At 65.1% G+C, this 54,305-nt stretch carries 58 protein-coding genes and 2 tRNA genes (2 of these 60 cut by a window edge); 30 read left to right on the top strand and 30 right to left on the bottom strand.

The genetic code is table 11. The features are described from left to right. On the bottom strand, positions 1 to 52 hold the start of the coding sequence (locus tag HHL25_RS10240; RefSeq protein ID WP_169589959.1) for a peroxiredoxin. 434 nt of this gene lie to the left of the window's left edge; 52 of the gene's 486 nt are visible here — the first part of the coding sequence; it begins with the start codon at positions 50 to 52; the stop codon falls past the left edge of the window. Positions 53 to 122: 70 nt separating this feature from the next. After that, on the bottom strand, positions 123 to 965 hold the full coding sequence (locus HHL25_RS10235; RefSeq protein ID WP_169589957.1) for a protein-disulfide reductase DsbD domain-containing protein: 843 nt from the start codon (positions 963 to 965) through the stop codon (positions 123 to 125). A 185-nt stretch (positions 966 to 1,150) separates the two neighbouring features. Here HHL25_RS10235 and HHL25_RS10230 point away from each other — a divergent pair, with 185 nt between their 5' ends. After that, positions 1,151 to 1,756, top strand: a complete 606-nt coding sequence (locus tag HHL25_RS10230; protein ID WP_169589954.1) for a YqgE/AlgH family protein — start codon at positions 1,151 to 1,153, stop codon at positions 1,754 to 1,756. A 30-nt stretch (positions 1,757 to 1,786) separates the two neighbouring features. Here the strand turns inward: HHL25_RS10230 and HHL25_RS10225 are convergent, their stop codons facing one another. The 4 genes from HHL25_RS10225 to thrC all read right to left on the bottom strand — a co-directional run bounded on the left by HHL25_RS10225 (position 1,787) and on the right by thrC (position 8,100). Further along, positions 1,787 to 4,633: an EAL domain-containing protein gene (locus tag HHL25_RS10225; RefSeq protein WP_246701773.1), complete on the bottom strand. Its 2,847-nt coding sequence runs from the start codon at positions 4,631 to 4,633 to the stop codon at positions 1,787 to 1,789. Positions 4,634 to 4,695: 62 nt separating this feature from the next. After that, positions 4,696 to 5,310 (bottom strand): GNAT family N-acetyltransferase, encoded by a 615-nt coding sequence (locus tag HHL25_RS10220; RefSeq protein ID WP_169589950.1) that lies wholly within the window; start codon positions 5,308 to 5,310, stop codon positions 4,696 to 4,698. A gap of 72 nt (positions 5,311 to 5,382) precedes the next feature. Next, entirely contained in the window at positions 5,383 to 6,681 is a 1,299-nt protein-coding gene (locus tag HHL25_RS10215) for a M16 family metallopeptidase (protein WP_169589947.1), read from the bottom strand. Positions 6,682 to 6,702: 21 nt separating this feature from the next. Beyond that, the gene (gene thrC / locus HHL25_RS10210; RefSeq protein ID WP_169589945.1) at positions 6,703 to 8,100 is read right to left on the bottom strand and encodes a threonine synthase; all 1,398 of its coding nucleotides are present in this window, start codon (positions 8,098 to 8,100) and stop codon (positions 6,703 to 6,705) included. A gap of 316 nt (positions 8,101 to 8,416) precedes the next feature. On the opposite strand from thrC, the gene HHL25_RS10205 reads away from it, so the two are divergent. Next, complete coding sequence (locus HHL25_RS10205; protein WP_169589943.1) at positions 8,417 to 8,977, top strand: hypothetical protein; 561 nt, start codon at positions 8,417 to 8,419, stop codon at positions 8,975 to 8,977. 99 nt (positions 8,978 to 9,076) lie between these two features. Beyond that, positions 9,077 to 9,994 (top strand): diacylglycerol/lipid kinase family protein, encoded by a 918-nt coding sequence (locus HHL25_RS10200; RefSeq protein ID WP_169589942.1) that lies wholly within the window; start codon positions 9,077 to 9,079, stop codon positions 9,992 to 9,994. A 62-nt stretch (positions 9,995 to 10,056) separates the two neighbouring features. Here HHL25_RS10200 and HHL25_RS10195 read toward each other — a convergent pair whose 3' ends face one another. The 4 genes from HHL25_RS10195 to HHL25_RS10180 form a co-directional block, all read right to left on the bottom strand. Then, positions 10,057 to 10,746: an HAD family hydrolase gene (locus tag HHL25_RS10195; RefSeq protein WP_169589941.1), complete on the bottom strand. Its 690-nt coding sequence runs from the start codon at positions 10,744 to 10,746 to the stop codon at positions 10,057 to 10,059. 99 nt (positions 10,747 to 10,845) lie between these two features. After that, a complete protein-coding gene (locus tag HHL25_RS10190; protein WP_169589940.1) occupies positions 10,846 to 11,409 on the bottom strand; it encodes a TetR/AcrR family transcriptional regulator in 564 nt (187 codons plus the stop codon). 2 nt (positions 11,410 to 11,411) lie between these two features. After that, complete coding sequence (locus HHL25_RS10185; protein WP_169589939.1) at positions 11,412 to 11,756, bottom strand: DMT family transporter; 345 nt, start codon at positions 11,754 to 11,756, stop codon at positions 11,412 to 11,414. Positions 11,757 to 11,878: 122 nt separating this feature from the next. Further along, a complete protein-coding gene (locus HHL25_RS10180; protein ID WP_169589937.1) occupies positions 11,879 to 12,565 on the bottom strand; it encodes an ArsR/SmtB family transcription factor in 687 nt (228 codons plus the stop codon). 83 nt (positions 12,566 to 12,648) lie between these two features. Here HHL25_RS10180 and HHL25_RS10175 point away from each other — a divergent pair, with 83 nt between their 5' ends. After that, on the top strand, positions 12,649 to 12,978 hold the full coding sequence (locus tag HHL25_RS10175) for an NIPSNAP family protein (protein ID WP_169589934.1): 330 nt from the start codon (positions 12,649 to 12,651) through the stop codon (positions 12,976 to 12,978). After that, positions 12,975 to 13,319 (top strand): antibiotic biosynthesis monooxygenase family protein, encoded by a 345-nt coding sequence (locus tag HHL25_RS10170; protein ID WP_169589932.1) that lies wholly within the window; start codon positions 12,975 to 12,977, stop codon positions 13,317 to 13,319. The genes HHL25_RS10175 and HHL25_RS10170 overlap by 4 nt, the downstream gene beginning before the upstream one ends. A gap of 11 nt (positions 13,320 to 13,330) precedes the next feature. Here HHL25_RS10170 and HHL25_RS10165 read toward each other — a convergent pair whose 3' ends face one another. Beyond that, a complete protein-coding gene (locus HHL25_RS10165) occupies positions 13,331 to 14,188 on the bottom strand; it encodes a carbonic anhydrase (RefSeq protein WP_246701772.1) in 858 nt (285 codons plus the stop codon). Between the two features lie 261 nt (positions 14,189 to 14,449). Here HHL25_RS10165 and HHL25_RS10160 point away from each other — a divergent pair, with 261 nt between their 5' ends. The 4 genes from HHL25_RS10160 (at position 14,450) to HHL25_RS10145 (ending at position 17,744) form a co-directional block, all read left to right on the top strand. Then, positions 14,450 to 15,118 carry a GntR family transcriptional regulator gene (locus HHL25_RS10160; protein WP_169589929.1) on the top strand — a complete coding sequence of 223 codons (669 nt, stop codon included), beginning with the start codon at positions 14,450 to 14,452 and terminating at the stop codon, positions 15,116 to 15,118. Positions 15,119 to 15,336: 218 nt separating this feature from the next. Further along, on the top strand, positions 15,337 to 15,924 hold the full coding sequence (locus HHL25_RS10155; RefSeq protein ID WP_169589926.1) for a biotin transporter BioY: 588 nt from the start codon (positions 15,337 to 15,339) through the stop codon (positions 15,922 to 15,924). 31 nt (positions 15,925 to 15,955) lie between these two features. After that, positions 15,956 to 16,378 carry a DUF1284 domain-containing protein gene (locus HHL25_RS10150; protein WP_169589924.1) on the top strand — a complete coding sequence of 141 codons (423 nt, stop codon included), beginning with the start codon at positions 15,956 to 15,958 and terminating at the stop codon, positions 16,376 to 16,378. 235 nt (positions 16,379 to 16,613) lie between these two features. Further along, positions 16,614 to 17,744 (top strand): site-specific DNA-methyltransferase, encoded by a 1,131-nt coding sequence (locus tag HHL25_RS10145; protein ID WP_169589922.1) that lies wholly within the window; start codon positions 16,614 to 16,616, stop codon positions 17,742 to 17,744. A gap of 111 nt (positions 17,745 to 17,855) precedes the next feature. On the opposite strand, the gene HHL25_RS10140 is transcribed toward HHL25_RS10145, so the two are convergent. The 3 genes from HHL25_RS10140 to mutY all read right to left on the bottom strand — a co-directional run bounded on the left by HHL25_RS10140 (position 17,856) and on the right by mutY (position 20,334). Beyond that, positions 17,856 to 18,218 (bottom strand): nuclear transport factor 2 family protein, encoded by a 363-nt coding sequence (locus HHL25_RS10140; RefSeq protein WP_169589920.1) that lies wholly within the window; start codon positions 18,216 to 18,218, stop codon positions 17,856 to 17,858. Between the two features lie 409 nt (positions 18,219 to 18,627). Next, positions 18,628 to 19,242 carry an HAD family hydrolase gene (locus tag HHL25_RS10135; RefSeq protein ID WP_169589917.1) on the bottom strand — a complete coding sequence of 205 codons (615 nt, stop codon included), beginning with the start codon at positions 19,240 to 19,242 and terminating at the stop codon, positions 18,628 to 18,630. A gap of 3 nt (positions 19,243 to 19,245) precedes the next feature. After that, complete coding sequence (gene mutY / locus HHL25_RS10130) at positions 19,246 to 20,334, bottom strand: A/G-specific adenine glycosylase (protein ID WP_169589915.1); 1,089 nt, start codon at positions 20,332 to 20,334, stop codon at positions 19,246 to 19,248. A 93-nt stretch (positions 20,335 to 20,427) separates the two neighbouring features. On the opposite strand from mutY, the gene HHL25_RS10125 reads away from it, so the two are divergent. The 3 genes from HHL25_RS10125 to smc all read left to right on the top strand — a co-directional run bounded on the left by HHL25_RS10125 (position 20,428) and on the right by smc (position 25,503). Next, the gene (locus HHL25_RS10125; RefSeq protein ID WP_169589913.1) at positions 20,428 to 20,925 is read left to right on the top strand and encodes a DUF721 domain-containing protein; all 498 of its coding nucleotides are present in this window, start codon (positions 20,428 to 20,430) and stop codon (positions 20,923 to 20,925) included. A gap of 144 nt (positions 20,926 to 21,069) precedes the next feature. Further along, the gene (locus HHL25_RS10120; protein WP_169589910.1) at positions 21,070 to 21,867 is read left to right on the top strand and encodes a DsbA family protein; all 798 of its coding nucleotides are present in this window, start codon (positions 21,070 to 21,072) and stop codon (positions 21,865 to 21,867) included. Positions 21,868 to 22,035: 168 nt separating this feature from the next. Then, a complete protein-coding gene (gene smc / locus HHL25_RS10115) occupies positions 22,036 to 25,503 on the top strand; it encodes a chromosome segregation protein SMC (RefSeq protein WP_169589907.1) in 3,468 nt (1,155 codons plus the stop codon). A gap of 40 nt (positions 25,504 to 25,543) precedes the next feature. Here the strand turns inward: smc and HHL25_RS10110 are convergent, their stop codons facing one another. Together HHL25_RS10110 and HHL25_RS10105 are read right to left on the bottom strand one after the other, a co-directional pair. Next, the gene (locus tag HHL25_RS10110) at positions 25,544 to 26,455 is read right to left on the bottom strand and encodes a sensor domain-containing diguanylate cyclase (RefSeq protein ID WP_169589905.1); all 912 of its coding nucleotides are present in this window, start codon (positions 26,453 to 26,455) and stop codon (positions 25,544 to 25,546) included. A 153-nt stretch (positions 26,456 to 26,608) separates the two neighbouring features. After that, a complete protein-coding gene (locus HHL25_RS10105) occupies positions 26,609 to 27,406 on the bottom strand; it encodes a class I SAM-dependent methyltransferase (RefSeq protein ID WP_169589902.1) in 798 nt (265 codons plus the stop codon). A 105-nt stretch (positions 27,407 to 27,511) separates the two neighbouring features. Between HHL25_RS10105 and HHL25_RS10100 the strand changes: the two genes are divergently transcribed. The 4 genes from HHL25_RS10100 to HHL25_RS10085 all read left to right on the top strand — a co-directional run bounded on the left by HHL25_RS10100 (position 27,512) and on the right by HHL25_RS10085 (position 31,074). Further along, positions 27,512 to 28,651, top strand: coding sequence for an ABC transporter substrate-binding protein (locus HHL25_RS10100; protein WP_169589900.1), 1,140 nt, complete (start codon positions 27,512 to 27,514; stop codon positions 28,649 to 28,651). Between the two features lies 1 nt (position 28,652). Continuing rightward, positions 28,653 to 29,720, top strand: a complete 1,068-nt coding sequence (locus tag HHL25_RS10095) for a FecCD family ABC transporter permease (RefSeq protein WP_169589898.1) — start codon at positions 28,653 to 28,655, stop codon at positions 29,718 to 29,720. Then, complete coding sequence (locus tag HHL25_RS10090) at positions 29,714 to 30,469, top strand: ABC transporter ATP-binding protein (protein WP_169589895.1); 756 nt, start codon at positions 29,714 to 29,716, stop codon at positions 30,467 to 30,469. The genes HHL25_RS10095 and HHL25_RS10090 overlap by 7 nt, the downstream gene beginning before the upstream one ends. A gap of 164 nt (positions 30,470 to 30,633) precedes the next feature. After that, positions 30,634 to 31,074, top strand: a complete 441-nt coding sequence (locus HHL25_RS10085; RefSeq protein ID WP_169589892.1) for an Ivy family c-type lysozyme inhibitor — start codon at positions 30,634 to 30,636, stop codon at positions 31,072 to 31,074. A 37-nt stretch (positions 31,075 to 31,111) separates the two neighbouring features. Here the strand turns inward: HHL25_RS10085 and HHL25_RS10080 are convergent, their stop codons facing one another. Continuing rightward, a complete protein-coding gene (locus HHL25_RS10080) occupies positions 31,112 to 32,113 on the bottom strand; it encodes a VOC family protein (RefSeq protein WP_169589890.1) in 1,002 nt (333 codons plus the stop codon). A 90-nt stretch (positions 32,114 to 32,203) separates the two neighbouring features. Beyond that, positions 32,204 to 32,404 carry a DUF1127 domain-containing protein gene (locus HHL25_RS10075; protein ID WP_315853056.1) on the bottom strand — a complete coding sequence of 67 codons (201 nt, stop codon included), beginning with the start codon at positions 32,402 to 32,404 and terminating at the stop codon, positions 32,204 to 32,206. A 164-nt stretch (positions 32,405 to 32,568) separates the two neighbouring features. Here HHL25_RS10075 and HHL25_RS10070 point away from each other — a divergent pair, with 164 nt between their 5' ends. Together HHL25_RS10070 and ppdK are read left to right on the top strand one after the other, a co-directional pair. After that, positions 32,569 to 33,522 (top strand): LysR family transcriptional regulator, encoded by a 954-nt coding sequence (locus HHL25_RS10070; protein ID WP_169589885.1) that lies wholly within the window; start codon positions 32,569 to 32,571, stop codon positions 33,520 to 33,522. Positions 33,523 to 33,615: 93 nt separating this feature from the next. Then, a complete protein-coding gene (gene ppdK, locus HHL25_RS10065) occupies positions 33,616 to 36,294 on the top strand; it encodes a pyruvate, phosphate dikinase (protein ID WP_169589883.1) in 2,679 nt (892 codons plus the stop codon). Here ppdK and HHL25_RS10060 read toward each other — a convergent pair. Further along, on the bottom strand, positions 36,288 to 36,620 hold the full coding sequence (locus HHL25_RS10060; RefSeq protein WP_169589880.1) for a hypothetical protein: 333 nt from the start codon (positions 36,618 to 36,620) through the stop codon (positions 36,288 to 36,290). The two genes, ppdK and HHL25_RS10060, sit on opposite strands and share 7 nt — an antisense overlap. A 122-nt stretch (positions 36,621 to 36,742) precedes the next feature. On the opposite strand from HHL25_RS10060, the gene HHL25_RS10055 reads away from it, so the two are divergent. Further along, positions 36,743 to 37,807: a hypothetical protein gene (locus tag HHL25_RS10055; RefSeq protein ID WP_169589877.1), complete on the top strand. Its 1,065-nt coding sequence runs from the start codon at positions 36,743 to 36,745 to the stop codon at positions 37,805 to 37,807. Between the two features lie 119 nt (positions 37,808 to 37,926). Further along, on the top strand, positions 37,927 to 38,838 hold the full coding sequence (locus tag HHL25_RS10050) for a DUF1499 domain-containing protein (RefSeq protein WP_169589875.1): 912 nt from the start codon (positions 37,927 to 37,929) through the stop codon (positions 38,836 to 38,838). Between the two features lie 31 nt (positions 38,839 to 38,869). On the opposite strand, the gene HHL25_RS10045 is transcribed toward HHL25_RS10050, so the two are convergent. From HHL25_RS10045 to HHL25_RS10030, 4 genes are all read right to left on the bottom strand, one after another. Then, positions 38,870 to 39,712, bottom strand: a complete 843-nt coding sequence (locus HHL25_RS10045; protein ID WP_169589711.1) for an alpha/beta hydrolase — start codon at positions 39,710 to 39,712, stop codon at positions 38,870 to 38,872. Between the two features lie 25 nt (positions 39,713 to 39,737). Next, the gene (locus tag HHL25_RS10040) at positions 39,738 to 40,667 is read right to left on the bottom strand and encodes an MBL fold metallo-hydrolase (protein ID WP_169589873.1); all 930 of its coding nucleotides are present in this window, start codon (positions 40,665 to 40,667) and stop codon (positions 39,738 to 39,740) included. After that, a complete protein-coding gene (locus HHL25_RS10035) occupies positions 40,664 to 40,960 on the bottom strand; it encodes a cupin domain-containing protein (protein WP_169589871.1) in 297 nt (98 codons plus the stop codon). The genes HHL25_RS10040 and HHL25_RS10035 overlap by 4 nt, the downstream gene beginning before the upstream one ends. 383 nt (positions 40,961 to 41,343) lie before the next feature. Next, positions 41,344 to 41,904, bottom strand: a complete 561-nt coding sequence (locus HHL25_RS10030) for a type 1 glutamine amidotransferase domain-containing protein (protein WP_169589869.1) — start codon at positions 41,902 to 41,904, stop codon at positions 41,344 to 41,346. 210 nt (positions 41,905 to 42,114) lie between these two features. Here HHL25_RS10030 and HHL25_RS10025 point away from each other — a divergent pair. Beyond that, positions 42,115 to 42,189 (top strand) — tRNA-Gln (locus tag HHL25_RS10025). Between the two features lie 59 nt (positions 42,190 to 42,248). Here HHL25_RS10025 and HHL25_RS10020 read toward each other — a convergent pair. The 4 genes from HHL25_RS10020 to HHL25_RS10005 form a co-directional block, all read right to left on the bottom strand. Next, positions 42,249 to 42,557: a hypothetical protein gene (locus HHL25_RS10020; protein ID WP_169589866.1), complete on the bottom strand. Its 309-nt coding sequence runs from the start codon at positions 42,555 to 42,557 to the stop codon at positions 42,249 to 42,251. Between the two features lie 134 nt (positions 42,558 to 42,691). Next, positions 42,692 to 43,018, bottom strand: coding sequence for a sunset domain-containing protein (locus tag HHL25_RS10015; protein ID WP_169589709.1), 327 nt, complete (start codon positions 43,016 to 43,018; stop codon positions 42,692 to 42,694). A gap of 154 nt (positions 43,019 to 43,172) precedes the next feature. Beyond that, complete coding sequence (locus HHL25_RS10010) at positions 43,173 to 43,433, bottom strand: hypothetical protein (RefSeq protein ID WP_169589864.1); 261 nt, start codon at positions 43,431 to 43,433, stop codon at positions 43,173 to 43,175. A gap of 434 nt (positions 43,434 to 43,867) precedes the next feature. After that, positions 43,868 to 44,266, bottom strand: a complete 399-nt coding sequence (locus tag HHL25_RS10005) for a hypothetical protein (RefSeq protein WP_169589861.1) — start codon at positions 44,264 to 44,266, stop codon at positions 43,868 to 43,870. Between the two features lie 326 nt (positions 44,267 to 44,592). On the opposite strand from HHL25_RS10005, the gene HHL25_RS10000 reads away from it, so the two are divergent. The 4 genes from HHL25_RS10000 (at position 44,593) to HHL25_RS09985 (ending at position 47,687) form a co-directional block, all read left to right on the top strand. Next, positions 44,593 to 44,669 (top strand) — tRNA-Pro (locus tag HHL25_RS10000). Between the two features lie 344 nt (positions 44,670 to 45,013). Further along, entirely contained in the window at positions 45,014 to 46,054 is a 1,041-nt protein-coding gene (locus tag HHL25_RS09995; protein WP_246701771.1) for a LacI family DNA-binding transcriptional regulator, read from the top strand. A 168-nt stretch (positions 46,055 to 46,222) separates the two neighbouring features. Further along, the gene (locus tag HHL25_RS09990; RefSeq protein ID WP_169589856.1) at positions 46,223 to 47,380 is read left to right on the top strand and encodes an HPP family protein; all 1,158 of its coding nucleotides are present in this window, start codon (positions 46,223 to 46,225) and stop codon (positions 47,378 to 47,380) included. A 25-nt stretch (positions 47,381 to 47,405) separates the two neighbouring features. Then, positions 47,406 to 47,687 carry a DUF6522 family protein gene (locus tag HHL25_RS09985; RefSeq protein ID WP_169589854.1) on the top strand — a complete coding sequence of 94 codons (282 nt, stop codon included), beginning with the start codon at positions 47,406 to 47,408 and terminating at the stop codon, positions 47,685 to 47,687. A gap of 96 nt (positions 47,688 to 47,783) precedes the next feature. Here HHL25_RS09985 and cysN read toward each other — a convergent pair whose 3' ends face one another. The 3 genes from cysN to HHL25_RS09970 all read right to left on the bottom strand — a co-directional run bounded on the left by cysN (position 47,784) and on the right by HHL25_RS09970 (position 51,181). Next, a complete protein-coding gene (gene cysN / locus HHL25_RS09980; protein WP_169589852.1) occupies positions 47,784 to 49,259 on the bottom strand; it encodes a sulfate adenylyltransferase subunit CysN in 1,476 nt (491 codons plus the stop codon). A 1-nt stretch (position 49,260) separates the two neighbouring features. Further along, positions 49,261 to 50,211 (bottom strand): sulfate adenylyltransferase subunit CysD, encoded by a 951-nt coding sequence (gene cysD / locus HHL25_RS09975; protein ID WP_169589851.1) that lies wholly within the window; start codon positions 50,209 to 50,211, stop codon positions 49,261 to 49,263. A 223-nt stretch (positions 50,212 to 50,434) separates the two neighbouring features. Further along, on the bottom strand, positions 50,435 to 51,181 hold the full coding sequence (locus HHL25_RS09970) for a phosphoadenylyl-sulfate reductase (protein ID WP_169589848.1): 747 nt from the start codon (positions 51,179 to 51,181) through the stop codon (positions 50,435 to 50,437). On the opposite strand from HHL25_RS09970, the gene HHL25_RS09965 reads away from it, so the two are divergent. The 5 genes from HHL25_RS09965 to cysW form a co-directional block, all read left to right on the top strand. Further along, on the top strand, positions 51,180 to 51,500 hold the full coding sequence (locus tag HHL25_RS09965; RefSeq protein ID WP_169589846.1) for a hypothetical protein: 321 nt from the start codon (positions 51,180 to 51,182) through the stop codon (positions 51,498 to 51,500). The two genes, HHL25_RS09970 and HHL25_RS09965, sit on opposite strands and share 2 nt — an antisense overlap. 14 nt (positions 51,501 to 51,514) lie before the next feature. After that, positions 51,515 to 51,961 (top strand): RrF2 family transcriptional regulator, encoded by a 447-nt coding sequence (locus tag HHL25_RS09960; protein WP_169589843.1) that lies wholly within the window; start codon positions 51,515 to 51,517, stop codon positions 51,959 to 51,961. 247 nt (positions 51,962 to 52,208) lie between these two features. Then, positions 52,209 to 53,231 (top strand): sulfate ABC transporter substrate-binding protein, encoded by a 1,023-nt coding sequence (locus tag HHL25_RS09955; protein WP_169589841.1) that lies wholly within the window; start codon positions 52,209 to 52,211, stop codon positions 53,229 to 53,231. Positions 53,232 to 53,344: 113 nt separating this feature from the next. Then, positions 53,345 to 54,181, top strand: a complete 837-nt coding sequence (cysT, locus tag HHL25_RS09950) for a sulfate ABC transporter permease subunit CysT (RefSeq protein ID WP_205927804.1) — start codon at positions 53,345 to 53,347, stop codon at positions 54,179 to 54,181. Beyond that, on the top strand, positions 54,171 to 54,305 hold the start of the coding sequence (cysW, locus tag HHL25_RS09945) for a sulfate ABC transporter permease subunit CysW (RefSeq protein WP_169589836.1). Its footprint extends 735 nt past the window's final position; only the first 135 of its 870 coding nucleotides appear in the window; the start codon lies at positions 54,171 to 54,173; its stop codon lies beyond the right edge, outside the window. Before cysT ends, cysW begins: the two co-directional genes overlap by 11 nt.

Raw genomic sequence — 54,305 nt, 5'->3', positions numbered from 1 at the left:
TCTTTTCCTTGAAGGTGGCCTGGGGCAGGCGTTCGCCGATGGCAATCGTCATGAAAGTGATCCTCGCTCGTTGAAGGGGTGGGCGCGGTCGGCCCACCGATCGAGCGGAATATAGATTGACGCTAGTCAAAGGCAAGGGTGGTTTCCATCGCCCTTCCGCCCGCTTTGACCAGGATGCCCCAGCTCTTGCCGTGAATATCATAGTGACGCGGCAGGCCCTTGATCGGTACCGCCACGGTCAGTTCGCGCCCTGAAAGCTGCCGCTCGCTCTGGTCGAGAAACACACGGCCGCTCGGACCGGTGATGATGATCTCCGGCTCTTCTTTCGCGACACCCTCGGGTAGGGTGAGCGTCACGCTCAGCGAAGTGGCATCGGCGTTCAGGGCATGCTGCCTGACGGAGAAATCGGGCGAGGGGTGTTCGGGAAGGGCCTCGCGCGCAGAGGCGACGAGGGCCGCCTCTTCGGCAAGTGCCGCGTCGCTGAGCTCCAGCGACAGCTGGAATTCCGCCTGGAAGGGGATGCAGATGTTCTTGCAGAGCCCTATGAACACCGAAGCCTTCAGTTCGTCAGCCGGTGCGCTGCCTGGCGAGCGCGAGAGCGTCAGCGGCAGGGTGACGGCCTCGTCGTAGCCGATATCGCGCATGTCGCCGTTGTCGATACGCTTCGGCACCGGAAATGCGACTTCCGAGAGTGTGTAGCCACTCTCGGGGGCAAGGCTGATGGCCGGCGGAATCCCCGCGTCGCCCGGCTCGCGCCAATAGGTGATCCACCCGGCCGACGGCTCGATCTGAAGCGCTGCGGCACGCTTGCCGCCGCTGTCTGCCGGAAGCACCACGAGCCGCATCCGACCGCCTTCGTTGACCGCCCATTCGCTGGTTGCGGCCTTTGCCGGGGCGAAGCAGAGCGTCGCCGCAACGGCGACCACGGCCGCCTTGGCGGCCGGCAGGCAAGAAAGGTGGGTCATGGATCGCGTCATGGTCCAGGCATTTAGATCAAGCATCGGTCGTCTGCCAGTCACGCTTCCGCTAGTGGGATCATTTTTAGTTGATTGCCGGACGATCCTGCCCCATCTTCATTGAGAAGGACGGCTCGGATATGCGTTGCCTGCGCTCCCGCCGGATGTTCCCCCAAGGGCGAGTGGAGGTGACAATGTCTATCTCGACGATGAAAAAGGATCGTGAACGGGGCTTCCTCGACGGCCAGCTGCTGATCGCCATGCCCGGCATGGCCGACGGTAACTTCGCCCGTTCCGTCGTCTACATCTGCGCCCATTCGCCCGCCGGCGCGATGGGCTTCATCATCAATCGCCCGCAATCCGTCACCTTCGCCGACGTGCTCCTGCATCTCGGTCTGATCGACCGCACCGACGCCATCATGCTGCCCGAGCATGCCCGCGAGTTCCCGATCCAGAACGGCGGCCCGGTCGAGACCGGACGCGGTTTCGTCCTGCACAGCGACGACTATCTGAGCGACAGCAGCATACCGGTCAGCGACGACATTTCACTGACTGCCACCCTCGACATCGTCCGGGCGATTTCCGATGGCCGGGGCCCGCGCCGGGCCACCATGCTGCTTGGCTATGCCGGCTGGGGACCCGGTCAACTCGAATTCGAGATGTCCAACAACGGCTGGCTGAACTGCGCGGCGACCGAGGATCTGATCTTCGATCGCACGCTCGACAACAAGTATGAGCGCGCGCTTGCCCTGATGGGCGTATCGCCGGCCATGCTGTCGATGGAGGCAGGCCACGCCTGAGGCACCTGGCCGGCCGCCCCGATCACGACATTACGCCCGCTTCGTCAGCGGAAATCGTTCCTTCAGCAGACGTTGCACGGACTCGGCCCCGAGCGGTGCGCCGAACAGGTAGCTCTGGCCGAAATCGCAGCCGAGCTTGCCGAGTTCCTCGGCGTCGGCGTCGCTCTCGATGCCTTCCGCGACCACCTTCATCTCCAGCCCGCAAGCCATCGAGATCACCGATTTCAACAGGACGCTGCGCTTCGGCGAGCGGTCGTTGACCAGCGCCTTGTCGAGCTTGATGGTGTCGAAGGGGAAGCGGGTGAGGTAGGCGAGCGAGGAATAGCCGGTGCCGAAATCGTCGAGGGCCAGCGAGATGCCGGTCTCCTTCAGCTTGGCCAGCACGAGGCGGGCCTGTTCCGGGTTTTCCATCACCACGCTCTCGGTGAGTTCGAGCTTGATGCGGTGCGGATCACACTGCGTCTTGGTCAGCATGGCGCGCACGTCGTTGTAGAGCTCGCTCGAAAGCAGCTGCGCGCTCGACAGGTTGACGGTCACGAAGACCGGCAGTTCGCCCGTATGCCGTTCCCAGTCCATCAGGTCGCTGGTCGCCCGTTCGAGCGCGAACATGCCGAGCGGTTCGATGAGATCCGACATTTCCGCGATCGGGATGAACTCCGACGGCGGAATATTGCCGCGTTTCGGATGATCCCAGCGCATCAGCGCCTCGAAGCCGGCGATTTCCCCGTCGGCGAGCCGCACGATCGGCTGGTAGACCATCGACAGCTCCTTGCGATCGATGGCGCGGCGAAGATCGGTCTCGAGCTGCAGGCGGTCGGTACCGGTGCCGCGGAAGGCGGGACGGAACGGTTCGACGCGGTTGCCGCCGACGCGTTTCGCCCGGTACATCGCAAGTTCCGCATCGGAGAGCAGGCCGGCGGCGCTTTCCTGCTGGTCGACCCAGGAGACGAGCCCGATCGAGGCCGTCAGGATGATTTCGCGATTGGCGAAATTGATCGGCACCATGATCGCCTTCGACACCGCATCGGCGAAATCGGCGATCTTCGCCGGATCGCGCTCCGAGACGAGGATCAGGCCGAACTCGTCGCCGGAAAGGCGTGCGAGCGTGTCCTGCGGCTTCAGGAGCCGGCGCAGGCGGCGTGTCAGTGCGATCAGGATATTGTCGCCGGCGGCGATCCCAAGCGCGTCGTTGACCTGCTTGTAGCGGTCGATGTCGATCGCCATCACGGTCGGGCGCACGCTGTCGGAGCCGTTGGCGAGCGTCAGTACGGACTGCAGACGGTCGAGGAAGACCTCGCGGTTCGGCAGACCGGTCAGGTTGTCGTGCATGGCGTCGGTGAGCAGTCGGTCGATCGAGTTCTTCTGCTCGGTCACGTCGATGATCGTGCCGACGCAGCGGATGACCTCGCCGTTCGAGCCGAGCACCGGCCGGGCGCGGATCTTCAGCCAGTGGAAGTGGCCATCCTCGGCGCGAATACGGAATTCGTGGTTGAGGCGGCCCTTGCGGTGTTCGAGCAGCACGTCGAGCGTCGCGCGGAACCGGTCGCGGTCGTCGGGGTGGAGCCGCGGCAGCCAGTTGCGGGCCGGGCCGTGCATGGTGCCGGGCGACAGGCCGAGGCGCACGGAAATGTCCGGGCTCGTCACCACCCGGTCGCGTGCCACGTCCCAGTCCCAGACGGTGTCGCCCGAACCGGTGAGTGCCAGCGACTGGCGCTCGAGATCGGAGAACAGTCCCTGCTGGTAGGCGCCGCCGGCGAAGGCATGCTGCATGACGGTGAAGCCGATCAGCAGAACGATGAGCACGAGGCCGCCGCCGAGCGCCGGCTGGATGATGTCGTTGTCGAGCTGGCCCGTCACCGTCAGCCATCCGCCGAACAGCCAGACCAGGATCAGCGCCCAGGTGGGCACGAGCAGGATCGCGCGGTCGTAGCGATTGAAGCCAAGATAGAAGATCAGCGCGATGCCCGCGGTCGCCGTCAGCGCGAAGGAGAGGCGTGCAATCCCCGAGGCGACGGACGGATCGTAGATGGCCACGCCGAACAGCAGGCCGAGCCCCAGCATCCAGGCGAAGGTCGCGTAGCCGAGATGCACGTGCCAGCGGTTGAGGTTGAGATAGGTGAACAGGAAGATGACGAGCGAGGAGGCGAGCGCCACCTCCGCGCCGGCGCGCCATATTCGCTGGTCGCTCGACGTGATGCTGATCAGCTTTTCCAGGAAGCCGAAGTCGACGCAGATATAGGCGAGCACCGCCCAGGCGAGTGCGGCCGCCGCCGGCAGCATCGAGGTGCCCTTGACCACGAAGAGGATGGTGAGGAACACGGCGAGCAGGCCGGCAATGCCGAGCACGATGCCCCGATAGAGCGTGAACGCGTTGACGGTGTCCTTGTAGGCGTCCGGTTCCCACAGATAGATCTGCGGCAGGTTGGGGGTCGAAAGTTCGGCGACGAAGGTGATCACCGAGCCCGGATTGAGCGTGATGCGGAAGACGTCGGCTTCCTCGCTCGGCTGGCGGTCAAGGGCAAAGCCTTCGGACGGGGTGATGGCGATGATGCGCTGCGAGCCGAGGTCGGGCCAGAACAGCTTGGAATTGGCAAGCCGGAAATGCGGTGCGACGATCACGCGCTCCAGCTGTTCCTCCGACACGTTGGCAAGTGCGAAGACCGCCCAGTCGCCCTGGTGTTCGGGAGAGGATGAGCGCACCTCGATACGCCTCCGGATGCCGTCGGCTCCGGCAGCCGTGGAAACCTGGAAGGCCTCGCCCTGATTGGTGTAGATCTCGGTCGTGGCGGTCAGGTCGAGCGCGGTGTCGTCGCGCGCGATCTTGACCGGTTCGGCCGCGAGCGCGAGCGTCGAGAAGAGACCGACGAACGCAAGCATCGCCGTGGCTATCGCGGCCGCCAGCCATCGGCCGGCCGCCGCTTGCCTGTTCCGGTTATGCTTCATGAGTTGTCTTTGTTCCCGTTCCCCGCGGCGCGGCCCGCCAACCGCGAAAACATCGCGTGGTCGCGCCATTGCCCGTTGATTTTCAGATAGTCGCGCAAGAGACCTTCCCGCTGAAACCCGGCCTTTTCGAGCAGCCGGATGCTTTTCTCGTTCTCTGGAATACAGGCTGCTTCAATCCGGTGCAACTCAAGTGCCCCGAAGATGTAGGGAATAGCCAGCTGAAGTGCGGCAAACATATGACCCTGGCCGGCATGCCGCTCGCCCATCCAGTAACCGATCATGCAGCTCTGCGAGGCGCCGCGGCGAATGAGTCCGATCGTCAGCCCGCCGAGCAGCACATGTCCCTCGCGGGCGAACAGAAGGAAGGGAACGGCGAGCCCGGAATGGTATTCCTGACTGTTGCGCACGACGCGGGAGCGGAAGGATCGCTCGGTCAGTTCGTCGGCACGCCAGCTCGGTTCCCAGGGCTGCAGGAAGGCGCGGCTCTCGCGGCGCAGCGCGTGCCACTGGTCGAAATCGTCGTAGCGGGGCAGGCGCAGGTGATGATCGGCACTGTAAAGCTCGGGCGTTTCGGGCTGCCGCGACAGAAACCGAAAGACCGAACGTGCCATAGAGCGTCCCCAAGCCAACCCGGTGGACGGATGTCCGCCGGTCTTTCGTTGTCCGTCAAGCCAAGGGCGCCGTCAGCCGGCTGCCTTGAGCGGTGAACCCCCTTTGGGGGAAAGCGCGCCTGCGATCTCCTCCATCGGCGCGAGATGTTCGAGCGGGCCGATCGCCGAAAGCGTCGGCGTGGTCTCGAAGAACAGCCGTCCGGCAAGGTCCGTCAGTCGTTCCGGCGTGATGCCGGCAAGACGTTCCATCATCTCCTGGTTGGAGATCGGGCGGCCGTAAAGCATCATCTGCCGGGCGATCTGGCCGGCGCGCGCTGCCGGGCTTTCCTGGCCCATCAGCAGCTGCGCGCGCACCTGGGCACGCGACCGGTCGATCTCCTGGCGGTCGATCGACTGAGAGGCCTTGCGCAGCTCGTCGATGATGACGGGGACGAGTTCCGGCAGGTTCTCGCCGCCGGTCGCGGCATGGATGCCGAAGATGCCGCTGTCAGAAAAGCCCCAGTGGAAAGCATAGATCGAGTAGCACAGGCCGCGGATTTCCCGCACCTCCTGAAACAGCCGCGAGGACATGCCGCCGCCGAGGATGTTGGCGAGGATCTGCGAGGCGTAGAAGTCGCGCGCATGATAGGCACGCCCCTCGAAGCCGATGAGCACCTGGGCGTCCATCAGGTCGCGTTCTTCGCGGGCCTCGCCGCCGGTATAGCGTGCCGCCTGGGTGACCGGGCTGACATCCGGCTTCTGGCGCAGCGACGAGAAGCGTTGCTCGACCTGCTTGACGAAGGCGTCGTGATCGACCGCACCGGCCGCCACCACGAACATCCGGTCGGTCGTGTAGTTGCGGTCGAGATAGGCGCGGATTTCTTCGCTGGAGAAGGATTGAACGGTGTCGGGCGTGCCGAGGATCGGTCGGCCGAGCGGCTGGCCGGCATAGGCGAGTTCGGAAAAGCGGTCGAACACCACGTCGTCCGGGGTGTCGTTGGCCGCGCCGATCTCCTGCAGGATGACGTGCTTCTCGCGGGCGAGCTCTTCCTCGTCGAAGACGGAATCGGTGAGGATGTCGGCGAGGATGTCGACTGCCAGCGGAACGTCGTCTTTCAGTATCCGCGCGTAATAAGATGTGGTTTCGGTCGAGGTGGCGGCGTTGAGTTCGCCGCCGACATTCTCGATTTCCTCGGCGATCTGCCGGGCGGAACGCTTGTTTGTTCCCTTGAAAGCCATGTGCTCGAGCAGATGGGCGATGCCGTGCTCGCCTTCCGTCTCGTCGCGGGCGCCGGACTTGATCCAGGTCCCGAGCGCCACGCTTTCAAGGTGTGGCATCGTCTCCGTCACGACCGTCAGCCCGGAGGGCAGGCGGGTACACTCAACAGTCATAGATCCGACTTTCTGCGCATCTCAGTTATCCTGGCGGGCATGTTTGCCGACAAAGGTTTCGACGGCTTTAAGGTCCGCATCCAGAATTTCGAAGCGCTCCTCCCTGTTCATCAGGTCAGCAAGCCACGAGGGAAGCGCCGGGTCAATACCGCAGGCCGATTTTACCGCGGCGGGGAATTTCGCCGGATGCGCCGTCGAAAGCGTCACCATCGGGCTCGACGGCTTCTCGAATTTCGCCGCGACGAAGACGCCGACGGCGGTGTGCGGATCGAGCAGGTATCCGGTCTCGGCAAGCGTGTTGCGGATGGTCGTCGCCACCTGCTTCTCGCTGGCGCGGGCCGCGCGGAACTCCTTGCGGATCGCCTTCAGCGCGTCCGGCTTGATCTCGAAGCCGCCGGACTGCTTGAGGCTGCGCATGGCCGAGCGGATGGCGCTGTCGTCACGGTCATAGGCTTCGAACAGCAGGCGTTCGAAGTTCGACGAGATCTGGATGTCCATCGACGGCGAGGTGGTCGCGGAGACGCCCTTCATCTCGTAGCGGCCGGTCTTCAGCGTCCGCGCCAGGATGTCGTTCTCGTTGGTGGCGATCACCAGCTTGTCGATCGGCAGGCCCATCTTCTTGGCGACGTAGCCGGCGAAGATGTCGCCGAAATTGCCGGTCGGCACGGTGAAGGAGACCTTGCGATCCGGGGCGCCGAGCGAGAGGGCGGCGGTGAAGTAGTAGACCACCTGCGCCATGATGCGGGCCCAGTTGATCGAGTTGACGCCGGAGATCTTGTAGGTGTCGCGGAAGGCGCTGTCGTTGAACATCTCCTTCACCAGGTTCTGGCAGTCGTCGAAATTGCCCTTGACGGCAATCGCGTGGACGTTCTCCGCCTTGGAGGTCGTCATCTGCCGCTGCTGGACGGGCGAAACCTTCTCGTGCGGGAAGAGGATGAAGACGTCGGTGCGGGCACGTCCGGCAAAGGCATCGATGGCCGCGCCACCGGTGTCGCCCGAGGTCGCGCCGACGATCGTCGCGCGTTCGCCGCGCTGGGCGAGCGCATGGTCCATCAGTCGCGCGAGGAGCTGCATGGCGACGTCCTTGAACGCCAGCGTCGTGCCGTGGAAGAGTTCGAGCACGTAGGAGTTCGGGCCGGTCTGGACGAGGGGCGCGACCGCCGGATGGCGGAAGGTGGCGTAGGCCTCGTCGATCATCGAACGGAAGAGGTCTGCCTCGATCTCGCCGCCGGTGAACGGATAGAGTACCTCGAAGGCGACCTCCTGATAGGTCTTGCCGCGCAGCGCCCGGATGTCCTTCTTCTTCAGCTGCGGCCACTTGCGCGGCACGTAGAGGCCCCCGTCGCGGGCAAGCCCGGCCAGAAGTGCGTCACAGAAGCCGAGGCTTTCAGCCTCTCCGCGGGTCGAGATGTAGTCCACGATGCTTGTCCTTGATGATGAAGATGGGCGGCTGTGTTCGACGCGCCGAGATTATGCCGTTTGGAGGATGGTCAATATTCTTTTCGCGACGAATGGGGCCGTCTGAGTTCGCATTCCGGCCGACCGGGATTGCGCCGCCTGCGGCGGGGCCGCGGCATCGATGCTCTCGAGGCGTTGAAAATTAAACCAAAACACTGGCTACCCAATCGATTTTTCGCTGCGCCGCTGGTATAGACCACAGACAAGGGGCATGAAAAGCCTCAATTCGAATGGCTTTTGGCTTCGCTGAAGCCAGCAATCCGGAAGGTGGAGTATCGTGTCAGTGAAGGTGTCCCGCGGGATCTTGGCCGCATCCTTGTTGATGGTTCTTGCAGGCTGCAACGCCGGCAATCCGGGTGGAGCGCTGAGCTCGGCCGCCGACAAGCCGGCAGCCGCTCCGGCGACCGCCGCCGCCCCGATGGTCCAGGGTTTCTGCCCGACGATCGCGCTGCGGGACGGCACCGCCTATCACCGCGTCTACGCCAAGGGTGGCCAGGACGATCCGGCCAAGGTCGTCTACCAGGCGTCGCTCGCCGACACCACGCGTTCCTGCGCCCGCAGCGACACGACGCTCACGGTCACCGCCATGGTCCAGGGCCGTCTCGTTGCCGGTCCCGAAGGCAAGGCTGGACCGGTCAACCTGCCGATCCGCGTGGCCGTCACCGATGGCGACAAGGTCCTCTATTCGGAGCTGACCCAGTTCCCTGTCACGATCGCGGACGTCGCCCAGGCAACCCAGTTCGTCTTCACCAAGGACGTGACCATCCCCGGCGATGTCGGCGGTCTCACCAAGGTGCACATCGGCTTCGACGAAGGTCCGGTCAAAAAGAAGAAGTGATCCGGCTTAGGCGTCTGCCGCAATCCGCACATCACCGATGAAATGCAAGGGCGTCCGTTCTCCTGAACGGACGATAACACCAGATGCCGGGGGGCATGGGTGAACATCGCGATTATCAGGAATCCCGTCTCTGGAGGCCGTTCCGGAGCGCGGTTATGGCATGCTATCGATCCGCTCCTGGCCACCCATCTGCCGGGCGCCGTCGTGCGCGAGACGAGCATGGGCGGCGAGGCCGGGCCGCTGGCCGTCGAACTCGTCGAAAAAGGTTTCGACTGGATCATCGCGGTTGGCGGCGACGGGACGATCGGCGAGGTCGTCGACGGGATCATGCGTTCCTCCCGGCCGGGCACCCTGTTCTCCTTCCTGCCGACCGGCACCGGATGCGATTTCGCCCGCAACTTCGCCCTGCCGCCCGAGCCCGACGCCCTCGTGCGACGGATCGCGGGTGCTGCGGTGCGTCGGATCGACGTAGCGCGGATCCGTGCGCCCCTAGCCGACGGCCGGACCCTCGAGCGTCATTTCGTCAACATCGCCAGCGCCGGCGTCTCCGGCGAGATCGTCCGCGCCGTCAACAACCGCGAACGGCGACTGGCCAATGGTTCCGCACGCTTCCTGCTCGCCTCGATCGCCGGGATCCTGCGTTATCGCCCGCAGGGTGCGCGGGTCGTGGTCGATGGTCAGGAGGTCTTTGTCGGCCCGGTCACGGTCGCTGCGATCGCCAACGGTGCCTGGTTCGGCGGCGGCATGCATGTCGTGCCCTTTGCCGATCTCGCCGACGGAATGCTCGATGTCGGCGTGCTCCGCGGTGCCGGCCGGATCGGCGTGCTTGGCATACTCGCGCGGCTCTATTCGGCGTCCCATGTCGGTCACCCGCTGATCAGCTTCCACAAGGGGCGCTCGATCGAGATCGAACCGCTGCCGGGGGAGGCGCTGTCGGTCGAGGCTGACGGCGAGGCGATCGCTTATCGCCGCCTGTCGGTCGAGGTTCTGCCGGCGGCACTCAGCCTCAAGATCTGAAACCGGTCCGCGACGACGGCCGGCGCTGAGGCGTCACGGCGGCCCTCGTTTGTTGCCGTGCGTCAGGCGACGCCGGCCCAGCTTTCCATCGCGGCGATCACGGCCGGCAGGTCGTTCATCCGCGCAATCACGGTTTCCGCGCCTGCGTCGGTCAGTCGGTCGGCATGCGACGGATAGGTATGCGACGCACCGGTGAAGCCGATCACCCGCATGCCGGCGGCGCGCGCCGCATGCACGCCGTGCACCGAATCCTCGATCACGACGCATCTCGACGGCGAAACGTTGAACTGAGCGGCACCGTGCAGGAATATGTCCGGCTTCGGCTTGACCCGGTCGGCGCCGAGATCCTTGGCCGAATAGATGTGGGGAGCAAAGAACGGCTTCAGGCCGACCTTGGTCAGCATCATGTCCAGCCGGCTTGACGACGAGTTGGAGCAGATGCAGCGCGGTCCCTTGAGGCGGGCAAGTGCAAACTGCACGCCTTCGATCATCTTCACCTCGCGGGCGAGCCGCTGGTCGAGCAGGGCCTCCGACTTGTCGAGCAGGCTGGCCGAGAGTGGAATGTCGATTTCCTGCTCGACGGTTAGCAGGATATTCTTCCAGGTCATGCCGGCGAAGCGTTCGCCCATTTCCTCGACCGAGATCGGATAGCCGGCCTCGTTGAGCAGCTTGGATTCGACCTTGGCCGCGATGATCTCGGAATCGACGAGCACGCCGTCGCAATCGAAGATGGTGAGGTCGAAACCGCTCATGTCTGGAAATCCGTCCTGTGGTCCTGGGGGAGGGCCTGACCTACACGATGAGCTGACAAAGGACAATCCGGCACATGCCGCGGGAGCGGTTGCTGCGCGTCACTTTTCCGAGGCGAGCGCCAAAAGTTGCGGTTCGAGATGCGAAAGATCGCGGGTCACCGGGCGCCCCTGGCCCATCAGGTCGGCCATCCAGACGCCGTCTGCCGCAAGCCTGACGATTTCCAGGCGCGGGGAGTTGTCGGTCGCGCTGTGGACCTCGAGGCGGGCGTCGAGCCAGTTCGACCACTGTTTCCGCATTGCAGGATCGAAGATGGTCGTCGCCGAAAGTGCCGCCCACGGGCTGCGGGTTCCGAGCTTGTGGTCGGCGAATGCGGCCCGGACATAGGCGCGGGTGAAGCGGCCGATCGGTTCCGGATCGTCCGCCATGAAGCGGTCGATCTCGTCGCTGAACTGTTTGAGGAGGTCATCGAACACCGCCTCGATCAGCGCCTGCTTGCTGGAAAAGTGATGCAGCAACCCGCCCTTGGTCACGCCCGCCGCCTCGGCGACCGCCTGGATCGTGATCGCTGCCGGCCCCTGGTCGAGCGCGAGCTTGGCCGTCCGCTCGATCAGCGAGCGGCGAACCTTGTCGGGTTCCTTCTTGCGGTGATGTGCCGTCGCCATGGTCAGTGCGAAACCGAGCTGGAGAACGCGTTCATCACGACGACGCCCGCGATGATCAGTCCCATGCCGGCAAGCGCCGGATTGTCCAGCGACTGCTTGAACACCACGATGCCGACGATCGCCGTCAAGACGATGCCGAGCCCGCTCCACATCGCATAGGCGACACCGAGCGGAAGCCCCTTGAGCGCCTGCGACAGGAGATAGAAGGAGACCACGTAGAAAAACACCATGGCCCCTGTCGGCACGAGCCTGCTGAACTGCTCGGACTTCTGCAGGAAGGTCGTGCCGATCACCTCGAACACGATGGCGGCAGCAAGCGAGGCGTAGTTGATGAGCATGGCATTCATGGAAAACTCTCGGGGGACGGATATAACTGTCATCAAAGATACCGTCTGGTCGGTTTCTTTGCAAGTGGTGTCGACCCCGCTCCGAGCGGTTTCAGCCGGGCCGCTGCATTGGCTGGAGGATATCAGTCAGGCAGGGGAAACATGGCCGCAAACCGCCGCTCGCCTTCCGGTGAAAAGGCGACGACACGGCTGCCGGCCTCGCGCCGGGCATGGCCCTTGTCGAGCATGTGGTCGAGCAGCGCCTTGCCGAGTGAGCCGGAAAGGTGGTGGCGCCGCTCGCTCCAGTCGAGGCAGGCACGGCAGAGCGGACGGCGCAGCGCCTTCAGTCCGTCGACGTCGATGCCGTGGCTCGCCATCAGAACATCGCCGGCGGCGGTCAGTTGCGGATGCTCCTCGTCGCCCGCAATCGCGCCGGACGCGCGCAGGCTGTCGAGCATCCGCACCCCGTAATCGCCGGCGAGGTGGTCGTAGCAGACCCGCGCCTTTCGCAGCGCCGGCTCTTTGGGACCCGCCCGGTGGCGTACATGGCCGCGGCTCGCCGCAAAACCCATCAGCCCCTCGATCATCCGGCCGACGGCCGGATCGGCAAGAGTGAAATAGCGGTGCCGGCCCTGCTTGCGCTGGGCAAGCAGCCCGCCGTCCTCGAGTTTTGCCAGATGGGAGCTTGCCGTCTGCAGGGTGATGCCGGCCGCCCCGGCAAGCTCGGTCGCCGTCAGGGCCCGCCCGTCCATCAGCGAGAGCAGCATGTTCGCCCGGGCGGGGTCACCGATCAGGGCGGCAAGGCGCGCAATGTCTGGTCCTTCACTCATGCTTCGATCGTAATCGAAGCATCGTCGTCTGGCAACATGCGAGGAGAGGGGGCGGTTGATGTCGCCGCAGAAAAGGAGACCCCATGATTACCTGTGTCATCCGCTACCGGATCGATCCCTTCGCCCGCGACCAGTTCGCCGCCTATGCCCGCAACTGGGGTGAGGCGATCCCGCGCTGCGGGGCAGACCTTGTCGGCTATTTCGCCCCGCACGAAGGCTCGGCCACCACCGCCTACGGTATCTACCATATCGAGGATCTGGCAGCCTACGAGGCCTATCGCGCCCGTCTAGCCGCCGATCCGTTGGGCAGGGCGAATTACGACTTCGCTGCCCGCGAGCGTTTCATTCTCGAAGAGGACCGGATTTTCGTGAAGCGCGTGTCGGGCGAGCCGGCGAAGGGGATACGGCCGTGATCGCCGTGATCTTCGAGGTGACGCCTTATGTCGGCGAACGTCACCGCTATCTCGATCTCGCCGGCGAATTGCGGGCGAGCCTCGAGCAGATGGACGGCTTCATCTCGGTCGAACGCTTCGAGAGCCTGTCTGTCAGGGGCAAGCTGCTTTCGCTGTCCTTTTGGCGGGATGAGGAGGCGGTTCGCCGCTGGCGCGAAACGCAGGAACATCGCGAGGCCCAGCGCGCCGGACGCGGCGGCGTTTTTGCCGACTACCGCCTGCGCGTCGCCCATGTTCTTCGCGACTACGGCCTTGCCGAGCGCGAGGAAGCGCCGGGCGACAGCCGGGCGGCCCTCGGCTGAAGGTTTGCCGGTCAGGCCTTGCTGATGAACTCGACTTCGCCGGTCTCGATGTCGTAGACGGCCGGCACGATGCGGACCTTGCCCTCCTCGACGAGGTGGGCGACGATCGGGCTCTCGCGCATGATCCGCGCGGCGCCCGAAACCGCGTTGTTGCGCACGGTCTGGCCGACGAAGTCCTCCGACTTGAACAGCGCCGCAAGCGCGACCGGCAGGATCGGCTGCACCATCTTGCCGATCGAGCCGTCGAGTTCGGTGCCTTTCTGCACGACGTCGCAGGCGGCCGCGACCGCCCCGCACTTCTTGTGGCCCATCACCACGATCAGCGGCGCATGCAGATGCTCCGCCCCGTATTCGATCGTTCCGAGCGCACTCGTGTCGAGCACGTTGCCGGCATTGCGGATGACGAAGAGTTCGCCGAGCGTCACGCCGCCGAAGATCAGCTCCGGCGTCACGCGGCTGTCGGAGCAGGTGAGCACGATCGCCCAGGGATGCTGGCCGCCGGCCAGTTCCTCCCGCCGGTGCGCCAGATTGGAGGCGCAGGCATTGGCATCCTCGACGAAGCGACGATTGCCTTCGCGAAGCTTGGAAAGCGCCTGCTTCGGCGTCAGGCCGCCGGTTTCGGCCTCGTGGGCTGCCGCGGCCGGTGCTTCCGCTGCATGCGTTTCCGTTGCATGCCCTTCCGATGCGGGGGCCTCGGCGGCATGCGCGTCCGCACCATGGGCGTCCGCGGCCTGCTCCGCTTCGTGGGCCGGCTTCTTCTGCTCGTTGGCCGAGGCGCCCGACGCAAGCGCGCCAGCTGCCAGTCCGAAACCGGCGAGTTTCATCAGTTTGCGGCGGTTGAGGCCGGTCGTTTCGCAATCGAGGCACATGCCCTTGATCCCCCAGTCTAGGAATTGGTCGAATCCGGGCTGCCCCGGCGATCGCCATCCGCCTCCCGCGCAAGGAACCCCTCGTTGCGCGCAGGCGGTTGGCCGTCGGCGATTGTCCCGGGCATTGGTAAATTATGTTTTTCTGAAATGCCTCTTTTCGCTGCTCGGCCTGACTGTTTTTGGGCTGGAGGGCTCGGAAGGCGGGATGGGGCGCATGGGGGTGCGCTCGACAAGCCACGCGACGCTGACTATGCAGGTTCCATGGAAAAGGATCAGGACAACACGCTCGCCAGCCGCATCAGCCGCGCCCTCGCGGAGCGGATCATCCATGGCGAGCTGGTGCCCGGTTCCCGCCTCGGCCAGGATCATATCGCCGAGGAATTTGGGGCGAGCCACGTGCCCGTCCGCGAGGCGTTCCGGCGACTGGAGGCGCAGGGCCTTGTCGTCAGTATCCCGCGCCGCGGCGTTCGTGTAGCCGCCTTCGACCTGAAGCAGGTCCGCGAGATCGCCGAGATGCGCGCCGCGCTCGAGGTTCTGGCGCTGAGGCACGCGGCGCCCAACTTGACGCCCGCCGTGCTCGATGCCGCGGAGCAGGCCGCCGCCGATGCCGATGCCGCCAGGGATGTCCAGACCTGGGAGGAAGCCAATCGCCGCTTCCACCGGCTGATCGTCTCGACCTGCGACATGCCGCGCCTGCTCACCGTCATCGACGATCTGCATGCCGTCAGCGCCCGGTTTCTTTTCGTCGCCTGGCGCGCTGCCTGGGAGGCCCGCACCGACCACGACCACCGGGCGATTCTTGCCGCCCTGCGCGCCGGGGATGCCGGCGAGGCCTGCCGCATCCTCGAGCGCCACGTCCAGTGGATCGGCCGCGCGCCAATGCCGCAGACCGGCGGCCGCGACGACCAGGGTTTCGCCATCGTCGGCTGATCGAAAAATTATAGATAAAAATTCGACGCCTGTGGACTGTCGCACGTTTCCTACGCGGACGAGGCTGAATTCCCTTTGCTTTTTTCAGGCTCCTGCGGTTTGTATCTCAGTCTCAATCTGCTTTCTGGCTGGTTTTGTCGTCCCAAGTGCTTGCCTCGCAGAATTTTATAGATAAAAGATTCGTCGTGAATTAAATTATCTATAAAATGGAGAGTGTGATGACATCCATGTCTGCTTCTGCCCATCGTTTCGATCCGCTCGGTATCGAGAACCGTTCCCTGGCCGTCCAGTCGATCCTGCTGTTGATCGGCACGGCGGTCCTGGCGCTGGCCTCGCAGGTCAGCGTGCCGATGGTTCCGGTCCCGATCACCATGCAGACCTTCGCGCTCACCATGATCGGCGTGCTCTATGGCTGGCGTCTCGGCGCCTTGACTGTTCTCGCCTGGCTCGGCGAGGCGATGATGGGGCTTCCGGTTCTCGCCAATGGCGGGGCGGGGCTCGCGCCCTTCGTCGGCCCGACCGCCGGCTACCTCGCCTCCTTCCCGCTGATCGCCGCGCTTGCCGGCTACCTCGCCGAAAAGGGCTGGACCGGCAGCCGCGTCGTGGCGAGCTTCTCCGCGCATCTCCTGGCGAACCTCGTCTGCCTCGCCGTCGGCGGTGCGTGGCTGAGCTATCTGATCGGTGTCGAAAAGGGCCTGAGCCTCGGCGTCACGCCCTTCGTCCTTGGCGCGGTGCTGAAGTCGGCGCTCGCCGCCGCCCTGCTGATGGCCATCGGCCGTCGAGCCGTGACCCGCGTCGACCTCTGAGCCGGGGCCCGAGCGAACGGCAGGGCAGGTCATGACGGTCAGGCTTCGCGCCCATCACCTGCTCTGCATGCTGACCTATGTCGGTCGGGGCTATTCCCCGGCCTTCGTCGCAAACTACGAGCATATCGCCGCACGGCTTACGGCCGGCGAAGAGATCGAGATCGTCGAGGGCCCTGACGATATTTGCGCACCGCTCCTGCGCGACGCCGACTGCCATTGCCTGGGAGATGGTGTCGTCAGGCGCGATGTGGCGGCGCTCGATGCCGTCGCAGCCTTGCTCGGCGGGCCGTTGCCGCCCGGCACGCGGTTCACCCCGACGGCAAGCCTGATCACCCGCCTGCGAAAGACCTTTGCGACCGGCAAAATCCGCACGGCCTGTTCCGGCTGCGAATGGTCAACTCTCTGCGACGGTGTCGCCGATGGTGGCTATCTCGGGGTGAGGGTGCTCCCGTAGGTGACGGCTGTCCTTCTTCCCGATGGGGAGAAGAGGGAAGCGGCACTGCCCGGCCTTCATCTCCGCCTTGTGCCCTTCCCGAAGCCCTCGGCGATTCACCATCTTCCGTCTCTCTTCGGCACGAAACCGCTGTTGCCAATGGATTTTCTCAACTTCCCTTCAGCCTTTGGTAACCAAGTTCGGTAACCATGAGCCTCGTTATCCCGTGCTGCGTCAGCGTAAGAGTGAGTAACCGATGGCTTCCGTATTTCCGCTTGCCGAACTTCGCCGTTCTTCGGATCCGTTCTCCTGGGTCGACAGCATCATCAAGGGCGATTGCGTTGCCGCCCTCGAAGCCCTTCCCGACAAGTCGGTCGACGTGATCTTTGCCGATCCGCCGTACAATCTGCAGCTCGGCGGCGCGCTGCATCGCCCGGACCAGAGCCTCGTCGACGCCTGCGACGACGAATGGGACCAGTTCGCTTCCTTCGAGGCCTATGATGCTTTCACCCGCGCCTGGCTGCTCGCCTGCCGCCGCGTCCTGAAGCCGACCGGCACCATCTGGGTCATCGGCTCCTACCATAACATCTTCCGCGTCGGCGCGACGCTCCAGGATCTCAACTTCTGGATCCTCAACGACATCGTCTGGCGCAAGACCAACCCGATGCCGAACTTCAAGGGCCGCCGGTTCCAGAATGCCCACGAGACGATGATCTGGGCTTCGCCCGATCCGAAGGCCAAGGGCTACACCTTCAATTACGATGCGCTGAAGGCGTCGAACGACGACGTCCAGATGCGCTCCGACTGGCTGTTCCCGATCTGCTCCGGCGGCGAACGCCTGAAGGGCGACGACGGCAAGAAGGTTCATCCGACCCAGAAGCCGGAAGCGCTGCTCGCCCGCGTCATCATGGCCTCCACCAAGCCGGGCGACATCGTGCTCGATCCCTTCTTCGGCTCCGGCACCACGGGTGCGGTGGCAAAACGCCTCGGCCGTCATTTCGTCGGCATCGAGCGCGAACAGGACTATATCGATGCAGCGTCCGCCCGCATTGCCGGCGTGACCCCGCTTGGCAAGACCGAACTGACGGTTCTGACGGGCAAGAAGGCCGAGCCGCGCGTCGCCTTCACCACGCTTCTTGAAAGCGGCCTGGTCAAGCCCGGCCAGGTTCTCACCTGCGCGCGGCGCCGCCATTCGGCGGTCGTGCGCGCCGACGGCACGCTCGCCTCGGGCAGCGAGGCCGGTTCCATTCATCGCCTGGGCGCGAAGGTGCAGGGCGTTGATGCGTGTAACGGATGGACGTTCTGGCATGTCGATGACGGGCACTCCCTGCGCCCGATCGACGAGTTCCGGGCCGTCATCCGCAGTGGGCTGGCAAAGCTGGACTGACGATCCGCCCAGCTTTGCCAGTCCGGAAATTCTCCGGCCGGTCTTGTACCTCTAGTCCCGGCGGGAGAGCCTTGACGCCCGGAGCGGAAACGCTTCGGGCGTCATCCCGTTTCACACCTTGTAGTCGGTGACGTCGACCGAGATGATCTTGCCCTTGGCGTTGAAGGTGATCGTTTCCTCGCCGAAGCGCACCAGCGGCTCGCCGGTCTCGGCATTCGTCGCCTTCAGGCGCCAGACGGCGCGTGCCGCCACCGGCGACACTTGCTCGGTGAGTTCGTCGACGGCGACCTGGTCGGGATAGGTCGCAAAATAGCGACGGAAGGCCGCCATGATGTCGTCCCGGCCGCTCAAACCCCCGACCTTCACCGAGCCGTAGACGGCATCCTCCGCGAAGAAATCCTCGATCGTTTCGAAGTCGAGGGCATTGATGGCGTCGTGAAAGCGGCGGGCGGCGGCAACGGGATCGAAGGGCATCATGGCTCCGGAAGCGGGAAGGGCATGTCGGCCGCCAGGTCTCTCCGCCGCGGCGCCGACACATACCAATTGTCAATGACGCCATCTTCGCCCGGCCGAAAGTTTCGGACAAGCCGGGCCACCTAATCATGGCTGCGAAACATGGGGACGACGCCGAAGCTGGCGGCATGGCCTGAGAGCCAAACGGCGTTTTCCATCATGTGAACCCGGCGTCGTCGCGGCCAACGGTCCTGCACGACCTTGCCACCGGCAGCCGGAAGCCTTTGTGAATTCGACCGTCTTGACGGTCGAACTGGCGCAGGACGGGGACCGCCATTCCCGCCTGCGCCAGCATCTTTTTCAGGCGTTCCCTAAAACCTTGCGGAACCAACCGCCAGATGCCTGATAAATCCCGTACCGGATAGAAGCCTCAGATCGCCACGCCCAGTTCCCTGAGGTCGGCTTTGAGCTTGTCGGCTCCGGTGAATTGTACCGCCTGCCAGCCGGCGTCGCGGGCGCCCTGGGCATTGGCGCTCACGTCATCGATGAACAGCGCTGCGGCCGGTTCGAGACCGAAGTCGTTGGCGTGGCGCTCGTAGATCGCCACATCCGGCTTGAGCAGGCCGATCTCGCCCGAGACGGTCACGCCGCGCGGCAGGTTGAGGAACGGATACATGCGCCGGGCCTCGACGAAGGTGTCGGCGGCGAAGTTGGTCAGCATGGTGACGTCGAAGCCGGCGTCGATCAGGCCGGTCATGATCGCGACGCTGTCGTCATAGGCATAGGGCACCATTTCGTGCCAGTTCTGCCGGAAGGCGCGGATGTTCTCCTCCTGCTCCGGAAACCGGTCGATCAGCAGCGCCTCGGCCTCGGCCCAGCCGCGGCCGCGGTCCTGTTCGAGGTTCCAGTCATGCGTGCAGACGTTCTCGAAGAACCACCGACGTTCCGTCTCATCGGGAATGATCCGGCTGAAGGGCAGGTTCGGATCATAGTGGATCAGCACCTTGCCGATGTCGAACACGATGTGGCGGATGGGCTCGGACATGTCTTATCCCTTGGTTGTCGAAAAGGCGGATGGAATAGCCTGCGCAATTGCTTTTTTCATGACAGTCGGCAGCGCTTCGGCGTCAAGATTTGTGACCGGCGCCCAGAAGCCGTGAACGGCGCCGGCCTCCGTGCGCGCGAGATGCACCCGGTAGACCCCGAGCCTGAGCTCGAAATGGGTGAAGACATGGGTGACGGTGCCGCAGGCCTGCCAGTCGGCAGCAAAGGGCGCAGCATCGGTTCCCGTTTCGCCGTCGACCCGTGCCGTCCAGCCGGTGGTCGGCACCTCGGTCATGCCGCCCAGCAGCCCGCTGTCGGGACGGCGGCGCAGGAGCAGATGCCCGTCCTCGTCGACGGCGACGAAGGCCGCGCCCTGCCGGACCGGCTTCTCCTTCTTCGCCGCTTTGACCGGAAAGCGCTCCGGCTCGTCGGTCGCAAGCGCCAGGCAGACGTCGTTGAACGGACAGAGCGCGCAGGCCGGCCGTTTCGGGGTGCAGATCGTCGCGCCCAGATCCATCATCGCCTGGGCGAAATCGCCCGGCCGGTCGGCCGGCGTCATCGCGGCGACCTTTTCCTTCATCTGGGGCTTGGAGCCGGGCAGGGGCCCATCGATGGCGTGAAGCCGCGAGATCACCCGTTCGACATTGCCGTCCATCACTGCCGCCTGCCGGTTGAAAGCGATCGCCGCCACGGCAGCCGCCGTGTAGTCGCCGATCCCGGGCAGGCTCTTCAACCCCTCCTCGGTGTCGGGGAAGCGCCCGCCATGGTCGGCCGCGACCGCCTCGGCGCATTTCTTCAGATTGCGGGCCCGCGCATAATATCCAAGCCCGGCCCAGGCGACCATCACGTCCTCTGCGGGCGCCCTCGCCAGGTCGTCGACGCTCGGCCAGAGCGCGATGAACTTGGCGAAATAGGCCTTCACTGCCGCGACCGTGGTCTGCTGCAGCATCACCTCGGAGAGCCAGATGTGGTAGGGATCGGGCTTCACGCCGCGCCGGGCCATCGCCGGCGAGATCCGCCAGGGAAGCTCGCGATGGTGGCGGTCGTACCAGGAAAGCAGGGCGCTTGCCGCGGGTTTCTTATGGATTGTCACGCGCTTCGTTTGCCGGTGAGGGGGAAAGTGCCTTATATCTGGACAAATCGACCCGCCGATCAAGGGTCGGAGTGAAAGGCTCCACGGTATTCCATGAGTGCTCCGCGAAAAGGCGTGATCCAGATCTCCGAGGTGGCGAACGGTATCATCGATCCGGTGCTGGCCCGTCGCGCCGGGATCACGACGGCCTTGCTCGGTTCCTGGGACGAGATCGCCGGCGAGAATTTCGCCGACTGTTCGCGGCCGGAAAAGATCGCCTGGCCCCGCCGCGGCGATCCGGGCAACGAGGGTGGCCATAGACCCGGCGTGCTGACGATCGCCTGCGAGGGCGCCCGCGCGCTCTTCTTGAGCCACGCCCAGGGCGAACTCATCGCCCGCATCAACGGCTTTTTCGGTTATCCGGCGATCGGCCAGATCCGCATCGTCCAGAAGCCGGTGTCGGTCGCCACCCTGAAGCCATCTCGCCCGCGCAAGCTTGAGGGTGAGAAGGCAAGGAAGCTCGCCGGATTGCTGGAAGGCATCACCGACGACAAGCTCAGGCAGGCGATCGAACGGCTCGGCACGGGCGTGATGTCGCAGCGTCGCAAGTAGCGCGCGGCGAACATGAAGAAGATTTAATGCTTTAGCCGTTCGGAAGTCACGATTCTTTGATGGAACGGCCACCCCACCGCCTTGTTTGCCGCCATCTGGCGATATAACGGTTGGCAACTTCAAAACAGTCATCAGGGTGCATTGATGTCGATACTCGAACAGTCCCTCACCAAGCGCCGCCTGCTCGGCGGCGTCGCTCTCGTCGCCATGAGCATGGCGCTCGCCGCCTGCAGCGACGACGGCGACAAGGCCGCCGAGGCTGCAAAGCCCGCCGAAACCGGCACCGCGGCACCCGCGACCGAAACCGCCCAGACCCAGACGCCGGCCCCCGCCGCCGAGCCGGCAGCCCCCGCCGCCAAGGTCGAGCTGCCGACCTCCGACCGCGACGTCGACATGGCCGAAGTCTTGAAGCCCGGTCCGCTCAAGGAAATGGCGCTCGGCGATCCGAACGCACCGGTCAAGATCGTCGAATACATGTCGATGACCTGCCCACATTGCGCCAACTTCCACGCCAAGACCTTCGACGCGATCAAGGCCAAGTATGTCGACGGCGGCAAGGTCTATTTCGTGCTGCGCGAATTCCCGTTCCCGCAGGACACCGCGTCGCTCGCCGCCTTCATGCTGGCGCGCTGCACGCCGGAAGACCGCTACTTCCCCTTCGTCTCGATGTTCCTCAAGCAGCAGATGAGCTGGGCCGCCCCGGCGGACAACGATGTTCGCGGCGCCATGCTGCAACTGTCGAAACTCGGCGGTTTTACACAGGAGAGCTTCGACGCCTGCTTGACGAACGCGAAACTTGCCGGTGATGTGACGGCAGTCAGGGACCGCGCGGCCAAGGATTACGGCATTCAGTCGACGCCGACCTTCCTGATCAACGGCAAGAGCTATTCGGGAGACATGTCGGTTGAAACCATGTCCGCGCTCATCGACAGCCTGCTCTGATCGGCGCACCGACTTTTCGACGGGCGGCGGGGAAACCCGCGCGCCCGTTTCTTACCTCCCCCTTGAGGGGGGAGGTCGCGCGAATGCGCGGGTGGGGGTGACACTCGTGACGATCACCCCACCCCGGAGCTTTGCTCCGACCCTCCCCCTCAAGGGGAGGGTGTAGTCATGAAGTTCAATCGCCTGCGCCTGCTGGGCTTCAAGTCCTTCGTCGAACCGACCGAATTCATCATCGAGCGCGGCCTGACCGGTGTCGTCGGGCCGAACGGCTGCGGCAAGTCGAACCTTGTCGAGGCGCTGCGCTGGGTGATGGGGGAGAACTCCTACAAGAACATGCGCGCGTCCGGCATGGACGACGTGATCTTCTCCGGGTCCGGAAACCGGCCCGCCCGCAACACGGCCGAGGTTGGCCTCTATCTCGACAATGCCGACCGCACCGCGCCCGCCGCCTTCAACGATGCCGACGAGATCCAGGTGACGCGCCGCATCGAGCGCGGCGAGGGATCGATCTATCGCATCAACGGCAAGGAAGCCCGCGCCAAGGACGTGCAGCTCCTGTTTGCCGACGCCTCGACCGGCGCCCGCTCGCCCTCGATGGTCGGCCAGGGCCGCATCGGCGAGCTGATCGCGGCAAAACCCCAGGCGCGCCGCCAGCTTCTGGAAGAAGCGGCCGGCATTTCCGGCCTGCATTCGCGTCGCCACGAGGCGGAACTGAGGCTGCGCGCCGCCGAGACCAATCTGGAGCGGCTGGAAGACATCACCGCCCAGCTCGAGACGCAGATCGAGAGCCTGAAGCGCCAGGCCCGCCAGGCCAACCGCTTCAAGATGCTGTCTGCAGACATCCGGGCGCATGAGGCAATTCTGCTGCACATCCGCTGGAGCCAGGCCAAGCAGGCCGAAGGCGAGGCGGAAAGTGCCCTCAACCAGGCGACCTCAATCGTCGCCGAAAAGGCGCAAGCCCAGATGGAGGCGGCCAAGGCGCAAGGGATCGCCAGCCTGAAGATGCCGGAGCTGCGCGAGGAGGAAGCGCGCGCCGCCGCCGCCCTCCAGCGCCTGCAGATCGCCCGCACCCAGCTCGACGAGGAGGCGAGCCGCCTGCTTCGCCGCCGCGACGAGTTGACCCGCCGTCTGGCCCAGCTTTCCGGGGACATCCGCCGCGAGGAGCGCCTGGTCGCCGACAATGCCGAGGTGATCGAGCGGCTGACCTCGGAAGAGGCCGAACTTGAAGACATCCTCGCCGATTCCGGTCGCTACGGAGAAGAAGCCCGCATTGCCTTCGAGGCGGCGGCCGCGACCCTCTCCGAAAGCGAGAAGCGCTTCGCCGCGCTCACCTCCGAGCGCGCCGAGGCGGCTGCCGGCCGCAACCAGCTGGAGCGCCTGATCCGCGATCTCGCCGACCGCCGCCAGCGCCTGGCCCGGCAGGTCGAGGAGGCGAATGGCGAGCTGCAGCAGGTCGCCGACCGCATTTCAGCCCTTCCCGATCCAGAGGAAAAGCGCGAGATGGTCGAGGCGGCCGAACAGGCGCTCGCCGACAGCGAGGCCGTCGCCGCGGAAATCGAGGGCAGCCTGGCCGAGGCCCGCCGTACTGAAAGTCTCCTGCGCCAGCCGCTCGAGGCCGCCCGCTCCAGGCTAAACGCGCTCGAAACCGAGGCGCGCACCATTTCCCGCATGCTCGCCTCTGCCGTTTCCGGAGATTATGCCCCAGTTGCCGAGGAGCTGACCGTCGACCGCGGTTTCGAAACGGCGGTCGGTGCCGCCTTGGGTGACGATCTCGACAGCCCGCTCGACGCGGCCGCTCCCGCCCACTGGCTGCTCAATGGCGACGGCTCTTCCGATCCGGCGCTGGCCGCCGGAGTCGAGGTACTGCTTTCCCGGGTGAAGGCGCCGGCCGCGCTCACCCGCCGGCTTCGCCAGATCGGCGTGGTCGCCGATGCCGCCACCGCGCTTGCCCTGATGCCGAAGCTTCTACCCGGCCAGCGTCTGGTGACGCGGGAAGGGGCGGTCTATCGCTGGGACGGCCACGTCACCGGCTCGGAAGCGCCGAGTGCCGCAGCCCTGCGTCTCGCCCAGAAGAACCGCCTGGCCGAGATCGAGACGGAGCTCGAGGAGGCGGCTTATGCCCTGAGCGATGCCGAGGAACGGCTCGCCGAGGCGGTCGACGCGATCCGCATGGAGGAGACCCGCCTTGCCGAAGCCCGCGACATGCAGCGGCTTTCGGTCCGCCATCTCGCCGAATCCCGCGAGGCATTGACCCAGGCCGAGCGGGCCTCCGGCGACCTGATCCGCCGGCGCGTCGTCATCGAGGAGGCGGTCAACGGCCTGAACGCCCAGATCGAGGAAGCGCTCGAGCAGGAGGAAAACGCCCGCATCGAGATCGAGGAGACCCCGGACCTCTCCGCCCTCGACATGCGGCTGCGCGAGGCGGAAGCCGAGGTGGCAACCGATCGCGGTCGCCTGGCCGAAACGCGTGCCCGTTTCGAGGGGCTTGCCCGTGAGGACGAAAGCCGTCGCCGCCGGGTGCTGGCGATCCGGCAGGAGCGTTCGACCTGGCAGACGAGGGCGCTGAGCGCCGAGGAACATATCGCGACGCTGCGCGACCGCGAGGCCGAGGCCCAGGACGAAATGATCGGCCTGGAGCTCGCGCCCGACGAGTTCGACGAGAAGCGCCGCGCCCTGATGAACGAGCTTGAAAAGGCCGAAGCGGCCCGACGGGCTGCGGCCGATCGGCTGGTGGAAGCCGAAAGCCGGCAGCGCGAGGCCGACCAGAAGGCGGCCGCCGCCCTCGCCGAACTGGCCGAAAGCCGCGAAAAGCGCGGTCGCGCCGAAGAGCGCCTGGTGTCGGCCCGCGACTGGCGCAAGGAGGCCGAAGCCCGAATTCAGGAGGCGCTCGCCGTTCCCCCGCACGAGGCCTTCCGCCTGACCGGCCTCAAGGACCCGTCGGAAATCCCCGATCTGCGCGAGGTCGAACGCGACCTCGACCGGCTCCGCATCGAGCGCGAGCGCCTTGGCGCCGTCAATCTGCGCGCCGAGGAGGAACAGAAGGAACTGTCCGAACGGCTGGCGGCGCTGATCAAGGAGCGCGACGACATCATCGATGCGATCAAGAAGCTGCGCGGCGCCATCCAGAGCCTCAACCGCGAGGGCCGCGAACGCCTGATCGCCGCCTTCGACGTGGTCAACGCCCAGTTCCAGCGGCTCTTCACCCATCTCTTCAACGGCGGCACCGCCGAGTTGCAACTGATCGAGAGCGAGGACCCGCTCGAGGCCGGTCTTGAAATCCTCGCCCGTCCGCCGGGCAAGAAGCCGCAGACCATGACGCTGCTTTCGGGCGGCGAACAGGCGCTGACCGCCATGGCACTGATCTTCGCGGTGTTCCTCACAAATCCGGCGCCGATCTGCGTGCTGGACGAGGTGGATGCGCCGCTCGACGACCACAATGTCGAGCGCTACTGCAACCTGATGGACGAAATGGCCGCCTCGACCGAGACCCGTTTCGTCATCATCACCCACAACCCGATCACCATGGCCCGCATGAACCGCCTGTTCGGCGTCACCATGGCGGAACAGGGCGTCAGCCAGCTGGTTTCGGTCGACCTTGAGACCGCCGAGGCACTGCGCGAACGCGAGGCCGTCTGAGTCGTTTTGCGGGAATGGGGGGAGGCGTCGACCCGCCGCGTCAGGCTGCCAGGGTGAGCCGGTCGCGGCCTTCGTGCTTGGCCGTGTAGAGTGCCAGATCAGCTCGAGAATAGACCGCCTCGGCGGTGTCGTCCGCCCGGATCTCGGCGAGACCGGCAGAAAACGTGTAGGAAAAGTCCGGCGCATTGCTCAAGGGGCGACGCTGGTGCACGGCGTCAAACAGCCGGTCGATGATTTTCTTGGCGTTGGCAATCGAGGTGTCCGGCATCAGCAGCATGAACTCCTCGCCGCCGATGCGGCCGAAGCCGTCGCGCAGCCGGATGCTGTTTTGCACCGTGCGGGAAAAGTCGATCAGAACCCGGTCACCGGCCTGGTGACCGTAGCGGTCGTTGATCTGCTTGAAGAAGTCGAGGTCGAAGAGGCAGAGGCAGCCTTCGCGCGATCCCGAGACGTGCTCGCCTTTCAGCAGGGTTTCCAGCATGGACCACATGTGGCGGCGATTGGAGATTTCCGTGAGCTCGTCGGTCTGCGAGGCACGGGTGGCGAAGTCGCGCAGCTGGCGCAGTTCGCGCTCCTCGCGCCTGAGCTCGGTGATGTCGGTCGCAAGGAACAGCATCCAGCCGTCGGCGTGAACGGTTTCGACGATCCACAGCCAGCGCCCGTCGACGAGGTCGCTCTCGAAGGCGCGGCGCTTGACCTTGCCGCGTCGAGAAATGGCCGAGGCGAGCCATGCCTCCATGTCGGGGTGGGCAATGATGGCACCGCGTCCGGCAAGCCAATTGCGGCGCATCAGTTCCGCCCAGGTCGGGGTTTCTCCCGGTTCGACATGATAGGTGTCGCGAAAAGCGGCGTTCGCATAGCGGAGACGATCGTCAGGATCATAGACCGCGATAAGGGCAGCCGAGTCCTCGCGGAGTTCCGCGAGTTTCTCGGTAATTTGCTCTCCATACACGGCGCGCCCGATCCTTCTGTCTCATGAATTCAGGCTGCCACTATATGTGGCAACCATGAAATATGAATAAACTACAGCCTTCGAAAGCGTTCAATTCCTCGGTTTCTGCTGCAGACGCAAGGGGCGCGGCCCGCGTCTGCCCGTCGGCGCACCTCAGGCCTTCTTGACGGCCGAGATCGCGTAGCGATGCTGCGTGGCACGCTCCAGCCCTTTCAGCAGGGAGAAGTTCCGGCGCTGCTCGCGGTGTATCGCCTTCAGGTCGTAGTCGACCCGAATGTCGGTGAAGCCGGCCTCCTCGAGCAGTCGCACCACCTGGTCGGCCCGCGCGCCGTCGGAAAAATAGACGCGGGACAGGATGCTGCGGTGCGTCTCGGCAAGCGCGCCGGGGCCGTGGCGCTTGTCGGCCTTGACGAGACCGAGCCTCTGGCCAAGCGCGGACAGCCGCGAGATCAACCGCGAAAGGGGGCCGGGATTGACGAAGTCTCCGTCGATCACCAGCAGCTTTCCGCCGGGCTTCAGGATGCGGTGCCATTCGCTGAAGGCCGCCGCCGGGTTGACCAGCGTCCACACCAGATGGCGGTTAGTGATGACATCGGCGGAATTGTCCGGCTCCATCGTCACTTCCGCATCGCCGAGCACGAATTCGATCTTCCGCTTGCGGGTCGCCGCCTTCTTGCGGGCGCGCTCGAGCATTGGTTCCGCCCAGTCGATGCCGGTGACACGAAAGCCGATATCGTCGAGCAGGTGGGAAATCACCGCCGTGCCGCAGGCCAGATCCAGCGCCGCCCTGCCATCACCGCGGCCGAGATGCTTGAGGAACAGCGCCTGCCAGGCGGCCCGCTCGCCTTCGGAAAAGATCTCGTGTCCTGGCTGTTCGTCGAAGGTTGCCGCCCGTTCCGACCAGTAGGCCTTGATCTCGTCGCGCAGGCTGTAATTGCTGACCAGGTTCATTCTGTAGCTCCGAAAATCCTAAAGTTTGGAAACGTTATAAAAGATAATTCTTGACTGTAAAGGTCATGAAATCTATTCCAGCAAAAAATTGATCTGGAGAAAAACATGAATATCTTCAACAAGGTGGCGTCAGCCGCCCTGGGCCTTGCTGTGCTTTTTTCGGGCGCTGCCTTGGCTCAGGACAAGGTCAAGCTCACCGACATCACCGGCCGTGAAGTCGAGGTCTCGGTGCCCGTCGAGCACGTCATTCTTGGCGAAGGCCGCCAGATGTATTTCGTCGCCGCCCTCGATGCCGAGGCGCCGTTCAAGCGCATCGTCGGTTGGCGCGACGACTTCAAGAAGGCTGACCTCGACGGTTACAACGCCTACCTCGAGAAGTATCCGGAAATGGAAAAGCTGCCGACCTTCGGCGGCATGAAGGACGGCACCTTCGACATCGAGCAGGCCGTGGCGCTGAAGCCCGACGTCATCATCATGAACATCGACGCCAAGACCGCGACCGAGGAAGCCGGCTATATCGAGAAGCTCGGCAAGGTCGGCATCCCTCTGGTCTATGTCGACTTCCGTGAAAAGCCGATGCTCAATACCGAGCCGTCGATGCGCCTGATCGGCAAGCTGTTCGGCAAGGAAGCCCGCGCCGAGGACTTCATCGCCTTCCGCGCCGCCGAGATCGCCAAGGTCACCGACGTGATCGCCAAGGCCACGGACCTGAAACGCCCGAACGTCTTCATGGAGCGCGCCGGCGGTTACTCCGACGATTGCTGCATGTCCTTCGGCAACGAGAATTTCGGCCAGATGGTCGAACTCGCCGGCGGTAAGAACATGGCCTCCGAGTTCATCCCGGGCACCTTCGGTACCGTCAATCCGGAACAGATCATCGCTTCGAACCCGGACCAGGTCATCGTGACCGGCGCCAACTGGGAGCTCTACGTTCCCGGCGGCGCATGGGTCGGCGTCGGCCCCGGCGCGGATGCCGCCAAGAGCGCGGAAAAGCTCGCAAAGCTGACCGAACGCCCCGCCTTCACCGGCATCAAGGCGGTCAAGGACGGCAATGTCCATGCGATCTGGCACCAGTTCTACAACAACCCCTACCAGTTCGTCGCTGTCCAGCAGATCGCCAAGTGGCTGCATCCGGACCTGTTCAAGGATCTCGATCCCGACCAGACCTTCCGCACCCTGCACGAGCGCTTCCTGCCCGTCGATTATCGCCCGGGCTACTGGGTCTCCCTGAACGCAGGAAACTGACATGGCGCTCGCTGTCACCAACGAGACGATCAAGGAAGGGCGCGGTCTTTACCGCGCCCTGTCCTACAGGCGCATCCTGCTGATCGCCGGGCTCTGCTGTCTGCTCTTCGTGTCGGTCGCCGCCGACATGGCGCTCGGGCCGGCCAACTATACGATCGCCCAGGTGCTGACCGCGCTCTTCTCGAAGGACAGCGTCGACATCCAGCAGCAGGTGGTGATCTGGGACATCCGCATGCCGATCGCCCTGATGGCGGTCACCGTCGGTGCGTCGCTGTCGCTCGCCGGCGCGCAGATGCAGACCATCCTCGCCAATCCGCTCGCCAGCCCCTTCACGCTCGGCATTTCCGCCGCCGCGAGCTTTGGCGCGGCCCTCGGTCTGGTCGCCGGCGTTTCGCTGGTGCCGATTGCGGTTCACCTGATGGTGCCGATCAACGCCTTCATCATGGCCATGCTCGCAGCACTCTTCATCCATTTCGCCTCGACGCTGAGGGGCGTCACGGTCGAGACCATCGTGCTGCTCGGCATTGCGCTCGTCTTCACCTTCAATGCGGCCCTTTCGCTCCTCGAATACCTTGCCTCCGAACAGGCGCTCGCCGCCGTCGTCTTCTGGACCATGGGCAGCCTCACCAAGGCGACCTGGCTCAAGGTCGCGGTCACCGGCGTCATGCTGGTCGTCGCGGTTCCGCTCTTTGCCCGCAATGCCTGGCAGCTGACCGCGCTGCGCATGGGCGACGAAAAGGCCGCGAGCCTCGGCGTCAATGTCGGCCGACTGAGGCTGACGACGCTGCTGGTCGTCGCGCTGCTCGCCGCCATCCCGGTCTCCTTCGTCGGCACCATCGGCTTCGTCGGTCTCGTCGGCCCCCACATCGCCCGCATGCTTGTCGGCGAGGATCAGCGCTTCTTCCTGCCGGCCTCGGTCATCTGCGGCGCGCTGCTCTTGTCGGCGACCTCGGTGGTCAGCAAGTCGATCATCCCGGGTGCCGTTCTGCCGATCGGGGTCATCACCGCGCTTGTCGGCGTGCCCTTTTTCTTCGTTCTGATTTTCACCCAGCGGAGGCGCGCATGGTAGGCCTGGCGATGCAGGATCTCTCCGTCCGATACGGACGGACCGAGATCGTCTCCGGCGTCAGCGCCGAAATCCCCTCTCCCGGTGGGCTGACCGCCGTGATCGGGCCGAATGCCGCGGGCAAGTCGAGCTTCCTGAAGAGGATCGCCGGGCTTGCCAAGGGCACCGGAACGGTCGTCGTGGTCGAGGGTGAAAAGGGCGATGCCGGCATTTCTTACATGCCCCAGGATACCGCCTGCAACGCGGTTCTTTCCGTCTATGAATCGGTGCTGATGGCGGCCAAGCAGGGCTCCGGCTGGCAGGTGGCCGACGACGAACTGTCCGATATCGATCGGGTGCTGGCCTCGCTGAAAATCACGCCCTGGGCCTTCCGCAACCTCGGCGAACTGTCGGGCGGCCAGCGCCAGCTCGTGGCGATCGCCCAGGCGTTGATCCGCAAGCCGGAAATCCTGCTGATGGACGAACCGACCTCCGCGCTCGACCTCTATCGCCAGATCGAGGTGCTGACCTACATGTCGTCGCTCGCCGAGCGCACCGGCATGGCGGTGATGATCGCGCTCCACGACCTGAACCACGCGCTGCGCTACTGCGAGCGTACGCTGGTCATCGCCGATGGCCGGCTGGTGGCGAGCGGGCCTTCGGAAGAGGTCATCACCCGCGAGATGCTGCGCGACATCTACCGGGTCGATGCCCGGGTTGAACGCTGCTCGTTGAGCCGCCCGATGGTCATCGTCGATAGCTCCATCGTCTGACTGCACGGGGCCGCGCTATGATGCGGCCCCGAACATCCCGCTTTTCCAATCACGTCGAGGCCTCGGCACCGTTTGCCGAAACTCCGTCTTCCCATCCCGGCCTCTTCGCGAAAAGATGTTCGCAGGATCGACGGTGCGAATCGGCGGGAGAGGGTCGGCGCGGAATGGCAGGCAGGCGACATCGCGGATGGACGGTTGGGGCGGTATTGTTCGGCCTCGGCTTGTCCGTGCTTTGGCCGCTCGCATCACACGCCGCCGAGCCGGTGCTGTCCGGCAACTTCCTTCCGGCCATTGTCGCGAGTTCAGAGCCCCATCGCGCAGCCCTTGAGGCCTTGATCAAGGGCCGTCCCGGTCTGCCGCCCTGGGTGCGCAACATGATCCGCCAGCCGCGTTACGTCGCGCTCGCTTCGACGCGCGTCGAGACCGGAGGCGTTGCCATGCAGCTATTCACGGCCTGCGAGGCGGGCCGTTGCGACGAAAGCCGGATCTCCGTGCTGTTCTCCGAAGACGGCAAGCGGGCGGTGGCCCGGATCGTCGACCGCAAGCTCGGTGAAAAGTTGCTCGGCGATCCGTCGGCCGAAGAACTTGGCGCGCTCTTGCGTTAGGGCCGGCCAGAGGCAGGCGGAAGCCGCGGCCCTTCGGTCAGGCCTTCACCAGTCTCACCCGCGTGCCCCACGGATCCTTCGCCTCGATGCCGGCCTCGATCTCGGTGACGGCAAACCCCTTGGCCGCAAGGTCCGAACGCCGCGCCGCGATGAGTGTTTCATCCGCGGTCGACAGCGAGAACCAGTCGAGGCCCGTCGCGTTCTCCTTGCGCTGGCCGGCATTCTCGCTTTCCCAGACATTGGCGCCGACATGGTGGTGATAGCGGCCGGACGACAGGAAGGTCGCGCCGCGCTGGTCGTCGCCGGCCACGACGTCGAGGCCTATGCCGGCCTGATAGAAGCCGCGCGCCGCTTCGAGCGCCCCGACGCGCAGGTGGATATGGCCGATCCGGAGCGCCGCCGGGATGCCGGCATAGGTGTTGCGGTCGGTCGGCGTGCCGGTCTTCTGCAGGATGTCTTCGATGTCGAGTTCCTTGGTGCCCATCGTCACGCGGCCCTCGTTCCAGATCCAGCCTTCCTTCGACCGGTCGGAATAGACCTCGATCCCGTTGCCTTCCGGATCGGCGAGGTAGACGGCTTCGCTGACGCTGTGGTCGGCAAATCCGACCAGCGGAATGTCGCTCATCGCCACATGCACCAGCCAGCGGGCAAGGTCCGCCCGCGACGGCATCAGGAAGGCGGTGTGATAGAGCCCGGCCTCGCCGCCCGCCTCGAAATCGGCTTCCGGTCGGCTGACCAGATGAAGCAGCGGCGTGCCGCCGGCGCCAAGCGTCACCTCATCGGCGCTTTCCGCAAGGATCTCGAAGCCGAGCATCTTTTGATAATAGCCCTTGAGCAGGCCGATATCTCTGGCCTTCAGACAGACCTCGCCGACATGGAGCGGCGTGGTGAGTGCAAAGGGAAGGGCAGGGCTGCCAGCCGGGACGGCGGGGACCGGCGAGGTCAGACCCTCGGCCCTGAGCGCGCCGGCCATGGCTCCGGCAAGCGTCACGCCCCCGCAAAGGCTGAGCAGGGTGCGGCGGGTAAGGGCGGTCGTCATCGGTCGGTCCTGGCTGGTTAAAGATAGCCCCGCCATACACCGCGCCGTACGGTCAGGCACCTCACATCTGTGTGTGTCGGCGTGAGCGCCTCAGGCACGCCAGAACGGGGTCGCGGCGATCCGCTCGGCCTCGCTCCGGCTGATGCCGAAATCGCGAAGCATCTCGTCGGTGAAGGTCTGAAGGTCGCGGGCGAGTTTGCGACGTTCCGCATATCGCCGCAGCCAGAGCCCGAGGGTGGCGGTGAAGTTGGCCGACCGAAGCGGCCGCTTGCTGGCGAGGTCGAATGTCACCCTTTGCTTCCCGCCTGCGGCGATATGAGGAAATTGCAGGATCGTGCCCGTCATCCGAAAGCGCCTCTCGCGGTGTCAATACGCGAAGGATACGCTTGTTTCGCGCCGAAAAAATTGAATAATAAGATCAGATTCTGTGAGAAAAAGTTACACAAGGCGAGAAAATGGAACGCCTTCCTCCGCTGTCGTCATTGCTCGCCTTCGACGCCGTTCACCGCACGGGCTCGGTCACGGCCGCCGCCGCACGGCTCGGTCGCACCCATTCCGCGGTCAGCAAGCAGTTGCACCAGTTGCAGGACCATGCCGGCGTCGAGCTGTTTCGCAAGCAGGGCACCGGCCTTGTGCTGACCCCGGGTGGCCGCGCCTTTGCCAAGGTGGTCGCCGCCGCCTTTGACGAGATGCGTGGTGCCTATGCGACGCTGACCGGTGCCTCCGACCAGTCGACCGTGACCATTGCCGTCAGCGCGACCTTCGCAAGGGTCTGGGCCATCCCGACGGTCTCCCGCTTCAACCTCGACCATCCCGACATCGACGTGCTGATTCGTCTCGTCGGCCCGCTCGGCAGCCGCGAGCTGGAGGTCGCGCCGGACCTCGTGATGTCCTGGGACCGGCTTCTCTCGCCTCTGGCCGAGGAGCCTTTTGCCGTGTCGCTCGGCGATGTGCATATGGGGCCGGTGGTCTCGCCAGCCCACCGTTGCAGCCTGTCCGACGGAGTGCTCTCCTTCGCCACCCGGATCGACCGCCGCGGCGCCGAGATCGTCTGGGACAACTGGTCCCGCCTCACCGGAATTGCGGTGGAGGCGGGCAAGGTGATGTCCTACGACCATTCCTATCTTGCCTTCGAGGCCGCCCGCATGGGCATGGGTGCGGTCATCGCCCCGCGCTTCCTGGTCGAGGAGGAACTGGCAAGCGGCGCGCTTGTCGCGCCTGCCGGTTTCCTCGTCTTCAAGGACGGTTTTCACGTCCGCCCCTATGATACGCGCCACGGCAAGCTGACCAAGAACGCCCGCCTGTTTCTCGACTGGCTGAAGGTGAATGCGCGCCTGACCGACGACGGTTTGCCCGCCGCCGGTCCGAACCTCGCGGAAACCGGGGTTAACCGTCTGCCGCATTTATGATGCATTGCAGCATAATCATCGCTCCGCGGCGTTTTCATTCCGTCACATATGCTGTAAACCGTGGGCAAAAGCCTGTTTGGGTGGAGATGAGGCATGCGGAAGTGGGTCTATACCTTTGGCAACGGAGCGGCCGAGGGGAGCGCGGGTGACCGCGATCTTCTGGGCGGCAAAGGGGCCAATCTCGCTGAAATGGCGAGCCTTGGCCTGCCTGTGCCTCCCGGCCTCACCATCGTGACCGACGCCTGCGCCTGGTACTACAAGAACGGCCGCAGTCTTCCTGACGACCTCAAGGTACAGGTGCTCGAAGGCATCAAGGGCATGGAACACGCCACCGGTCGGGGCTTCGGCGATACCGCCCAGCCGCTGCTGCTCTCGGTGCGTTCCGGCGCCCGCACCTCCATGCCCGGCATGATGGACACCGTCCTCAATCTCGGCCTCAACGACTTGACCGTCGAGGCGCTCGCCCACAATGCGGGGGACGCCCGCTTCGCCTGGGACAGCTACCGCCGATTCATCCAGATGTATGGCGACGTCGTCATGGGCATCGACCACGAGGTGTTCGAGGAGATCCTGGAAGACGAGAAGTCCCGCTTCGGCCACGAACTGGACACCGATCTTTCCGCCGTCGAATGGCAGCATGTCACGGGCCTCTACAAGGAGATGATCGAGGAGGCGCTCGGCGAGCCCTTCCCGCAGGATCCCCATGTGCAGCTCTGGGGCGCGATCGGCGCCGTCTTCGCCAGCTGGAACAATCCGCGCGCGGTGACCTACCGCCACCTGCATTCCATTCCCGCCGAATGGGGCACTGCCGTCACGGTCCAGGCCATGGTCTTCGGCAATCTCGGCTCGTCGTCTGCGACCGGCGTCGCCTTCACCCGCAATCCCTCGACCGGCGAAAAGGCCCTCTACGGCGAGTTCCTCGTCAACGCCCAGGGCGAGGACGTGGTCGCCGGCATCCGCACCCCCCAGTCGATCACCGAGGTCGCCCGCATCGACAGCGGCTCCGACAAGCCCTCGCTCGAAAAGGTGATGCCGGAAGCCTTCGCGGAATTCGGCCGCATCTGCGACCGCCTGGAAGCGCATTACCGCGACATGCAGGATCTCGAATTCACCATCGAGCGCGGCAAGCTGTGGATGCTGCAGGCCCGCTCCGGCAAGCGCACCACCAAGGCCGCGATGAAGATCGCCGTCGACATGGTCGCCGAGGGCGTGATTGGTGAAGAGGAAGCCGTGCTGCGCATCGATCCGGCCTCGCTCGACCAGCTGCTGCATCCGACCATCGATCCGCGCGTCGAACGCCATGTCATCGGCTCCGGCCTGCCGGCCTCGCCGGGTGCGGCGACCGGTGCCATTGTCTTCACGGCGGAAGAGGCCGTGGTGGCGGAGGAGGAGGGCCGCAAGGTCATCCTGGTGCGCGTCGAGACCAGCCCGGAAGACATCCACGGCATGCATGCCGCGGAGGGCATCCTGACCACCCGCGGCGGCATGACCAGCCATGCGGCCGTCGTCGCGCGCGGCATGGGCATTCCCTGCGTTGCCGGCGCCGGCACCATGCGCGTCGATCTCCGCAACGAACTGCTGATCGGCATGGGCGTGACGCTGAAGAAGGGCGACGTCATCACCATCGACGGTTCCTCCGGCCAGGTGCTGAAGGGCGAGGTGCCGATGCTGCAGCCGGAGCTTTCCGGCGATTTCGCCAAGCTGATGGAATGGGCCGACAAGGCCCGCCGCATGACGGTGCGCACCAATGCCGACACCCCGGTCGATGCGCGCGCCGCGCGCTCCTTCGGCGCCGAGGGCATCGGCCTTTGCCGTACCGAACACATGTTCTTCGAGGGCGACCGCATCCACGTGATGCGGGAAATGATCCTGGCCGAGGACGAGGCCGGCCGCCGCACCGCGCTCGACAAGCTCTTGCCGATGCAGCGCTCGGACTTCACCGAGCTGTTTTCCATCATGCACGGCCTGCCGGTGACGATCCGCCTGCTCGACCCGCCCCTGCATGAGTTCCTGCCGAAGACCGAGGAAGAGATCGCCGAGGTTGCGGCTGCCATGGGCATGGACGCGACCTTCCTCAGCCAGCGCGTCGATGCGCTGCACGAGTTCAACCCGATGCTCGGCCATCGCGGCTGCCGGCTGGCGATCTCCTATCCCGAGATTGCCGAAATGCAGGCCCGCGCCATCTTCGAGGCGGCCGTTGCCGCCGCCCGCGAGACGGGTGCTGCCGTCGTGCCGGAAATCATGGTGCCGCTCGTCGGCCTGCGCGCCGAGCTCGACTACGTCAAGGGCGTGATCGACCGCGTGGCGAGGGACGTGATGACCGAAGCCAAGCTCGAGATTTCCTATCTGGTCGGCACCATGATCGAGCTGCCGCGCGCCGCCCTTCGCGCCCATGTGATCGCCGAGGCCGCCGAATTCTTCTCCTTCGGCACCAACGACCTGACGCAGACCACCTTCGGCATCTCGCGCGACGATGCCTCCGCCTTCATTCCGACCTATCAGCGCAAGGGCATCATCGAGCACGATCCCTTCATCTCGCTCGACTTCGACGGCGTCGGCGAACTGATCCGGATCGCCGCCGAGCGTGGCCGCCAGACCCGGCCGGACATGAAGCTCGGCATCTGCGGCGAACATGGCGGCGACCCGGCCTCGATCCACTTCTGCGAAAGCGCCAATCTCGACTACGTGTCCTGCTCGCCCTTCCGCGTGCCGATCGCAAGGCTCTCCGCCGCGCAGGCCGCGATCGGCAGCGCCGCGCGCATCGATCAGTAACCGGGAACCGCCGGCACCTCGCGCTTGAGATCCGGTTCGTCGTGGATGAAGGTGATCTGCAGGGTTGCCATCAGCTCAGCTGCCGGGTCGCTGCCTGACGGCCCGCGGACCTCGTCATCGAGCACGATGCCGCCCTCGGAGAGTGCGGTGAAAAGGGCAGGGTAGGCATCTGCCCGCAAGGTCAGGCGCACCGTGTTCATGATGTTGGAATACATTTGCACGTCATCGATCCAGCCACCCAAGCGGTTGACCGTGTCGAAGACGTAGCTCGTCGCGTCCTTGCGTTCCCGCCGCGTGACGGCACTCAGCATCAGGATCCCGCTCATTCCCGGTCTTTCCGCTCGTCCCTGTCCGTTGCGATTTGAGACGTCGACAGATGACAAATCAAGCGCTTTGTGGAATAGCCGGACGACCCATCAACGGCAGCGGCAGAAAGAGCGGACGACAGATGAGCAAGCGGCGCCAGCAGCACGGATCGCGTCCGAGGGCGAGGGGGAGGGCGGACGGCACGGTCGCCGGTGCCCACCGTCCGCGCGCGGGCGGCCAAGCGGCATCCCCGTCGGCCGCAGCCACTCCGCAAGGCGGTGAAGCGCAGCCCGTGCCGGCCGGCACACGCCCGGATTTCGGACGCATCTTTGCCGACCCCGGCTTCCGCCGGTCGCTGTGGCTGTTGAATGCCGGCCTGATCGCCCTGCTCCTGTCCCAGGGCATCACCCACGAATACGGCTTCCTCGAACTCGGCTTCCTCTTCACGCTTTCGGTTTACGATCTGGTGCTGGCCATGCTCGGCCTGTCGCTCGGCGTGGCGATGGCCGCGACGCGGCGTGATTTCGCCGCCATCGTCGGCGTCTTCCTCGGCGTGCTGCTTGTCATGCTGACCTTCTTCGACCCGATCTTCCGGGTGATCTTCGATTCTCCGCTGGCCGACTATCTGTTCCTGGTCGCGCCTTCGGCCGTCATGGCGACCGGAGCCTCGCTCTGGCTGACCGGACCCTGGCGGCAGCGCGCCCTGATCGTGGCGGCGGCGCTCGTCGCCTTTTCCTTCTCGCTCTTCGTCGGCCTCGACGATCTCGGCATCGGCATCCTCGATTTCACTGCCGGCACGGTGCTCTGCGCCCTCTGGCTGGTGCTCGCGCCGGCCCTGGCGCTCCGGCATTTCCGCGGTCCCTGGCTGAAGATCCCCTCGCGCATCGTCGGCAGCTGGCTGGTGGTGATCGGCATCATCGTGCTTGCCTCGCTCTACGTGCCGATGCCGCTCAAGGCACCGTCGCTGCCCGATCCGTCGCAGCCGGACGGTGGCGCGATCGAGCTCAACATTCCCGACGACGGCTCCGCACCGACGCTGAACGGCGAGGCGCTGGATCTCGGCGACGATCCGGCCCTTCTCGAGGATCTCGCACCCGAAGGCCCGGACACCGACCTGCCGATGCTCGACGCCCCGGGCGATGCGCCCGATGCCGCTCAGGGCGACGCGCCTGCGCAAGGCGCGCCACAGGTCGAACCCCGCCCCTGAGGTCCGCCCACCGGATTGCCTTGGACCTGTCGTGGGGCCGCTTGTCGCTCCGCCGGGCAGGCGATAAACAGTAGGTGACGTGCTTCGCCGATCTCCCGAAAGCCTCCGGTGCCCCGCAGATGACAATCCGCTACGACAGACCTGTGTCCCGTTCGGCCTACCTCGCCCGGGCGCTCGGCCTATTCTCCGCCGGCATGGTGGCCCTCGTCGTGCTCGCCCATCGTTTCGGGCCGCTGACCACGCCGGATTTCGTCGCACTTGCCGTGCTGGCGGCGGTGCCGGCCGTGCTTGCCGTGCCGCTGGCGGTGATCGGCCTCGCGCGCCTCTGGTATGTCGGCGCGCGCGGCGGCAAGGCTGCAGCGGCCGCACTCTTCTATGCCGCGCTGCCGCTCTCGCTGGTCGGGTGGGGTGCCTATCGCTTTCTTGATCGCCCGCCCGTCTACGACGTGTCGAGCGACCTGGTCGACGCGCCGCAATGGCTGACCATCCCCGCCGGCAAGCAGCAATGGATGCAGCGTCCGCCGATCACGCCGATGAGCCGCGAGGCGCAGTATCTCGCCTATCCCGAACTCACCGGCCGTCGTTACGAGGGCGCACTCGACCGCGTCTACGAGGCAGTTCGCAAGGTGGCGGAAGAAAGCGGCTTCACCATCGTTTCCCAGCGCGGTCAGGAATTCGCCATGCCGGAATTCCAGCCGACGGCCCCCGCCGGTCCGGCCGAGGAGGCCGACCCCAACGCCGAACCGCAAGGGGTGCCGGTGCCCTTGCCGCGGCCCGAGCCCCAGCCGGACGCCATTCCGGCAACGCCCGAGCCGATCGGCACCGTGCGCCTGCAGGGCTCCGTCCGCACCATGATGCTGGGCCTTCCCTTCGACATGGTGATCCGTCTGCGCGAAGAGGCCGAAACGACCCTCGTCGACATGCGCGTGGCGAGCCGTTTCGGTCCGCATGATCTCGGCATCGGCGCCGAGATTGCCGATCACTATCTCCACGCCCTCGACGCCGAACTGCTCGGCATCGCCGGCGACTGAGCCGGGACCTCTGTTGAGCGGTGTGTTGTTTCTATAACTGCCCGCGCAGGAAGGCCGCGATCGCGGCCGATGTCGGGTCGCCCGACATTCCGATATTGACGTTGAGGTCGCGATGGCTGACGCCATCGACCGGCAGGAGCGTTGCCGGCGTCCCCGCCGCCTCCAGCGCATCGGCAAGGTCTGCCGCCTGCGGGCAGGAATCCGCCCGTTGCGTCGCGCAGACCATCTGGAAGGCCCGCGCATTCGGGCCGTCGGCATGGGCGATCGGTGAGAGGGACACCTGCCGCTGCGGATCGTCCCCGAAAGCGGCGCGGTAGAGCCGCCGCATCAGCGGCCCGGCCACCGCGATCTGGCGCGGAACGTCATAGGCAGCACCGTCGAGCAGAACGACCGCCCGGATCGCCTTGAGCGACATGCCCCGGGCCATGAGATATTGCGGGTCGCTTGCCACCAGGGCGGCAAGATGTGCGCCCGCCGAATGGCCGATGAGAGCGATGCGGCGCGGGTCGACGCCGAGCTCGGGTGCCCGGCCGCGGATCGACGCGACGGCCGCGGCCACGTCGTCCGCCTCGTCCTCGACGCTCGCCTCGGGAACCAGCCGGTAGTTGATCGCCGCGAAGGCATAGCCCTCGTGATGGAAGAAGGCCGCCTTTTCGCCGGTCGCCATCGCCTTGTCGCCCATGCGCCAGGCACCGCCATGTATGAAGACGACGAGTGGGGCCGGCCCGCTGCCGGCGGGCGGCGGGTAGAAGTCGGTCCGTTGGGCGGGGTCGCCGCCATAGGCGATCACTTGAGGTCGTTCGGCGCAAACGGCGATCCCCGGAACGGCGAGTGCAGTGACGAGGAAGAGAAGGAGAAGGGCCGGGCGTGTCACTCTGTCTTTCCTCGTTTCGCCGCTGTCAGGCCAGCCGGTAGATGCCCGAAAGGCGCGGCGGGCCGTCGGTCGCGACCTCGCCCTTCTCGACCAGATCCTCGATATGGGCAAGCACCGAAAGGGCGGCCGCCCCGTGCAGCTTGGCATCGGTCGTGGCATAGATGACCTTGACCATGTCGGGGATCAGCCGGTCGCCGGCCCGGATGCGTTCGAGCACGGCCCGCTCGCGCATGCGCCGATGGGTGCGAAGACCCCGCAGAAACGCCGCCGGATCCTTCACCGGCCCGCCATGGCCGGGAAAGTAGATCCGGTCGTCGCGCTCGAGAAGGCGCTCGAGCGAGGCCATGTAGTCGCCCATCGCCCCGTCGGGCGGCGCGACGATCGAGGTGGCCCAGGCCATCACATGGTCGGCGGAAAAGACGATGCCGCGGTCGTCGAGACCGAAGGCGAGATGGTTCGCGGTGTGCCCCGGCGTCAGGATCGCGGTCAGCCGCCATCCGTCGCCCTCCACGACATCCCCGTCGCCGAGCGCGATGTCGGGCACGAAATCGAGGTCGGAGCTTTCGGCAAAGGGGTTGGCCTCGCCGGCATGCAGCGGCCGGGCGGACCGATGCGGCCCCTCGGCGACGATCGTCGCCCCGGTGGCCGCCTTGAGCCGGCGGGCGAGCGGCGAATGGTCCTTGTGGGTGTGGCTCACCGCGATATGGGTGACCTCCCGGCCGGCAAGGGCCGCCATCAGCGCGGCAAAATGCGCTTCATCCTCCGGCCCCGGATCGATCACGCAGACGGAACGGTCGCCGACGATGTAGCTGTTGGTGCCGTGGAAGGTGAAGGGCCCTGGATTGTTGACGGTGATGCGTTGCACATGCTCGGCGACCGGCACCGCCTCGCCATGGGCGGGTTGGAAGGTCAGGTCGAAATCCGGGCTTTTCGCTGCGCCGCGCGCTTCGCTCATTTGTACTCGATCTCGATGAAGGACATCGGCTTCTTGCCGCCGTTGATCACGTTGTGCTCGATGCCGGCATCGCGGCGATAGACCTCGCCGACCGGCCGCGTCAGCCGGTGTTCGCCGGTCGCGTCCTCGACCAGGAATTCGCATTCGGTCATCGTTACCACGACATAGCCCATGCCGTGCACGTGATGGCCGGTGGCTGCCCCCGGTTCGAAGTCCCAGCGCGTCACGCGCACCACCGGATCATCGATCAGCAGGGTCGGGATTGCGGGTGGGCGGGCGGAATATCCGGGCATGACGGCTCCTTTGGCATCAGCGATTGTCGTCTGAAGATATCGCACCGCCAAAGGGGCTGCGTAAAGGGGAGAATGCGGCCTATCGCCGGATGACCGACTGGCGGCCATAGGCCCGGCCGCCGCCCTGGTTGTGTTTGCCGATGGCATGGAGGCCGGGTCTCATCCCGGTTGCACCCGCGCCGGGGCAGGGACCGGCGATGACACCGGCAAGACGGCTATGTGGCCGTTCTGAAAGCCGAATGCTCGGGCCCGGACGCTGCTGTTCGGGGCGACGGCCCGCGAGGGGCGATCAACTGTTGCAAAGGCCAATCCCCCGGCCGGCGACGAGGCCGTGGTAAAAACGCACGGTATGACGACGACGGCCGGGGAGGGGCGTTCAGCCGCTATGCGGCACGGCGCCCGTGTCGGCCTTCCTCGACCTCTTCGACGATCTTCTTCACGAAGGCGTCGAGGTCGTTCGGGCTGCGCGAGGTGATGATGCCCTGGTCGGTCACCACGGCCTCGTCGCGCCAGGCCGCACCGGCATTCATCATGTCGGTCTTGATGGAGTGATAAGAGGTCGCCTTGAGGCCCTTGACCGCGCCGGCCTCGATCAGCAGCCACGGCCCGTGGCAGATCGCGGCGACGGGCTTGCCGGAAGAGACGAAGCGGCGCACCAGCTCGACGGCCGAAGGTTCGGCCCGCAGGAGATCCGGATTGATCTGGCCGCCCGGAATGACGAGGGCATCGAAATCCTCGATGTCGACAGCGTCGATCGTCCGGTCGACATCGACGCTGTCGCCCCAGTCCTTGTCCGACCAGCTGCGGATCGGAGCCTTCTTCAGCGAGGCGATCTCGACGGCGGCACCGTGCGCGGTGAGCTTTTCAAGGGGCACCCGCAGCTCCGAGCGCTCATAGCCGTCGGTGGCGAGGATGAGGATGCGGGCGGAATGGATGGAGGGCATGGCATGTCCTTTCCGGTTCTGTCTGTCTTCGGGGTGGAAAGGCAGAACTCGGAAACGGCGTCGATCGTTCCCGAAAAAGACGAAAACCGGCGATCGCCGTCGGTACGGCGGGAAAGCATGAATTTTCCGCGACAAGGTCATTGCCGCTCGGCCCGGCCTTTGCTAATCAGGCGCCGACCGCCGACGGCACTCAAGTGCCGCCGCGCTGATTGGGGCGTCGCCAAGCGGTAAGGCACCGGTTTTTGGTACCGGCATTCCCAGGTTCGAATCCTGGCGCCCCAGCCATTCTCACCCTTGGAAGACCGGCGTCAGGCGCTCGCCCTTTGGGTGCGCCTTGGCTTCCCTCATTCGCACTTTCCCGGAATGTCCAGCTTGTAGGTGGTCTTGCCGGGGCCGTCGGGCAGGACCGGGATAAGGTAGACGAGAAGGTCGCATTCCTGGGTGCGGACCTGCCATTCGCTGGCGCCGTCCTTGCGCGTGCCAGTGTTGGAGATCGCGCCGATCGGTGCCTGACGCACCGCGTCGGCGACAGCGCCGCTGCCGAGGATGGTGCCGATCCGCTCGGCGCTGTCGTAATAGCCCGAAAGCGCGGCGGCGGCCGGCGTGGCGAGCAGCGCCGGGAAGAGAATGACGGCTTTGGAGATGGATTTCATGACGTTCGGCCCCCCGGTGACGGGACAAGATCCCGTGCGTTATCGATAGCGCAACAATGGATATCACGGCTGAACGATCGATGAACGGCCAATTCTGAGCCGGGGCGCGGTCGAGGGGCGTCCGTCGGGTGTCTTCAGTCGGGTGCCTTGCGCCAGCCGGCAGCGCGGGCCTCCGCCTCGCTGCAGAACCAGCGCTCCCCGTACTGGGGCAGGATCTTCGTCTCGTCATAAGAGTGCTGCCCGGGGAGGTGATAGATCCGCTGGCCGTTGTTGAGGCTGACATTGCCCTTGATGGCGCATCCGCCTGCCGCTGCAGCCATGGCCGGCCACAGGTCGTCGGCAACGACATAGGCGAGACCGCCGACGAAAAGGGCCGAAACGGCAAGGGCGGGAATGAAGCCCAACCCGGATTTGACCGGCTCCGGCTCCTCTGGTTTCCAATGGAATCTGGGGTTGCCCATCGTGAAGCCTCCTCCTGGGCCAAACGATAGCGGAGAGGGCTTTCAATTGAGTTTCAGTAATATCTAAAATTTTAACAAATTCTAAATGATGACAGTCATTGTCTGTCCGGGCTCGAACGCCTGCAGGAGCCAGGCGCCGTCTCGAAAACGCCGATCATCCCCTGACCTTGACCGGGCGCCAGACGATCGTTTCGGGCGTGCGGTCGAAGGGGTAGTCCATCAGGGTGATGCGACAGTCGCGGCGGTCGCATTCCTTGCAGCGGAAGGGCAGGGAGCGCGGGTCGCGGCCGTGGCCGTAGAAATTGCCGAGATCGCTCGCGAGGAAGCGGGCCTGCCTTTCGCATTGCGGGCAGGTCGCCACCACGAGCATGTTGTGGCGGAGCGCTTTTCCAAGGGTGTCGATGCTGACGGCCATGCGGCATGAATGAAACAAAACAAGAACATCGTCAAGCGCGAATAAAGCCAGAGGCCTTGTCCCGCAGGGCTTTCGGCGGTCTCGCGACGACATCGCCTTGGTCACGGTAATATACTGTTTTTTAACCGGAAAACCGATGTGCCGTAAGGCAAATGTTAACCTTAATGCATATATAAAAACAACACTTCCATCAGGTAGTGCGTTCGTGAAGTGAGTTGGTTTCGCGTATCTTTTGGGAGGGCGCCATCCACGGCGTCCTCCGCAAAGGAATGCCGGTATCCGGGCCTGGACGCTTCGCCGCCGCCCGCCGGCGCGACCCTCGCAAATCCCTCCGGGCAATCAAAGCAAATGCCGGTCAAACGAAAAGCGCCCCGAGGCCGCCCGGGGCGCTTTCGTTCGTCATTCGGTGATGCCCGGCCACAGGGCCGGGATCCTCACTCGGCGGTGAGGAACTCCGCGCAATAGCTGCGGCCGTCGGTCTGCCTGTCGACGACGGTGCGGATCGAGCGGATCGTGTAGTCCGGGGAAACCGTCAGCTGGACTTCGCAGCGCAGGTATTCCGTGCGGGCGGACTTCAGCAGCTTGCCCTTCTTGCCGTCGCCGAGGTCTTCATAAACGGCAGGCACGGCCCGCGACTTGTAGCCGCCGCGCCAGGTATAGAGCGTCGAGCCGCCCGCTTCCGTGTCACCGGCCGGAGGGCCGAACTTGGCGAAGAAGGCGCCGGCCGGCTGGCCGTTCCAGCGCGCTTCGATCGGGCCTTTTGCGCCGCCCGTTGTTGTGCATCCGGCAAGAGCCAGCGCAAGGCCGGCCATGGTGATCACGCGGAAATTCATCTCTCTGTCCCTTGAGCTTAAATCGGCGGACATTTCCGGCAAAAGGCCCCTGTTCCTCTGCCTTCACGGGAATGTCTCGCGTCAACCGGCTTTAGCGGCAAACCGCCGCGGAGGAAATCGCACTCTCTGGGCACACATGCATTTTTCCACCGATGATGCGCAGCGGCCACGATCCGGCCGGATGCCTTGCCGCAAAAGGCGAAGGTCGGGGCAGGGGCAGGAAGAGCCACAAACAGCTTGTCACGAAAAATTCGTCTTTCGGCGGAAATCTTCAAAACACCGCTTGTGCTCCCAAAATGGCTGGTCTATAGAGGCGCCGCTGGTCACGGAGTGTAGCGCAGTCTGGTAGCGCACCACGTTCGGGACGTGGGGGTCGAGTGTTCGAATCACTCCACTCCGACCAGCCGAAAAGCCCGCGAAAGCGGGCTTTTTTCATTTTGCGCCTCCGACATTGTCGGTTTGTCGATCTGTCTTGCGCAGCGCCTGGGCGTGCGTCGCCGAAGAAAGACGATCGAAAATTCTCGAAAGCCGCGTCGCAGGCGAGGGAAGGGGAGTGCCCTCCACCGCCAAGAGGACCGGACCGCCAGGCGGCCGGGCGCCTTATACCTTCGAAGCATGCGACATCCCGCCGGTTGCCCGGTGCTCGAAACAACACTATCGCTTTGCCCGATCGGGGATGGGCTGCGCGGGGAGGGCGCGCCCGACAGGAAAGATCGGCTTGCGCGAGCTTGCCGGCAGGTGGGGCATTTGAGTACGAGGCGGCGGCGGCAACGCCAGGAACGCGTAACCCTTGAGGACGTGGCCCTCGCGGCCAATGTCAGTTCGATCACGGTCTCCCGCGCTCTGCGCAATCCGGAAAAGGTGACGCCCGAGCTTCGCGACCGCATCCTCCGCCACGTCGCCGAGATGGGCTATGTTCCCGACTTCGCCGCCCGTGCGCTCGCCAGCCGTACCTCGGGCATGATCGGCGTCCTGTCGCCGTCGCTTGCCAATTACGCCTTCATCAGCGTCATGCGCGGCATCGAGGATCGCGTCGGCATGACGGACCTTCGTATCCAGTACGCAAATACCGGCTTCGAACCCGACGAACAGGTCAAGCAGCTGCGCCTCTTCCTCTCGCAGAACCCCGTCGGCCTGATCGTCGTCAGCGGCGTTGAAAGTCCGCAACTGCTCGACATCCTCGCCCAGGCGCCATGCCCGATCGTGCAGGCGCTCGACATCGCCAGCGCCCCGATCGGCATGGCGATCGGCATCGACAACCGCATTGCCAGCGAAACCGCGACCCGGCACCTGATTGAACGCGGCTATCGCCGCATCGCCCTTTTCAGCGGCGGCCCGGCGATCCATGCCTATCCGCGGCTTGCCGGCTATCGGGCCGTGATGGAGGAGGCAGGTCTCTTCGATCCGGCGCTCGTCGTCCAGCATCAGGGCCACAGCTCCGTCAGTCTCGGTGGCCATCTCATCGATCGTCTGTTCCGCCAGGCGCCTGATGCCGATGCCGCCTTCTGTCTGTGCGATGACGTCGCACTCGGCGCGATCTTCGAATGCCAGCGCCGCGGCATCCGCGTTCCGGAGGATTTCGGCATCTGCGGCTATCACGACCTCGACTTCGCCAGCGTCTCCGTGCCGACGATAACGACGGTGCGGGTGCCGCGCTATGACATCGGCTTCCGCGCCGCAGACAAGCTGTTGCGGGCCGTCGCCGGCGGCAAGACGGTTTCGTCCGTGGTCGATGTCGGCTTCCAGCTCGTCGAACGCGAGACGACGGCACGCCGCTCCGAACGGTGATTTCGCAAGCTGCCAGCTTCGTTTAGGGCGTGTGTCGGGCCCGAAGCAATACTTTCCCGTGCGGTTCCCCCGGAAGCAATTTTCTTCCTTGTCGTGAAGCACGATCTGGCAAATAAGGACCTCGAGGTTCGAGAGACACCTTGCGAGAAATCCGGATCAAACCGCTTCATGTCCAACAGTCCTGACCGCCGTAAGCGAAATCTTCGCGACGCCGTCAATCACCTTTTCCATCCGACCCTTGCCGGCGCGACTGTGACCGAACGACTGATCGCCTGCGCGGGTGCGCTGGTCGCGACGGCGCTCACCGGGTTTCTCTGCGGTCTGGTGCTCGGCCCCGATCCGCATCTGCCGCTGATCGTGGCACCGATCGGCGCCTCGGCCGTTCTGCTCTTCGTGGTCCCGTCAAGCCCGCTCGCCCAGCCCTGGTCGATCATCGGCGGCAATTCCCTGTCTGCGCTTTCCGGCCTGATCGTCGCGCATTTCGTCCATGAGCCGGCAATCGCCATCGGCCTTGCCGTCGCGCTGGCAATCGCCGCAATGTCGCTGACGCGGTGCATCCATCCTCCGGGCGGTGCGGTGGCCATGATGACGGTGCTCGGCGGGCCGGCCATTGCCGATTGGGGACTGCTCTTCCCCTTCGTGCCGGTCGGACTGAATTCGGCCATTCTCGTCGGGTTCGGTCTCGTGGCCCACAAACTGTCGCGCCGCGCCTATCCGCACTTTGCCCCGCCTCCTGCCGTCAACCAGCATCACACGCGAGACGTGCCGCCGGAATTGCGCGCCGGGATCAGCGAGGTCGACATCGAAGCGGCGCTCGCGGCGGTCCACGAGACCTTCGACATCGATCGCGGCGACCTCAAGGTTCTGCTGGCTGAGGTCGAACGGCAGGCCGCGATCCGCCGGCACGGGCCCCTATCCTGCGCCGACATCATGTCGCTCGACGTGATCCGTATCGATGAGGACGCGTCGCCCGAGGCCGCCCGGGCCCTGCTCCTGAAACACAATATCCGGACGCTGCCGGTAACCGATGCCGAGGGGCGGCTGCTCGGAACGGTCGGCCTTCGCGAATTGAGCGCGCCGGGCGTGGCGATCGGCCCGATGATTTCGCGTGCCGCCACAGCGTCCGCGCATGACCATGCGCTGTCTCTGCTACCGCAGCTGGCCGACGGAAAGGCCCATGCAGTGGTGATCGTCGATGAGGACGAGCGTATCGAGGGGCTGATTTCCCAAACCGATCTGCTGTCCGCAGTGGCGCGACAACTTGCCGTCGGTCCGGTCCAGGACTTGAAACCGGGCGCCGGTAGGCCGATGCTTGTCACCGGTTGAGACGGTCGAGCCAGGAGAAAGCCGCATGCAGATCGAGCGCGACGGAAACGGCGACTTCATCCTCGACCCGCGCGAGATAGCACAGCGTTTCGGCCTCACCCCCGCGGACTTCCGCCGCCATCAGGATCAGGGACTGGTCAAGAGCACCGTCGAAATCGGCGAGGGCGAGCATGCCGGCACCTCGCGGCTCAGCCTGCGCATCGGCAACCGCATCTGGCGTGCGATCCTCGATGCCGAAGGCGGGGTTGTCAGCGAAGACCTGAGTTTTGCCCGCGGTGGTCTTGTCCGCCGTGACGGCACGGCCTGATCGCCGGGACTTTCGCTTCCTACAATCCCAGCGCAAAAAAAGCCCGCTTCGGTGAGGAAGCGGGCATTCGGGACGCGCTGCGTCCGGGGAGAATGGTCAGCCGTCGATGCCGTCGATCAGGTCGCGGGCGGCGGCATTGGTGACACGGCGGGTTTCAACCTCGTCACGGCGGCTGGCAAGCAGCTCGGTCGCCATGATCTGCTCGGCAAGATCGGCCGGCAGCGAGAGGATGACACGAACCTCATTGGCGTTGAGGCCGGTCAGGTCGGCGCGCTTGGCCGTCACCATCCCGCCGGCCACCGTGTTGTTGGTGTCCGGGTCGATCAGGATGAAGGCGCCCGTCGAGCGGTTCTGCTCATAGGGGTCGAAGATCGCCGTCTCGTCGAAGGAGAGGTGCACCTTGCCGATGGCGTTCATGGCGAGCGCTTCCGCCGCATTCCACTTGCCGGTCTTCAGGTCGAGCTGCGAGATCGGGTTGACCTGAACGCGCTGACGGCGCGAGCCCGACTTCAGCCAGTAGCGCTTGCCCGGCTGGATGCCGTCCGGCTGCAGCGCCACCAGATGCGCATCGAAGGAAAGGCCCGTCTGCGGCTGGCTGTCGAGCGAGACGATCATGTCGCCGCGCGAAACGTCGACCTGGCGGTCGAGCACCAGCGTGATCGCATCGCCTGCGACCGCGGCATTGCGCACCAGGTCGAAGGTGACGATCTGCTTGACGTTGGCGATCTGGCCGGAGGGCAGGATCACCACGCCGTCGCCCGGCTTCACGGCGCCGCCGGCGACCGTGCCCTGGTAGCCGCGGAAGCTCTCGCCCGGGCGGCAGACGCGCTGGACCGGCAGGCGGAAGCCCGTGGTCTGGGCCGAGCGCAGTGTCGCGAGTTCCAGCGTCTCGACCAGCGTCGGGCCTTCATACCACGGCATCGCGGCATGGCCGGAATAGACGACGTTCTCGCCCTTCAGCGCCGACATCGGGATCGAGGTCACCTGGCGCACGCCAAGCGTCAGCGCCAGTTCCCTGAATTCATGCGAAATCCGGTCGAACACGGTGCGGTCATAGTCGACGAGGTCGAACTTGTTGACGGCCAGCACGAACTGCTTGATGCCCATCAGGGAGGCGATCGTGGCGTGGCGGCGGGTCTGTTCCAGCAGGCCGGCGCGGGCGTCGACCAGGAGGATCGCAAGATCGGCGGTCGAGGCGCCGGTCGCCATGTTGCGGGTATACTGTTCGTGGCCGGGGGTGTCGGCGACGATGAAGGACCGCTTCTCGGAGGAGAAGTAGCGATAGGCGACGTCGATGGTGATGCCCTGTTCGCGCTCCGCCTGCAGGCCGTCGAGCAGCAGCGCGAAGTCGGGCAGGCCGAGGTCGTTCTGCTTGCCCGAATCACGGTGCAGCGTGGCGGCCTGGTCTTCCTTGACGGCCTTGGTGTCCCACAAGAGGCGGCCGATCAGCGTCGACTTGCCGTCGTCCACCGAGCCGCAGGTGATGAGGCGAAGCGGGCGCGAATCGCGCGTGACGGGGGCCGGATGGGCCTCCGGAAGAACGGAGGCGAGGGCGGTTGCGCTTGCGGTCATCTCAGAAATATCCTTCGCGTTTCTTCTTCTCCATCGAACCCGACTGGTCGCGGTCGATGGCCCGGCCCTGGCGCTCGGACACGGTGGCGATTTCAAGCTCGGCGATCACGTCTTCGAGCGTCGTCGCCTGGGAGCGGATGGCGCCGGTCAGCGGGAAGCAGCCGAGCGTGCGGAAGCGGATCATGCCTTCCTGCTTCACTTCGCCCGGCAGCAGTTCGAGGCGAGGATCCTCGGCGAGGATCATCATGCCGTCGCGTTCGACGAAGGGGCGCTTGGCGGCGTAGTAGAGCGGCACCAGCGGAATGTCTTCCGCCTGGATGTAGCGCCAGATGTCGACCTCGGTCCAGTTGGACAGCGGGAAGGCGCGCACGCTCTCGCCGCGGCGGATCTGGCCGTTGTAGATGTTCCACAGTTCCGGGCGCTGGTTGCGCGGGTCCCATTTGTGGTCGGGCGTGCGGAACGAATAGATGCGTTCCTTGGCGCGGCTGGCCTCCTCGTCGCGCCGCGCGCCGCCGAAGGCCGCGTCGAACTGGCCGGCGTCGAGCGCCTGGCGCAGGGCCTCGGTCTTCATGATGTCGGTGTATAGGGCCGAACCGTGGGTGAACGGGGTCACACCCTCGGACGCACCGCGCGGATTGGTGTGCACGATCAGGTCGAGGTCGTAGCGTTCGACGATCTCGTCGCGAAACGCGATCATTTCCTTGAACTTCCAGCCGGTGTCGACGTGAAGCAGCGGGAAGGGCACGCGGCCGGGATAGAAGGCCTTGCGCGCCAGATGCAGCAGCACGGAACTGTCCTTGCCGATCGAATAGAGCATGACCGGCTTGTCGAACTCGGCGGCCACTTCGCGGAAGATGTGGATCGCTTCGTTTTCCAGTGCCTTCAGATGCGGATCAAGCGGCGGCTTGGTCGGCGTGTCCTTGGAATGCGGATCGAATTCGGAATGATGCATTGTCTCTTGTCCTTGGCGCCACCGTGGCGGCGTTTCGTGGTACCCCCCTCTGCCCTGCCGGGCATCTCCCCCTCAAGGGGGGAGAACGCTCGCCGCTTGCGTCAGTGCTTTGCGGCAAATTGGAGCGGCGGTGGTCTGGCGCTTCACTCTCCCCCCTTGAGGGGGAGATGTCGCGAAGCGACAGAGGGGGGTGAATTCTTGTTACGGTTCAAATCGGACCAGTTCAGGCCGGTGTCGGGATGGAAGACACGGTGGCTTCCGGCACATGCAGGCCGCATTCGCGCTTCTCGTCGTTCTCCCACCACCAGCGGCCGGCGCGTTCCGGTTCGCCGGGCTTGATCGCCCGGGTACAGGGCTCGCAGCCGATCGACGGGTAGCCTCGGCCGTGCAGCGGGTTGGTCGGCACGCTTTCGGCTTCCACATAGGCGTTGATCGCTTCGATCGACCAGTCGGCGAGCGGGTTCACCTTGATGAGGTTGCGCTCGGCGTCATATTCGGCGAACGGCGTCGTCGCCCGGTTGCCGGACTGGCCGCGGCGCAGGCCGGTGACCCACAGCGTGGCGCCGGAAAGCGCCTTGGCGAGCGGCACCAGCTTGCGCACGTGACAGCAGGCGTGGCGGGCTTCGACGCTTTCGTAAAAGCCGTTGAGGCCGTATTTCGCCGCATAGGCGTCGATGTCGTCCTGCTCCGGATGGAAACGCTTGATGGCGATGCCGAACCGTTCCTCGGTTTCGCTGATGAGATCCACCGTCTCCTTGAACAGCCGGCCGGTCTCGAGCGTCGAGACCTCGATCGGCAGGCCGGCCAGGCCGATGGCCGCGGTGATCACCTGGTCCTCGATGCCGAGGCTCGTGGTGAAGACGGCCCGTCCGCCGAACGCGGCGACGAGGCGCAGTCGCTCGGTGAGGTCTGCGCCGGCGAGTGCGGCGTCGAGGGCAGCGGCGGCTTCTGGGAGGTTCTGAAGGCTCATGTTTCTCTTCCTGCTAGTGCCAGGGATTATTCCTCATTTCGCGCAGCGCGAACAGGAATTGCCTTTCAAGCATGGGAAGATGAAGAGCAAATATCTCTCTCCACGCGGACAATGGCGGGAATTCGTCCCGGTTGCGTCGCGTGGTGGCCGGCCTGTGGCGGCCGGAAAACTCGAATATCTCGAACGTTACCACTCAATCTCTACTAAATCAATAGACTTAATATTGCGGTTGCGAATCCGGCTCAGTGACCCACCTCAGGGTTTGAAAAAAATGCCGATTTCGGTTATCCCGACCGAACGCGGCGATCTGCCTGCGTGAAGTGGTGATTGGACATGATCTCCCAAAAGGCGAAATATGCATTGCGGGCGCTGACGGCTCTGGCGCGTGCCGAGACGGGCGATCCCTTGCAGATTTCCGATATTGCCGATCGCCAGAAGATCCCGAAGAAGTTCCTCGAGCAGATCCTGCTCGACCTCAAGCGCAACGGCATGGTGACCAGCCGGCGCGGCAAGCAGGGAGGCTATCTCCTGCTGCGTCCGGCCTCCGACATCACCTATGGAGAAGTGCTGCGCCTGATCGACGGCCCGATCGCCCCGCTGCCCTGCCTGTCGATCACCGCCTATCGCCGCTGCGAGGACTGTGCCGGCGAAAAGGACTGCGAGATCCGCCACGTCTTTGCCCGCGTCGCCGACGAGACACGCGCGGTGCTCTTCTCGACGACCATCGCCGATGCGATCACCGCGCCGGCAAGCAGCGACGTGATGGAGCTCGCGGACTGACGATTCCGCGGTTTGCCGGAATTTTTTCTGCCCGGAATGTCCTTGGCGGGTCGGTTTTCGAAATCCGGCTTTTCTGCGGCAGCCCCGATCCACGAACATTTTGCCCCGTTGCGGTCGCCGTTCGTGGGTCAGCATTTTCCCTGTCGTGTGCGGGGAGGGTACCGTTTTGCTATTTTTCCGCTCGCGTTGACTAACTCGACCTGTCCAGTAGTCTTAACTTCAGGAAAGAGGAAAGGAGAAGGTTGCCATGAACAGCTTTACGAAACGGCTTGGTGGACTGCTTTTGGGTCTGTCGATGACCGCTGCGGCAGTGGCTTCGGCCCATGCCGAAACGGCTCTGCTGAATGTGTCCTACGACCCCACCCGCGAACTCTACAAGGACTATAACGAGGTCTTCGCCAAGCACTGGAAGGCCGAGACCGGCGAGGATGTCTCCATCCGCCAGTCGCACGGCGGCTCCGGCAAGCAGGCCCGTTCGGTGATCGACGGCCTCGACGCGGATGTCGTGACGCTGGCCCTCGAAGGCGATATCGACGCGATCGCCAAGGCGACCGGCAAGATCCCCGCAGACTGGCGCGGCCGCCTTCCCAACAACTCGTCGCCCTATACCTCGACGATCGTCTTCCTCGTCCGCAAGGGCAATCCCAAGGGCATCCAGGATTGGGGTGACCTGGTAAAGGGCGACGTGCAGATCATCACCCCGAACCCGAAGACCTCGGGTGGCGCCCGCTGGAACTACCTGGCCGCCTGGGCCTGGGCGCACAAGGAATTCGCTGGCGACGAGGCCAAGATCAAGGAATACATCGCCGAGCTCTACAAGCGCGCGCCCGTTCTCGACACCGGCGCCCGCGGTTCGACGGTCACGTTCGCCCAGCGCGAGATCGGCGACGTGCTGATCGCCTGGGAAAACGAGGCCTATCTGGCCGGCGCCGAATTCGGCGAGGACAGCTTCGACATCGTCGTGCCAAAACTCTCGATCCTGGCCGAGCCGCCGGTGACCGTGGTCGACGGCAATGTCGACGCCAAGGGCACCCGCAAGGTCGCCGAAGCCTACCTTCAGTATCTCTATTCGCCGGAAGGTCAGGCCCTTGCCGCCAAGCACTTCTACCGCCCGTCGAAGCCGGAACTGGTGCCGGCCGACCAGCTGAAGCTGCCGAAGCTCGATCTCGTGACGATCGACGACCCGATCTTCGGTGGTTGGGCCAAGGCCCAGCCGACCCACTTCGCCGATGGCGGCATCTTCGACCAGATCTACAAGCCCGCCAACTGACTTTGGCGATCCTCCCAGGAGACAAGCCCCGATCTTGAACGGTCGGGGCTTGTCGCATGATTATTTGCAGGCATGATAAAAAGCGCGACGAGGCGATGACGACGGGAACCTTCATGAAAAACTGGCGACAGCCGAGCATTCTGCCGGGCTTCGGCCTGACGCTCGGCTATACGATCTTCTACCTGACGGTGATCATCCTGATCCCGCTGGCCGCCCTCATCTGGCGCTCGACGGCGCTCGGCTGGCGGGAGTTCCTGGCGATCGCGCTCGATGAGCGGACGCTGCGCGCCCTCGAGGTCAGCTTCGGATCGGCCCTCATGGCCGCCTCGATCAACGTCGTCTTCGGCGTGATCACCGCCTGGGTTCTGGTGCGCTACACCTTTCCCGGCCGCCGGCTGCTCGACGCGGTGATCGATCTGCCCTTCGCGCTTCCGACCGCGGTTGCCGGCATCGCCCTTGCGGCGCTCTATTCGCCGAAGGGGTGGGTGGGCCAGCTGTTCGCCCCGCTCGGCATCAAGATCGCCTTCACCCCGATCGGCATCGTCGTCGCCCTGGTCTTCGTCGGCCTGCCGTTCATCGTGCGCACCGTGCAGCCGGTGATGGAGGAGCTCGACCGGGAGGTCGAGGAGGCGGCCGCGACGCTCGGCGCCTCGCGTTTCCAGACGCTGCGAATGGTGGTCCTGCCGACGCTCGTCCCGGCGATCCTGACCGGCTTCGCGCTCGCCTTCGCCCGCGCCGTCGGCGAATACGGCTCGGTCATCTTCATCGCCGGTAACATTCCTTACGTGTCGGAAATCGCTCCGCTCCTGATCGTCATTCGGCTTGAGGAGTTCAACTATGCGGGCGCCACCTCGATCGCCTGCATCATGCTGGTGATCTCGTTTGCCATGCTGCTGTTGATCAATCTGCTGCAGATGTGGAGCCGCAGGAGGTACACCAATGTCCGCTGAAACCGCCTCCCGCACCCCGTTCCATGACGCGGCCAACGAATTGCCGGCCTGGCGCTGGCTGCTGACCGCCATTGCCGTCATCTTCATGCTGCTGGTGGTGGTCCTGCCGCTCGCGGTCGTGTTC

The sequence above is a fragment of the Rhizobium terricola genome (assembly GCF_012927355.1).
Classification (GTDB): Bacteria; Pseudomonadota; Alphaproteobacteria; order Rhizobiales; family Rhizobiaceae; genus Allorhizobium; species Allorhizobium terricola.
Note: the sequence above shows the minus strand (reverse complement) of the source record. Positions and strands in the feature narration are given on the sequence as shown.

Coding starts and splice junctions, on each gene's coding strand:
- HHL25_RS09955 (WP_169589841.1), top strand. CDS start 52,209: ATGAACAGCTTTACGAAACGGCTTGGTGGACTGCTTTTGGGTCTGTCG.
- HHL25_RS09985 (WP_169589854.1), top strand. CDS start 47,406: ATGCAGATCGAGCGCGACGGAAACGGCGACTTCATCCTCGACCCGCGC.
- HHL25_RS10070 (WP_169589885.1), top strand. CDS start 32,569: ATGGAACGCCTTCCTCCGCTGTCGTCATTGCTCGCCTTCGACGCCGTT.
- HHL25_RS10020 (WP_169589866.1), bottom strand. CDS start 42,557: ATGAAATCCATCTCCAAAGCCGTCATTCTCTTCCCGGCGCTGCTCGCC.
- HHL25_RS10095 (WP_169589898.1), top strand. CDS start 28,653: ATGGCGCTCGCTGTCACCAACGAGACGATCAAGGAAGGGCGCGGTCTT.
- HHL25_RS10105 (WP_169589902.1), bottom strand. CDS start 27,406: ATGAACCTGGTCAGCAATTACAGCCTGCGCGACGAGATCAAGGCCTAC.
- HHL25_RS10215 (WP_169589947.1), bottom strand. CDS start 6,681: ATGACTGTTGAGTGTACCCGCCTGCCCTCCGGGCTGACGGTCGTGACG.
- HHL25_RS10060 (WP_169589880.1), bottom strand. CDS start 36,620: ATGAGCGGGATCCTGATGCTGAGTGCCGTCACGCGGCGGGAACGCAAG.
- HHL25_RS10150 (WP_169589924.1), top strand. CDS start 15,956: ATGACGGTCAGGCTTCGCGCCCATCACCTGCTCTGCATGCTGACCTAT.
- HHL25_RS10160 (WP_169589929.1), top strand. CDS start 14,450: ATGGAAAAGGATCAGGACAACACGCTCGCCAGCCGCATCAGCCGCGCC.
- HHL25_RS09970 (WP_169589848.1), bottom strand. CDS start 51,181: ATGAGCCTTCAGAACCTCCCAGAAGCCGCCGCTGCCCTCGACGCCGCA.
- HHL25_RS10125 (WP_169589913.1), top strand. CDS start 20,428: ATGAGTGCTCCGCGAAAAGGCGTGATCCAGATCTCCGAGGTGGCGAAC.
- HHL25_RS10180 (WP_169589937.1), bottom strand. CDS start 12,565: ATGAGTGAAGGACCAGACATTGCGCGCCTTGCCGCCCTGATCGGTGAC.
- HHL25_RS10155 (WP_169589926.1), top strand. CDS start 15,337: ATGACATCCATGTCTGCTTCTGCCCATCGTTTCGATCCGCTCGGTATC.
- HHL25_RS10120 (WP_169589910.1), top strand. CDS start 21,070: ATGTCGATACTCGAACAGTCCCTCACCAAGCGCCGCCTGCTCGGCGGC.
- HHL25_RS10080 (WP_169589890.1), bottom strand. CDS start 32,113: ATGACGACCGCCCTTACCCGCCGCACCCTGCTCAGCCTTTGCGGGGGC.
- HHL25_RS10100 (WP_169589900.1), top strand. CDS start 27,512: ATGAATATCTTCAACAAGGTGGCGTCAGCCGCCCTGGGCCTTGCTGTG.
- HHL25_RS10090 (WP_169589895.1), top strand. CDS start 29,714: ATGGTAGGCCTGGCGATGCAGGATCTCTCCGTCCGATACGGACGGACC.
- HHL25_RS10185 (WP_169589939.1), bottom strand. CDS start 11,756: ATGAATGCCATGCTCATCAACTACGCCTCGCTTGCTGCCGCCATCGTG.
- HHL25_RS10050 (WP_169589875.1), top strand. CDS start 37,927: ATGACAATCCGCTACGACAGACCTGTGTCCCGTTCGGCCTACCTCGCC.
- HHL25_RS10175 (WP_169589934.1), top strand. CDS start 12,649: ATGATTACCTGTGTCATCCGCTACCGGATCGATCCCTTCGCCCGCGAC.
- cysN (WP_169589852.1), bottom strand. CDS start 49,259: ATGACCGCAAGCGCAACCGCCCTCGCCTCCGTTCTTCCGGAGGCCCAT.
- HHL25_RS10055 (WP_169589877.1), top strand. CDS start 36,743: ATGAGCAAGCGGCGCCAGCAGCACGGATCGCGTCCGAGGGCGAGGGGG.
- HHL25_RS10145 (WP_169589922.1), top strand. CDS start 16,614: ATGGCTTCCGTATTTCCGCTTGCCGAACTTCGCCGTTCTTCGGATCCG.
- HHL25_RS10140 (WP_169589920.1), bottom strand. CDS start 18,218: ATGCCCTTCGATCCCGTTGCCGCCGCCCGCCGCTTTCACGACGCCATC.
- HHL25_RS10230 (WP_169589954.1), top strand. CDS start 1,151: ATGTCTATCTCGACGATGAAAAAGGATCGTGAACGGGGCTTCCTCGAC.
- HHL25_RS10235 (WP_169589957.1), bottom strand. CDS start 965: ATGACCCACCTTTCTTGCCTGCCGGCCGCCAAGGCGGCCGTGGTCGCC.
- HHL25_RS10220 (WP_169589950.1), bottom strand. CDS start 5,310: ATGGCACGTTCGGTCTTTCGGTTTCTGTCGCGGCAGCCCGAAACGCCC.
- HHL25_RS10190 (WP_169589940.1), bottom strand. CDS start 11,409: ATGGCGACGGCACATCACCGCAAGAAGGAACCCGACAAGGTTCGCCGC.
- cysD (WP_169589851.1), bottom strand. CDS start 50,211: ATGCATCATTCCGAATTCGATCCGCATTCCAAGGACACGCCGACCAAG.
- smc (WP_169589907.1), top strand. CDS start 22,036: ATGAAGTTCAATCGCCTGCGCCTGCTGGGCTTCAAGTCCTTCGTCGAA.
- HHL25_RS10035 (WP_169589871.1), bottom strand. CDS start 40,960: ATGCCCGGATATTCCGCCCGCCCACCCGCAATCCCGACCCTGCTGATC.
- HHL25_RS10195 (WP_169589941.1), bottom strand. CDS start 10,746: ATGAGCGGTTTCGACCTCACCATCTTCGATTGCGACGGCGTGCTCGTC.
- HHL25_RS10165 (WP_246701772.1), bottom strand. CDS start 14,188: ATGTGCCTCGATTGCGAAACGACCGGCCTCAACCGCCGCAAACTGATG.
- HHL25_RS09990 (WP_169589856.1), top strand. CDS start 46,223: ATGTCCAACAGTCCTGACCGCCGTAAGCGAAATCTTCGCGACGCCGTC.
- HHL25_RS10225 (WP_246701773.1), bottom strand. CDS start 4,633: ATGCTTGCGTTCGTCGGTCTCTTCTCGACGCTCGCGCTCGCGGCCGAA.
- HHL25_RS10030 (WP_169589869.1), bottom strand. CDS start 41,904: ATGCCCTCCATCCATTCCGCCCGCATCCTCATCCTCGCCACCGACGGC.
- ppdK (WP_169589883.1), top strand. CDS start 33,616: ATGCGGAAGTGGGTCTATACCTTTGGCAACGGAGCGGCCGAGGGGAGC.
- HHL25_RS10135 (WP_169589917.1), bottom strand. CDS start 19,242: ATGTCCGAGCCCATCCGCCACATCGTGTTCGACATCGGCAAGGTGCTG.
- HHL25_RS10085 (WP_169589892.1), top strand. CDS start 30,634: ATGGCAGGCAGGCGACATCGCGGATGGACGGTTGGGGCGGTATTGTTC.
- HHL25_RS09960 (WP_169589843.1), top strand. CDS start 51,515: ATGATCTCCCAAAAGGCGAAATATGCATTGCGGGCGCTGACGGCTCTG.
- HHL25_RS10010 (WP_169589864.1), bottom strand. CDS start 43,433: ATGGCCGTCAGCATCGACACCCTTGGAAAAGCGCTCCGCCACAACATG.
- cysT (WP_205927804.1), top strand. CDS start 53,345: ATGAAAAACTGGCGACAGCCGAGCATTCTGCCGGGCTTCGGCCTGACG.
- HHL25_RS10040 (WP_169589873.1), bottom strand. CDS start 40,667: ATGAGCGAAGCGCGCGGCGCAGCGAAAAGCCCGGATTTCGACCTGACC.
- HHL25_RS10015 (WP_169589709.1), bottom strand. CDS start 43,018: ATGGGCAACCCCAGATTCCATTGGAAACCAGAGGAGCCGGAGCCGGTC.
- HHL25_RS10005 (WP_169589861.1), bottom strand. CDS start 44,266: ATGAATTTCCGCGTGATCACCATGGCCGGCCTTGCGCTGGCTCTTGCC.
- HHL25_RS09965 (WP_169589846.1), top strand. CDS start 51,180: ATGTTTCTCTTCCTGCTAGTGCCAGGGATTATTCCTCATTTCGCGCAG.